Here is a 57671-nt window from a genome sequence, read left to right on the forward strand (position 1 = left end):
GAATTTGTCCACTCCGGTAAAGCACAGCAGGTAATACAATTAATGCTACCTCGTCTGTCATGGCATCAATAATATCCTGAGTTTCCAGTGTATTTCCATTTTTGCTTTTCACCTGTATAAGATGATCTTCAGGGTCTAATCCCTTTAGTTGCAGCTGACTTTTTAGTGCGTAAATATCGGAAGGGAAATTTAATTCATCTGCAAGTATTTTCGTCTTTTTGCCCTTTGGTTTGAAAAAACTTGATACGAGCTGATGCAGATTTGTTGTTGTGGATCCTGTAACGATTACCTCCTCAGGCCTTGCTCCAATTAAATCTGCTGACATTTTCCCTAAGTTTTCGGATAAATAAAACCATGGATGTGCCCCTTCTGACCATCCATCAATTGCATGCTTTTTCCAGGATTCCATCAAGGTATTAACTGCTTTTTCTGCCCGCTTTGAAAGAAGTCCCAATGAATTTCCGTCAAAATAAATCAAGTCATTTGAAATATAAAATTCCTCACGAAAGCTTTTAAGTTCATCCTGCTCATCTAAAGACTGTGCATAGGTTATTTCAGTATTCATAGAAGTGCTCCTTATCTACATAGTTTATAAGTGGATGTTCAAAAAAGTCCGGTAAAAATGACACATCGAATTTCTTCGTTGGCTTGTTTCTCCGCTCCTTGGAAAAGAAAAACACTTTTCCTGCGTGCTAGAACGTATGCTTATGTATCTAATTGCATACATTCCGCTCCTTGGAAAGAAAAACCACCTTTCCTGCGTGCGATGTATGTTCAGAGATGCATGGCTTATGCTCGAAACTACACCGCCTCGAACTTCTCGGTCCTTTTTATCCTCCTTTTTGAACGCACTCAATTAGTATCATTCTAACAAAAAAATCCGTCTTTCTATAGGCAGTTAAGAAAGTATAAAATACTTTCTTACTGCATAAGTGCAGGCTAGGCTGTCACGGAAGGCTTGGTGACAACCAAGTTTTCTAATTTTCTATTACAAATTATAATCAGTATTTTAAAAACAATTGAAAATTTAGGAATAATGATTTATACTTAAAATATATATGAAATATCGTTTCATTTAATGAAATGGGAGGGACCCTAATGACCTTTGTTTCCGATAAAGTAAAAAATCTGCCACCATACTTATTTTCGGAATTTCAAAGAAAGAAAAAAGAACTTGAAAGCAAGGGGGTAGATGTGATTGATTTAGGAATTGGTGCACCGGATTTGCCGACACCCGATTTTATTTACGAAAAATTAGTGGAGGAAGCTAAGAATCCTGATAACCATCGGTATTCATCCTATAGTGGATGTGTTGAATTTAAAGAAGCGGTAGCAGCATTTTACAAGAAAAACTATGGGGTTGATTTGGACCCTGAGCAGGAAGTTTTAACACTGATTGGATCGAAAGAGGGGATAGCCAATTTAATTCAGGCAGTGATTAACCCGGGAGATGCAGTAATTGTTCCGGATCCAGGTTATCCTGTTTATCGAAATAGTGTTCATTTAGCTGGCGGGGAAAGTGTTCCACTGCCATTGGATACAGAAAATGGCTATGTACCACTTTATGATAATCTATCCAAAGAAGACATCAAACGGTCCAAGCTGATGTTTTTAAATTATCCAAGCAATCCAACAGCGGCTACTGTCGAATTAAGCACTTTTTTGGAAACGGTTGCATTTGCCGAGGAGAATAATCTGGTTCTTGCAAATGATGCCGCATATGATCTTGTCACATTTGATGATTATAAATCTCCGAGTGTGCTGCAGGCTCCGGGTGCCAAAGACTACGCAGTGGAATTTGGCTCACTGTCAAAAACCTTTAATATGACGGGATGGAGAATTGGCTATGTCGTCGGAAACAAAGAAATCATTCAAGCACTGGCAACATTAAAAAGCAATATTGATACAAGTCAGTTTCTTCCGATTCAAAAAGCTGCTGCAGCTGCATTGAATAGTGATTTATCATCTGTTACAGCAAATAATAAAGTTTATCAGGAGCGGATGGAAAAACTGTACAACAAATTAAATGAAATAGGGATTGTTGCTGAAAAACCAAAAGGTACGATATTTCTTTGGGCAAAGGTTCCGGAAGGCTTCAGCTCGGTTTCATTTGCGAATAAACTGCTTGAAGAAGCAGGTATTATTGTGTCACCAGGGACAGCTTTTGGCCCAGGAGGAGAGGGTTTTTTTAGAATAGCATTATCTGTAACCACGGGCATATTGGATGAAGTGATCAACCGCTTGAAGCAGCTTAATTTATCGGTAGTATGAAGTAGCTTTTAGCAGGTGAAATATATAAAATCTCAGGAGGTAATTTTTATGACAGCAGTAACATTACAAACACAAAAACTTTCGAACTATATTAACGGCGAGTGGGTGGAAGTAAATGAATCCACTGCAGTAATTAACCCCGCTACGGGAGAAGAGGTTGTTCAAGTACCATTATCAGGTGATGAGAGTGTAGAAGCGGCTGTTACAGCAGCTAAAAAGGCACAGAAGGAATGGGCACTAGTTCCGGCACCACAGCGTGCAGAAGTTCTTTATCAAGTTGGATACATTATGAAGGAACGTAAAGAAAGACTGTCCCAACTGTTAACGATGGAAAATGGCAAGGTGATTGAAGAGGCACGTGGGGAGGTACAGGAAGGAATTGATATGGCGTTTTATATGGCAGGTGAAGGCAGGCGTTTATTCGGTCAAACCACACCAGCAGAATTAAAAGATAAATTTGCCATGAGTCAGCGTACACCAGTTGGGGTTGTTGGCATTATAACACCATGGAACTTTCCAATTGCGATTGCTACATGGAAATCATTCCCTGCTATCGTTGCTGGTAATGCTGTGATATGGAAGCCAGCAACAGAAACACCGATTATGGCCTATGAGCTTGCAAAAATATTTGAAGAAGCAGGGCTGCCAAAAGGGGTTATAAATGTTGTCTTTGGTGCAGGGTCTGCAGTAGGTGATGCGATGGTTCATCATGATGATATTCGTGTTATTTCATTTACAGGATCGAATGATACAGGACGAAATATTGCCAGCGAATGTGGAAAGCAATTGAAAAAGGTATCACTGGAAATGGGTGGTAAAAACGCTGTTATCGTGATGGATGATGCCGATATAGATCTGGCTGTTGAAGGAATTCTTTGGAGTGCTTTTGGAACGAGTGGGCAGCGTTGTACGGCATGCAGCCGGGTAATTGTTCATGAATCTGTAAAAGAGACGTTGGAAGAACGCTTGCTTGCATCCATGGAAAATCTGAGTATCGGTAACGGCCTGGATGAGTCCATTAAGGTTGGTCCGATTATTAATCATGCGGGAATGGAAAAAATAAAAAGTTATATTGATATTGGGAAAAATGAAGGGGCTAAACTACTTGCTGGTGGTTATGAGTTAACAGATGATGACCATGGCAAGGGAAATTATTTCGCTCCGACATTATTTACGGATGCAACAGCTGACATGCGGATTGCACAGGAGGAAATTTTTGGCCCGGTTGTATCGTTAATTCCGGTGAAAAGCTTTGAGGAGGCTATTGAAGTTAATAATGGTGTGACATATGGTCTTTCGAGCTCGATCTTTACAAATGATGTAAACCGCATGTTTAAAGCACAGCGTGATTTGGATACCGGAATTGTTTATGTAAATGCAGGAACGACAGGTGCTGAAATTCACCTACCATTTGGTGGTACAAAAGGTACAGGTAACGGCCATCGTGATTCAGGCGTGCAGGCCTTGGATGTGTTTACCGAATGGAAAGCAATTTACGTAGACTATAGTGGAAAACTGCAACGGGCACAAATTGATGTGGAATAAATCGCAGGTAAACTTAAACCTGTCTACATGGTGATAGGTTGCCGGAGCTGATAAAACACTAAAAAAGCCCAGCGTAATAGACTAATAGAAAGTGCCGGGCTGATGATTAATCGAAATATAACATATACAGGGAGTGAAGTGTATGAAAATAGGAGTATTAGGTTCAGGTTTAATGGGAAAAGAAGCGGCTCGGGATTTAGCTGCAAGCGCGGGTGTGGCTGCAGTAGGTTTGGCAGATATTGATCTGGGCAGAGCGCAATTAGTATGTGATCAGCTGAAATCTCCTAAGCTTAAAGCATATCAGGTAAATGCAGGGGATTCTCAGGACTTAGCAAATTATATGCGTCAATTTGACGTAATTATCAATGCGTTATTTTATTCATTTAATGAAATCGTTGCTAAAACAGCAATTGAGGTTGGCGTGAATTCAGTCGATCTTGGTGGACATATCGGCCACATGACGGATAAAGTTTTAGCAATGCATGATGATGCGGATGCAGCAGGTGTAACACTCATACCTGATCTTGGTGTTGCACCAGGAATGATTAATATTCTATCAGGCCATGGCGCGGGCAAATTGGATGAATTGGAGTCTATCAAGCTATATGTAGGTGGAATTCCGGTCAAACCTGAGCCTCCGTTTGAATACAATCACGTATTTTCGATGGAAGGTGTGTTTGACCATTATACCGACCCGTCACTAATTGTTCGAGGTGGAATTAAACAAGAGATCCCATCATTGTCAGAGGTGGAACGTGTTTATTTTGAAAGGTTTGGTCCATTGGAAGCCTTCCATACTTCGGGAGGAACTTCGACCTTATCACTTTCGTATCCGGATATAGATACACTTGAATATAAAACGATTCGCTATCCCGGTCATGCTGAAAAGTTCAAGTTGCTGGTGGATTTGAATCTTACTAAAATGGATTATGAGGTAGAAGTAAATGGCCAAATGATCAACCCACGTGAAGTATTGCTGAAGGTGCTCGATCCCGTTGTTGATCTGGGAGAAAAAGATGATGCTGTCCTGCTGAGAGTAATTGTTTCTGGTAAAAAAGATGGAGTGCCTGCAACATATGAATATGAAATGACCACATATAAGGATAGAAAAACAAACGTAACGGCAATGGCCCGAGCTACTGCTAACACGATTTCTGTCGTTGCACAAATGATAGGGAATGGTACAATCACTAAAAAAGGTGTCTATCCACCGGAGAAAATTGTTTATGGGGAAACCTATATAAAGGAAATGGCAAAACGTGGAGTAAATATTTTAGAGACAGTGAATGTAGAAAAATCTCGTGTAAATATTTAATCCTGCTACATCCCTCTGCGGATAGTGGGGGGAACTTCTTTTGTAAAATTATCATCAAGGAGCTTGACTATGAATCAAAGTGTGATCAAAGCATTAAAATTACTGGATTTATTTACGGAAGACTCTCCTGAGCTTTCTCTAAAGGAAATTTCTGAGCAGTCAAGTATTCCAAAACCAACAGCCTATCGATTATTGTCGTCATTGGAAACAAGTGGATTTTTATACAAAATAAAGGAAAATGAGCATGATAGCCGCTATCGCTTAGGGATAAAATTGCTCGAACTGGGACAGCGTGTATCAGAAAATCTGGAAATAAGAGGGGTAGCATTACCTTTTATGCAGCAACTGGCACAGGATATAAATGAGGTCATTCACCTGGTAATCGTCAATCATAATGAGGCTACATATATTGAAAAAGTGGAAAGTACCCGTGCGCTCCGATTATATACAAGAATCGGCAAAAGCTCTCCGTTGTATATCGGATCAGGGCCAAAAATGTTGCTTGCTTATTTGCCGAAAACAAGACAGGCCGAAGTCTTGAATGAATCTGATTTAATTTCACTTAATAAAAAAATTAATGGAAAGGAATTGAGGCAGGAGCTGGATAGAATAAAGAGGGAGGGATATGCCTATAGTTTAGGGGAACAGGACGCAGATACGACAGGCATCTCCTATCCAATCTATGATTTTCAGGGGCAGGTAGTTGCTGCATTAACAGTAAGCGGACTCTCCAGTCATTTTGAAGGAGAAAGTCTGCAGCGGATCAAGGAACAGACAAAGCAAACAGCAGGACTAATTTCCGGGAAGCTGGGATATCGTGGGGGGAGTTAATGGTGTTGGGCGGAGCGAGAATATATCGTCCGGAGAATGATTTTATCGTCTGGAGAGCAAATATATCGCCCGGAGAGCGAAAATATCGCCAGCTATACACCCATTAAAAATGCTCACACATCTTGGATGTATGAGCATAATCACTTTATTTCGCTGCTTTTTGCAGTTTTGAAATCATTTTTATTGCCCGGCCGGTTCCAATTGCAACGGATTCCAATGGGCTTGGAGCTAGATGTACTGGTACAATTATTTCATCGGCAAGCCATTCCTGCATGCCACTTAAAAGGGAGCCGCCACCAGTAAGTACAATACCATGATCAACAATATCGCCGCTCAATTCAGGTGGACAGTTTTCCAAAGTAGATCGGATTGCTTCCAATATTTGTTCCAATGATTCTTTTAGAGCTGTATAAATTTCTGTAGATGTAATCGTAACTGTTTTTGGTAAACCTGTTACCATATCACGTCCACGTATTTCCATTGTTTCTTCTTTATGATCTGCCTGCGCATAACCGATTTCCATTTTAATATTCTCAGCTGTGCGCTCACCAATTAAAATATTATAGTTTTTGCGGATATGATGAATGATTTCATCGTCCATTTTGTCTCCACCAATACGCACGGAGTTACAGGAAACAACACCGCCAAATGAAATGATCCCAACTTCTGAAGTACCTCCACCAATATCAACAATCACATTAGCTACAGGCTCATCAACCGGCAGGTCGGATCCAATCGCCGCTGCAACCGGTTCTTCAATAAGGTGAACATGTTTTGCCCCATAGCTTGTTACAGCATTATGGATCGCACGTCGTTCCACACTGGTACTTCCAGAAGGTGTGCAAACAACAACTGTTGGCTTTCTCATGGACAAGCCTAATTTCTTACTTACTTTTTTCAGTAATTCTTTTAGCATTTGTGTGGTAACATCATAATCAGCAATAACGCCATCTCTTAATGGACGAATAGGGACAATGTTCTGAGGCGTTTTCCCAACCATTTCCTTTGCTTCAGCACCAACCGCTACTACTTGCTTCGTATTCACGTCAATAGCCACAACAGATGGCTCATTTAAAACAATTCCTTTAGTTTTTGAATATATAAGAATGTTTGCAGTTCCTAAATCTATACCGATTTCTGCAGTAGATAACATAATATGATCCTCCAATGATGACAATTTACTAGTCTATATAATACGTATATCCTTCTATAGCATTTCTTTCATTTATTATAGTTTACGGGGGTAGACTTACAAGATACACATTTTGGTAAACTACCAATAAATAAAGTACGCTACTATTAAAAATAAGGCATCCAGCGTTAGAAAATCAAGTAACAATATCATTACAAATTCCAGGGTGCTGTAATAAAACAACCCCATTTTAAGAGGTGTCAATGGCGATTTTATAGTACTTATTTCCATTTAATTTAAAATTTGCCTATTTCTCTGATTTCCACTTTTCGGTCATGTCTATTAAATAAAAGGGTTACTCTATCATTCTATGAACATGGGGAGTCTATTTTTTTAGGATTGGCAAAGCCTGCCAAAAATATTACAAGAAACCCATGCTATGATGATTTTGCAAGACAAACAAAACAAAAGGAGATGTTCATCAAGATGTTTAAGAAAATTGGTATCGTAACAGCTTTATCAACAGCATTGTTATTCGGAGGAGCTTTTCAATCAACAGCAGATGCATCAGCAAACGCTGATCAATCAAATGTTAATTCATATAAAGTCTTTTATTCTGTAAGTGGAAATTGGGGTAATCTTTCAGAGAATAATATAAATGAAGCAGTAAATAAATATATGAACAAATTCCAAATAGATTGGAATGACTTTGGTTGGAACAAAGCTGAAGCTGAACAAAAAGAACAACCTAAAAAAGAAGAAGTAAAACAACCAGTTCAAAAAGAGGAAACTCCAGCTAAAGAAGAACAACCAGAACAAAAAGAGGAAACACCTGCTAAAAAAGAACAACCGGTACAAAAAGAAGAAACTCCGGTTAAAGAAGAACAACCAGTACAAAAAGAAGAGCAACCAGCTAAGCAGCCTGAAGCTCCAGTACAACAACCAACTAAAGAACAAGAGCAACAAAATCAAAATCAAGCTCAAAACCAACAACTAAGTCAGTATGAGCAAGAAGTAGTAGAATTAACAAATCAGGAAAGAGCAAAACATGGCCTATCAGCACTCGAAATTGATACAAACCTAAGTAAAGTAGCTCGTGAAAAATCAAATGATATGGCAGCAAATAACTACTTTGCACACAATAGCCCAACATATGGTTCACCATTTGATATGATGAAACAATTTGGTATCTCTTACAGCACAGCTGGTGAGAACATTGCAAAAGGGCAACGTACTCCAGAAGAAGTTGTAAATGCTTGGATGAACAGTGAAGGACACCGTGCGAACATTTTAAACGGTAACTTTACACACATCGGTGTAGGTTTTGTAGAGCAAGGAAACCATTGGACACAACAATTTATTGGAAAATAAATTGCAAATAATTTTAGGACTAGCCATCTTGGCTAGTCCTTTCTTTTGTTCTATAGGAGAAGTTTTTTGGCAAGTAGGAAAGTATAAAACTTACCTACTTGCATAAGTGCAACTAAGGTATCGCCGAAAAGGCTTGGCGATAGCCATTTTTCTAAGAAAAAGGTATAGGAGATCAGATGTTCAAAGTCCTGTATAATTTTTCTTAGAATGATTTAAGCAGATATACGACCAACGTTGAAGAATAATACGGTAAAGCGTCCAATAGAACCTCTCTCTACGCCCGAACGGAACAAAAAAGAAGCAAACGGTCGCATAGAGCGCCACTCTACGCCCGAACGGACCAAAGCAAGAAGCAAACGGTCGCATAGAGCGCCACTCTACGCCCGAACGGACCAAAGCAAGAAGTGAACGGTCACATTGAACGCCTCTCTACGCCCAAATGGACCAAAGCAAGAAGCGAACGGTCGCATAGAACGTCTCTCTACGCCCAAACTGATCGAATTTCCTTTCATATTGTTTGCGACTTTTCATCATATCACTTATATTTCATGAAGAGACGTAAAGATAAGCAAAAGTAGGGTATTGGTTAATATACTGCTGAAAATATCCAATTTTTTTAGAGCAGCATACACATACTAGAGGTGAGGTGATAGCTATGGTACAAGGGACAGTGAATTGGAATACAGAAACGAACCAGGAATGGTTGCAAAATTATGTTGATGACTGGGTTTCATTTTATAGAAAACATACAGCTGATGGAGAGGTGGCATCCTATATACCTATCCTTCAGGAAGCTAATCGGGACCATTTGGGAATAACGATTATTGGAAATGACGGCATGAGGGTTAGCTCAGGGGATGTCGAGGTGCCATTTACCATCCAAAGTATATCGAAGGTTTTTAGTTTTATCATTGCATGTATGGAGCGCGGTGTATCTTATATTCTCGATCGTGTTGACGTGGAACCAACGGGAGAAGCATTCAATTCTATTATGCATTTGGAAATGCAACAGCTTAAAAAGCCTTTTAATCCATTAATTAACGCAGGGGCAATTACGGTTACTTCCATGCTTCCAGGAAAAACTTCAGATGAAAAATTGAAACCACTCTTTGACTTGATGGAAAAAATAATTGGTTATCGGCCGGCATTGAATGTTGATATATATGAATCAGAAAGAGATTCCTCCATGAGAAACAGGGCGATTGGCTATTATTTATTGGAAACAGGTTTCTTGGAATCAGATATGAATATCACATTGGAAACTTATTTTAAACAATGTTCCATCGAAGTAACCCTTGATGATCTGGCTAAAATGGGTATGATCCTTGCAAATGATGGGGAGGATCCGAATACGTTGGAAGAAATTATTCCAAGGCAGGTCGCCCGTCTTGCCAAAGCATTAATGCTGACATGTGGCATGTATGATGCTTCAGGAAAGTTTGCCGCATATGTTGGGATACCTGCCAAGAGTGGTGTTTCCGGTGGTATTATCGCATTATCCCCACCAAGAGTTCGTGATGAGGAATTGCCTTTTATCAATGGTTGCGGGATTGGGGTATATGGACCTGCTCTGGATGATAAAGGGAATAGCATCGCAGGAATTCGTTTATTAAGACACATTGCCAGTCAGTGGGACCTTAGTATATTTTAATGGTGGGGTGAAGTTAAAATGTGTGGACGCTATACATTACTTGCAGATGAATTAGAGATATTAAATGAATTTAACCTGGAAAAGCCAATTGATTCCTATCAGCCAAGCTATAACATTGCACCAGGACAAAATGTGTTAGCGATTATTCACGATGGAAAAGAGAAGCGAGCGGGGTATTTGCGCTGGGGTCTTGTACCGTCATGGGCAAAGGATGAAAAAATCGGCTATAAAATGATCAATGCCAGAAGTGAAACAGCACATGAAAAACCAAGCTTCAAGCATTTAATGTCACGAAAAAGATGTTTGATTGTAGCAGACAGTTTTTATGAATGGAAAAAGACAGATCAGGAGAAACAGCCAAAGCGAATAGAGCTTACTGATCGGAAATTATTTGCTTTTGCCGGTCTTTGGGATAAATGGGTGGATGAAGATAAAGAGCTTTTTACATGTACGATATTAACAAAGGATGCTAATGAGTTTATGCAGGATATTCATCACAGAATGCCAATTATTTTACCGGAAAATAAAGAAGATGAATGGATCACACCACATAAACAGCATCCAAAAGAAGCACATGAATTTTTACAAACCTTAAGGGCTGATGAATTTAAAGCGTATGATGTGCAAAGCTATGTCAATAAGGCAAAAAATAATGATGAGAATTGTATTGCCCCACTTGCATAGTGTGAATCAATCAAATAAAAGTGAGGAAACCCTGAATTTTCTTTTCAAGGTTTCCTCTTTCTTTGTTTAAGCAGAGCCAGCTTTTTCTTTCGCTTTCTCCTCTTTAGCAACTTTCATAAATTTCTTCGTTTCATAAACGACTACACCTGATAGCCCTAATAAGCCGATCAAGTTTGGAATAGCCATTAATGCGTTCATAATATCAGCCATCAACCAAACGACATCAATGACTTCGACAGCACCATAAAATACTACAAGTACAAAGACGAGACGATAATATGGAATTGCCTTATCTTTGAATAGATAACTAAAACATTTCTCTCCATAATACGACCAGCCAACAAGCGTAGAAAAGGCAAAGAATACAACTGCGATTGTCACAAGATAACCACCAGTATCACCTAGGAATGCCGAGAAAGATGCGCTTGTTAAAGGAGCACCGTCTAATCCACTGGAATACATATTTGCCATTACAATGGTAATTCCAGTAATCGAACAAACGATTATAGTATCAAAAAGCACCTGTGTCATGGAAACAAGTCCTTGACGTCCAGGGTAATCCGTTTTTGCTGCAGCAGCTGCAATCGGTGCAGATCCCAGACCAGCTTCATTGGAGAATACACCACGTGCCACACCATATCTGATAACGGTTCCTAATATACCGCCTCCAAGTGCGGAACCTGTAAATGCATCTGTGAAAATTAGGCTAACAGCAGACGGAATCATATCAAAATTAATTACCATAATGATTAAACCGCCAATGATATAAAATAATGCCATGATTGGAACAAAAAATGCGGTTACTCTACCAATACTTTTGATTCCGCCAAGAATAACTAAACCAGTTAAAATTGTAAGGACAATACCTGTTATCCATGTAGGGACACTAAATGAAGATTCTAATGCATCAGACACAGAGTTGGATTGAACCATATTACCAATTCCAAATGCTGCAATCGCACCGAAAATGGCGAATAAAACACCTAGCCATTTTTGTTTTAGTCCTTTTTCAAGATAATACATCGGTCCCCCTGACATTTCTCCTTTGCTGTTCTCAACCCGATATTTTACGGCAAGAACTGCTTCGGCATATTTAGTTGCCATCCCAAATATTGCGGTAATCCACATCCAGAAAACTGCCCCTGGACCACCCAATACGACAGCAGTTGCTACCCCAACTATATTACCTGTACCAATAGTGGCAGCCATCGCGGTTGTTAGTGCCTGGTAGTGACTAATGTCACCTTTTGACTTTTTATCTTGCTTTTTTGGACTGAATGCATACTTTAAAGCATAAGGCAGTGCAGTAATCTGCAAAAATCCAAGTCTAAACGTTAAGTACAAGCCCGTACCAACTATTAAGATGAGTGTTGGTGGACCCCAAACAAAGGCACTAATCTCACTAAGTATATCTAGCATTTTCTCTTCCTCCTTTATTTAGTATCTATTCTACCTATAACTAATATTCCGAAAATTACGTACAAAAGTCAAGCTATTTTTTAAAATTCATTTAATTTTATTTGGAAAATCGTCAATCTTCGTTTATTTTTGTGCCGTCAGGGAAGTAAAAGAGTATATTATGGGAAATCCTTTGCTTATCCCTCGAATAGTTGCTTATAATATAAGTGAAACTACGAAAAGTGTTAAAATATGATTCGCGTATAATGATAAGAACTTCTGGAAATCGACAGGACATCCGCAGTTGCCAAACTAATGGATTTTGCAGATTAACTAACAGATATTAATATCCCAGGGTCCATATTTCACAGGTGAATTTGACTACACGTATAAACTTGTTTCGGAAGAATGTATTAATTTACTTCAATATATAACAATAAAGCATACAATAAGGAGAGAATGTAGATGGGTAAACGCAGATTATTTTTAGGGGTAGCAATAGGTGCAGCAGCTGGAGGTTTAGTTACATTGTTTGATAAGGATACAAGGGATTATACGAAGGAAAAACTGAACGCTGCAAAATCAGGTTCCACTTATTTTATACAAAATCCGTCGGAGGCAATTCACAATATGCGAAATGCTTTTGATAAATTTAATCAGAACTTTTCAAGTGGGGCAGAAAGTGCCATAAACGCACTGGAGCAGGTTGAGGACACATTGGAAAAGGTTACTAATAAAAGTGAGCCGGAAAGAATAGAATAAGACAGGATACTTAAACTTTCAAATGGGAGAGTGCTGATGTGAAAATAGCAATAATGTTTGGGAAGAAGCTCTTTCAAAGAATTATGGAAACAGATGTCTTTGGACTGGCTGCCCAGTTAGCATATTTTTTCTTATTATCACTATTCCCATTTTTACTTTTTTTGCTTACATTAATAGGATATCTGCCTATCGATGATCAATCCGTTATCGATGTACTGGCTAACATTGCACCTGCACAAATAATGGATTTGATAAATACCAACATCAGTGGGCTTGTTAATAATCAAAATGGAGGCCTCTTGTCCATTAGTATCATTGGTACGCTATGGGCAGCATCAAACGGTGTCAATGCACTTACACGTGCTTTTAATAAGGCTTATGAGGTGGATGAGGACAGGTCATTTATTGTTGCCAGATTAATTGCGATTATTGTTACAATTGGTATGGTGACGATCATTTGTATTGCATTTTTACTACCAATTTTCGGCAGGATGATTGGGGTTTATTTGTTTTCCTTTTTTGGCTTATCGGAAGGATTTATTGCCATTTGGGAAACGTTGCGCTGGCTGATTTCCTCGGTTATATTTTTCATTGTGCTACTTGCCCTGTATAAGCTGGCACCGAATTTCAAAATATATTTTAAAAATGCGGTTTGGGGTGCATTGTTTGCCACTGTTTTTTGGCAAATTGCATCCATGGGTTTTTCGTATTATGTAAGTACAATCGGCAATTACTCTGCAACCTATGGGAGTTTAGGTACAGTCATTGTGCTGATGATATGGTTTTACCTTTCCGGCATAATAATTATGATCGGTGGCGTTATAAACGCAACGATTAGAGAGTATAAAACAGCTGAAAATAAACGATGAAATAAGGTGCTCCACTTATGGAACACCTTATTTTAATAGCCGTAATCCGTTTAAAATAACTAGAATGGTACTTCCTTCATGTCCGATCACACCAAGCGGCAGATCCAAAACCTGAATAAAGTTTGAAAAGATTAGAATTAAAATGACGCTTAAAGAGAAAATGATATTCTGTTTGACAATTTTATTCATCCTGCCAGATAAACGGATCGCATTTGTAATTTTGGACAAGTCATTTTTCATTAATACAACATCTGCTGTTTCCAAAGCAACGTCAGTTCCCTCTCCCATTGCGATCCCAATGTTCGCGGTCGCTAACGCTGGTGCATCATTAATTCCGTCACCAACCATAGCAACGTTCCCATACTTATTTTTTAGGTCCTTCACATGCTGAACTTTTTCTTCTGGTAAGCAGTTCGCAATATAATGGTCGATTCCAGCTTCATCCGCCAGAGCTCTAGCAGTAATTTCATTATCACCGGTAAGCATAAATGTAGGGACACCATGTTTTTTAAGTAATTTAATAGCTTTTTTTGTATCTTTTCTGACGGTATCTTTTAAGGCGAAAACTGCTACAATTTGATCATTTCTTTTTGCAAATACAACTGTTTTCCCCTGAACCGCTAATTTTTCGGAAATGCCATCATAAAATACCGCTGCATTTTCCTTCCCGACAAAATCTGGCTTGCCGATATCCCACTGGTTATTGTCTATGAATGCTGTTACACCATTTCCGCTAACATTTTTCATGTCGATTACTTCTATTTTACGCATGTCATTGAACTGTTCCTCGCTATATGCGGTAATTGCTTGTGCCAATGGATGGGTTGATTCATGTTCAATAGCTCCAACGATCGCCCGTGTTTCATTTTTATCAAAATCAGGATGAAAATAAGCGTCTGTTACGATTGGCTTTCCATTCGTTAAAGTTCCTGTCTTATCAAAGGCGATTGCTTTAATATTGCTTAAGCTTTCAATATGCACCCCGCCCTTGAAGAGCACCCCACTTTTAGCGCTGTTTGATATGGCTGATAAAGTAGCTGGCATAATCGAAGCAACCAGCGCACATGGAGATGCAACTACAAGTAATATCATTGCACGGTAAATGCTTTCAGACAATGTCCAGCCAAATAAAAAATAAGGCAAAAACATCATGATTGCAACAACTGCTAAAACTACTTTTACATAGGTCCCCTCGAATTTTTCAATGAATAATTGGGAGGGGGATTTTTCATCCTGCGCAGATTGCACCAATTGGATTATTTTTTGAAATAAAGTCTCATTCGGCCGTGTTGTTATTTTTACAGTAATTGTACCATCAAGTGCAACTGTACCTGCATAAACATCATGACTGCCGGATTTGCTGACAGGAATGGATTCGCCGGTTATTGCGCTTTCGTCAATAGAAGTTGCACCTTTTATAATTTGACCATCTGCAGGAATTCTCTCCCCTGCAAGCACAAGAATTGTATCATTAATGCTAAGCTGCGTGACTGGTACAACTTTTTCTAGAGTCCCCTTTACTAATAATGCTTCCTCTGGTTGAAGATCCATCAGTGAGGATATTTCTTTATTACTTCTATTCATTGTGTATGTTTCCAGTGCTCCGGATAGAGCAAAGATAAAGATAAGTATAGCTCCCTCTGTCCAGTAACCGATTGCTGCAGAGCCAATGGCTGCGAAGATCATCAGCATTTCGACATTCAACTCTTTGTTTGTAATGGTTTCTGTAATTCCTTCTTTGGCCTTGGCATAACCTCCAATCACAAAGGCAATTAGGTGGAGAGTAACCCAAAGTGTCTCAGATATATAATCACCCATGGCCCATGTTAAAAGAATTAAAAAACCACTGAATAGTGCTGCAATCAATTCTTTATGCTCCTTTAACTTGGGGATAAATTTATTGCTTATTGAAACATTTGATTGATTTGGCTGCTTTAAGGTTTCTGTATCTACTGCCATTTCAGGCACCTCCATTTTTATTATTGCTATGTTAATTACAGTAATTATGTTGCTTATTTATAATAATTATAATGTAGTATTTGTTATTATAATATCATGATAATAAATAAAGTCAATATATAAATTGCACTTCTAAAAAGAAGGTTTATACTTCTGTTTGTACTGTTTCCTTTAATTTATAAATACAGATTATTTTATGTTGATTTTAAAGAGTTATACTGTTACAATTTTGATGGATAAAATAATATAACAACATATAATGGGGAAGGGGTTTTGTAATTGAAAAGGTTTAAATTATTGTTTGCATTGCTTGTAATATTTGCCGTTTTGAGTGCCTGTGGGGAATCGAATGAGGATAATACTAGTGGAGAAGTGGATGATAGTGCAGAGAAAGAAAGCGATGCAGAAGAAAATACTACTGATGAAAGATGGGCTGACATTCAAGATGCAGGTGAGCTGGTTGTTGGAACTTCCGGAACATTAATTGCAGCTTCTTATTATGATGGGGAAGAAGAAAGTGAAGACCAATTAACAGGTTATGATGTGGAGGTAATGCGTGAGGTTGCAAAACGTCTTGATCTGGATGTTTCATTTGAGATTATGGGTATTGATTCGATGCTTCCCGCAATTCAAAGTGGAAGAATAGATGTGGCTGCAAATGATATTGAACCAACAGATAAGCGAAAGGAAGCATTTAATTTTAGCGATCCGTATAAATATTCCTATTCAACAATGGCGGTTCGAGAATCGGATAATTCAGGAATTGAAACATTGGAAGATCTGGAAGGGAAAAAGGCCGGCGGTGGAGCAACGACAATCTACAGTCAAATTGCGGAACATTTTGGTGCAGAGGTAGTTACATATGGAAACGCACCAAATGAAGCTTATTTGAGTGATGTCAGTAATTCAAGAACAGATGTCGTTATAAATGATTATTATTTAACAAAATTTGGTGTTGGGGCATTTCCTGATTTTGACCTGCATCTTCACCCAACATTAAAATTCCATCCAACAGAGCAAGCTGTCGTAATACCAAAAGATGCAGACCAGGTTACAGAAGAAATTAATGCTGTATTAAATGAAATGCGTGAAGATGGAACACTTACTGAACTTGCAATAAAATTCTATGAGGAAGATGCTTCACAAAAACCAGAAGGTGAAATTGAGGAGATTGAAGGCTTGGATCTTTAAGGGATATTTTTGGGGAAAATCCAGCGAAAATGACATTTTAAATGTCCTGGTTCTTTTTAAACCCGAATATAAGGAGTTTTAAATGATGAACTTTAATGGTTTCGACTTTGGTGGGTTATTTGATATAGGACTGGCTATAGAAAGCCTGCCATTTGTCCTTGGCGGGCTGCCAATGACACTTCTTGTTTCAATAGCCGGTATGGCAATGGGGCTGGTGCTAGGTTTATTTTTAGCTTTGGCAAGAGGTTCTAAAAAACTTGTTTTAAGATGGCCAGCACGTATCTATATATCATTCATGCGTGGAACACCGATGCTTGTATTTTTGTTCATATTATATTTTGGACTTCCTTATGTTGGAATTGAGTTCTCGGCATTGGTTGCAGCAATTCTTGGCTTTGGCCTGAACAGTGCAGCATACATTGCCGAAATAGATCGATCCTCATTGAATAGTATTGATCGCGGCCAATGGGAATCAGCCAGAGCATTAAATATAAACTATTGGCCGACATTGAGAAAAATTATTCTGCCACAAGCGACTAGAATAGCAATACCACCATTAACCAATGTATTTATGGACATTGTGAAGGCAACATCATTGGCAGCAGTTATCACCGTTCCAGAGCTTTTCCAGAAAACACAAATTGTAGCTGGAAGAGAGTTCGATGCCATGACAATGTATGTACTTGTTGCATTTATTTATTGGCCGATCTGTATCCTGATTGGATTTATGCAGGATAGGCTGGAAAATCGCTATAGCAGATTTTTATAATGAAAAGACACTCCTTGGATTTGGAGTGTCTTTTGTTCATTAGGTGATGATATCGGGAGGAGTGCGGAATATATCTGCCGGAGCACAGAAATATCATCCGGAGACCAGAAATATCTGTTAGAGCACAGAAATATCTGCCGGAGCAAAAATATATCACCCGAAACACAAATATATCTTCCGCAGAATACCTATATCACAAAAGTGCCATTTCACCCTCCAACCACAGCTCTTTTACCTCTTTGAAAATAGATAGCACCAACGATAACTATCAGTACTGCAACAATTAAATAGAAAAATGATACGCCAGGAAAAGCTTCTACATAGATTCCACCTAAAAATGGCCCGCTAATACTGCCAAGGCTGAAGGTGATTCCGACCATCAAATTGCCTGCAGGGAGTAAATTTCTAGGTAATAGATCTGTCATGTAGGAGATTCCCAGTGAAAACAGTGACCCTACAAACATCCCGGCTAATGTAAATAATATAAATAAAGCGAGTACAGATGTCTCCATTAATGCTGCTAAAAGAAAACAGCCTATTCCGGCAGTTAATACAAATAGTAGAACGGGTTTCCTGCCAACTCTGTCACTCAATATTCCCAGTGGCAGTTGTGTAATCAGGCTGCCTGCTGCAAAACATGGAATAATTAACGATAAAATACCAACATCATGACCAATTCTTAATCCATAAATAGGAAATATACTATGTAAGGATGCTTCTAAAAATCCATAACCAAAGCCTGGCAGGAGGGCGACCCAGGCGATTTTTCCTGTTTGAACAAATCTGCCTATTGAGCTTGATGCATGAACTGTATCCACTTCCTGCTCCGGCCATTTATTACGAACAAACAGCATGGTGGACCATACGAGCATACTGAGAACGGCAGACATAAAGAAGGGAAGTGCTTCGTTTACAGATAAAAGTCTGGTCATTAAAGGTCCGAGTGCAAATCCCAAACCGAAAAACAATCCATAATAAGCGATGCTTCTACCCCTGTTTTCTTTTGTTGCAGTTGTTGTAATCCAGGTTTGTGTACCGAAATGCAGCATTTGATCCCCAATCCCGATTACCATTCTCAGGATAAACCAAAACCATAATGCTTCCCAAAATGGAAATAGAGCCAGCGAGATAAATACAAGCAATCCACCTACGATGATGATTGGCTTAAATCCAAATTTCCGCATTGGTTTTTCCATAAAGGGTGAAGCGATAAGCACACCAATATATAAACCTGTTGCATGAAGTCCATTGATGGATGAGGAAACTCCATTTTGCTCCAGAATAATCGCCAGTAATGGCAAAAGCATTCCTTGAGAGAATCCGGATATTGTGACAAGTGCTATTAAAATCCAAAATCTTGTTTTAACTGAAACCATTTTATTACCTCATTCATGTTATTCTAAGTCTAAATCTAAGCCATTTTTTGCCATAGGTCAATTGGTTTGAAATGCAGGTTAGGATTGAATTAATTAAGGTAATAGTAAAAGAAGTCTATAAAATGGAGGGGTTAGTAATGGAATTTTATTTGAAGGAAAATGGGATGCGTATTGATTTGGACTATGGGGAATTATCCATTTCCGGAAATGAAGATCATGGATACCGTCCTTTTCAGCTAATGGTGGCATCAATAGCGGGATGTAGTGGGTCTGTTTTTCGAAAAATATTGGAAAAACAACGCACAGAAGTAGAGGATATTATCATTAATGCAGATGTGGAAAGAAATCCTGAAGAAGCAAATCGGATTGAACGTATTTCTTTAAAATATACAATTAAAGGCTATCATCTGGATCCGGAGAAATTATATAAAAATTTGGAGATTTCCCGTCGAAACTGCTCGATGATTCGCTCTGTTGAGGGTAGTATCAAAATTGAGGAAAGTATGGAAACAATTGAATTAAGCATATAAATGACTATACCTAAAAAATAAAGGTATAAAATTCATGTGTCAGAAAAAACTATGGGAAAAGGAAAGGAATGGGACACATGAATAAAGGGAAAATTTATGGCATCGCATTAATTGTGTTAATATTTATTTTCTTATTTCCGATAAATGGATTTAGTGAAGAAAAGAAAAAATCAAAGGACGATTATGAAATCCCCAGCCATGTGCTGACAATATCCAAAGAAAATACGTATCCAAACTCAACAGAGGATCAGGAGGTAATTGAACCAAGTGAAACGACAAAGGAACTGATGGAATCAATTGATACACCGATAGATAATCCCGATTTAATCAAACTCCTGAATGAAACATCCATCAAGCCCTCACCAATCGCATTTGGTTACAGAGGGATGGTGTACATTGGGCGCTGGCCACTAAATTATAAATCACTGGAAACAACGATAAACTGGGAGTATCAGCAAATAAATATGAATGAACTGAATAATCTCGGGGGAGATACTAATCAGGAAATGAATTATAATCAACAGGAAGAAAAGCAAATTACAGGAGCACTCACGAATAAAATAAATAACCCGGATGATATTAAAAAAATGATGCTGTTAAAATCAAAAAGTAAAACCGATTTGCCTCTCTCGTATCAAACAGTAATCGGTAAAAATACAAAAAAAGATAATTCCTATAATGTGCCAGCGAAAAAACAAGCTACTTTACAAGCCTTTGCCCCGGCAGTGAATGAAAAAGGGCAGGTTACGTTTGGTGAGGTATATATTCAATTAAAAGGATCGAAAAAATCAATTGTAGTCAAGAATGTAACGAAACAAGGAATCGGAGCCTGGATCCCCATTCAGGATCATCTATCCTTTTCGTTTAATTTAAAATAAAAATGAAAACCCTGTTTCAATTCCGGCAGGGTTTTCATTTTTTGGGTGTTTTCTCATACTGCGCACTGCATTTCCCACCGAAGTTTCTGCACCATAGTTGATGTAAAAGACGCCGCAGTGAAAATTCATTTGCGAACGCTGGTTGAGAGCTCGAATTCGCTGCGGAAACACATTTCGCTTTCCGCGGGCGGCTGGTGAGCCTCCTCGTGCTACGCACTCCGGGGTCTCACCTATGCCTTTCCTCCCGCAGGAGTCTTCATGTGTTTCCTCCGCTAGAATTGTGCTTGTCAATCAAAAAGTGATTTATTATTTAATTGAATAAAACAATTGCTATCTCTTTTTATGATGGTTGTTTGGAGCGGAGGACCGTTGACTCCTGCGGGAATAGCACGTGTCTGAAGACCCCGCAGAGTGGTTTTCTCGAGGAGGCTGAAGCCGTGCCCGCGGAAAGCAACGGTCCGCAGCGGAAAATAACCAAGCGCATACGTCGTATTTTATAGAAACAACGAAGGTTAAAAAAGCAACAGTATTTTGACGGGCGAACGTTGTGAAGTCCCAAAATTTACAAAAAAGAGCCTAATTTTTTATATAAAAAAGGGTTGATTTCTACACTTTAATGCTTTATCATAGTAAAGTATTAAAGTTAATAATAATAATTAATAGATATAGAGAGGGGAAACGGGAATGGAATGGGTCGTTGTTGTATCAGTTTTAGTTATGACAATTCTTAGTTTATTACGTGTGAATGTAATCATCGCAATTATTGCTGCAGCACTTACTGCGGGTTTAATGGCAGGACTTTCACTTGTGGATTCCATTGATTTGTTAGTTGCAGGAATGGGAGGACAGGCTAATACAGCATTAAGCTATATTTTACTCGGTGCTTTTGCCGTATCGATCAGCTATACAGGAATTACTACGATTCTAGTAAACTATTTAATTCGTGTTCTGACAGGAAAGAAAACAATGATGCTCTTGGCGATTGCGGGTGTGGCGTGTTTATCACAAAACCTGGTACCTGTGCATATTGCATTTATTCCAATTTTAATTCCACCATTATTAAAGCTTTTTGATAACATGCGTATGGATCGCCGTGCTGTTGCAACAGCATTAACATTTGGTTTAAAAGCACCATATGTTATGATCCCAGCAGGATTTGGACTTATTTTTCATGAAACAATCGTGTCAGGTATGGAGGAAAATGGAGTAGCAATAACAACTGGAGAAACAGCTTTGTCTATGTTAATTCCAGGTTCAGGCATGATTGTAGGATTATTTATTGCTATATTTATCACATATCGAAAGGATCGAGATGCTATACTAGGTGCAGGTGGTACAGAAGCAACAATAATTCCATCTGAATCTACAAAAGTTACATTTAATAAAAAGCATATGCTGACAATTGTTGCCATTGTAGCGGCATTGGTTGTCCAAATAATAACTGGAAATCTAATCGCAGGTGCTTTGACAGGACTTGTATTTATGTTTTTATTCCTTGTCGTTCCCTTTAAGAAAGGTGACAGTATCGTTTCTGAAGGTGTTGGTATGATGGGTACAATTGCCTTTGTTATGCTTGTTGCATCAGGATTCGGAAATATTTTAAAGGAAACGGGAGCAGTTAATGCATTAGTGGAGGTTTCTTCAGGAATATTGGGGGATAATAAAGCGGTTATTGCATTTATCTTATTATTAGTTGGGTTAATCGTTACATTAGGAATTGGATCCTCGTTTGGGACGATTCCAATAATTGCGGCGCTTTTTGTACCTATTTGTATAGCTGCAGGGTTCTCGCCATTAGCAACTGCAGCATTAATTGGTACTTCAGGGGCATTGGGAGACGCGGGATCTCCAGCATCTGACAGTACACTCGGACCAACATCCGGCTTGAATGCTGACGGAAAGCACAATCACATTTGGGATACATGTGTTCCAACTTTTATTCACTATAACATTCCATTATTTATTTTTGGCTGGGTTGCAGCGATTATTTTATAATCCGAATAAAATTATAAACGAAAGGAAAAGGTAAGAAGAAAATAGGTGGGTTGTTATGCTGAAAAGAATTGTAGCTGCATCAATCATTGTTTTTCTTACCTTTTTCATTGGTATTACGAATTTTGAAGCTTCCGGTGGTTATGGCTGGGGATATAAGAAGAATGCGGATCATCAAATCCCGGATGTAGGTAAGTACCGGGAAATACTGGATACGTATGGTGCTTATTATGCTGATTTCTCAGGTGAAAAAAATATTTATTTAACCTTTGATAATGGCTATGAACAAGGATATACTGCTGATATTCTGGATGTGTTAAAAAAAGAAGGGGTGCCAGCAACCTTTTTCGTAACAGGTCATTATGTCGATAGTGAGCCTGACCTTGTACGAAGAATGGCAGATGAAGGGCATATTATTGGAAACCATTCCTATCACCATCCTGATTTTTCGATACTTTCAAAGGATGCGATGCAAAAAGAGTTAGAAACATTGGAAGAAGCAGTGGCAGAGGTATCAAGCCAAAAGGAAATGAAATACTTAAGACCACCGAGAGGGATTTTTAATGAGCAGACATTAAAGTGGGCGAATGACCTGGGACTTATTCACATATTTTGGTCATTGGCTTTTATTGACTGGGAGACAAGTAAACAAAAAGGCTGGGAGTACGCATTTGATCAAATTATGGCACAGGTTCATCCAGGAGCAATTGTATTGCTTCACACGGTATCAGAAGACAATGCAAAAGCACTGCAGAACCTAATTACCGAATTGAAAAAACAAGGATATAGCTTTAAGAGTTTAGATGACCTTGTCTTAAAAGACACGTTACCTGAAGGGATATATGGATAAGGAGAGGTTTATCCAGCGTGTAATGTAGCTGGTTAGCCTCTCTTTTTTCAATTATCATCAGATATCTTCCTGGCGTAAATTTTTAACTGTTCAATTAAATTCCTTTGAGCAAAGTCATCACCCACAAATTGTATACCATAGTCAAAGGAAGACCCTGTCATTTTCTTCCACATAATATCCCCATTGCACGTAAATTCTACTTCATTAAGTTTAAAGGTTAACGCCAATTGTATTGCTTTATTGTCTGTTTCAGGAATATTCAGCTCAGAATTCAGACGAAGTCCTTTTATACTTATATCAACGATTTTTGCCTCGCCCCTGGAAGACTGAACCGATTTATTATCAATCCTTACAATTTGAAAAGTAGCAGGTTCCGACTCATTAAATTGAAAACGAAATGGTGCTTCTCTTTGATATCTCACTCAACTTTCACCAACTTATTTCAAATAAATTTATATATTATAATTGTACCACTTTTTTGAATCTGACTGGAATGGCAATATCTTTCTTTTCTATTTTTTATTTAAAACTTTTAAAATTTTTGCTATACTTAATAAATATACTGGCAATAGGAGATGATAGGATGAATAGAGAAGACTTAATTGCTCCGAAAGATTATAATATTGCAATGGAAATGGAACGCTACGCATCAGATCCTTCGAGAAAAGCATTGATTTGGCAAAATGAAGCTGGTAATACGAAGGAAATTACATATGCACAATTATTTAAAAATGTTAATAAAATTGGAAACGCCTTTTTGGACAATGGTTTAAAAAGAGGCGATAAAATACTCGTAATGATACCAAGATTGATCGATGTGTATGAGGTGTATCTGGCAGCATTAAAAACAGGAATCATTATCATACCAAGCTCGGAAATGCTGAAATCAAAAGATTTACAGTACCGGGTAACACATGGTGAAGTAAGTGGTATCGTCAGTTATTTCCCTTTTGTGGATCAATATAAGGAAATTAAAGAATATGATCAACTAAAGAAATTTTCCGTTGGCGAGCCTGCTGATGGTTGGCTATATCTTGATCGTTTGCAAGAGGATGCATCAGAAGAGCTGCAGGTGGCTGCAACAACACGGGACGACATTGCATTTTTACCTTATACATCCGGTACTACCGGCAATCCAAAGGGTGTTGTACATACACATGGCTGGGGCTTTGCTCATTTACAGACAGCACCTGAAAATTGGTTATGCATAAATGAAGGGGATAAGGTCTGGGCGACAGCTGGACCTGGCTGGCAAAAATGGATTTGGAGTCCATTCTTGTCTGTTCTCGGTACAGGGGCAACTGGATTTATTTATGACGGTAAGTTTGATCCAAAAACCTATTTAAGTCTCCTACAAAATTATGATATAAATGTATTATGCTGTACACCAACAGAATATCGGATTATGGCAAAAGTGGATAATTTGGATGATTATCAGCTGCCGGCCCTTCATAGTGCGGTTTCTGCCGGAGAACCATTGAATGTGGAAGTTATCGATACATTCCGTAAACATTATGACATTACTGTACGTGATGGCTATGGTCAAACCGAAAATACATTACTGCTTGGGATTATGAAGGATATGGAAGTGAAACCTGGTTCCATGGGAAAACCGACTCCGGGAAATGAAGTAGAGATTATCGATGAATTTGGCGAGCCTGTAGCTGCAAATGAAATTGGTGATATTGCACTGAAACTAGGAAGTCCTGCATTATTTAGAGAGTATTATAAAGACATGGAACGAACCAAAATGTCTCAGCGCGGCGAATATTATGTGACAGGTGACCAGGCATATAAGGATGAAGAAGGTTACTTCTGGTTTGAAGGCCGCAGTGATGACATCATTATCAGTTCAGGATATACGATTGGACCATTTGAAGTAGAAGATGCGTTGGTCAAGCATCCCTATGTTCAGGAATGTGCCGTTGTCGCAAGTCCAGATGAAGTACGTGGTAGTATTGTAAAAGCATTTATTGTCGTCCGCAACGGTGTAGATACGGTGAATCCTGATTTGGTCAAAGAACTGCAGGATCATGTTAAAGAATTAACCGCACCATATAAATATCCGAGGAAAATTGAGTTTTTGGAGGAGCTTCCGAAAACTACGTCTGGAAAGATCAGGCGTGTGGAACTCAGGAATAAGGAGAAGGCAGCAGCTAAATAATTAATAATCAGGTGAGAGTCTATAGTAGTGACTCTCACCTGCCATTAAATTCTAATTACCGCTAATCCGCACTCATCTCAAGTCCTCTTTCACTTTATATCTAACGGCAATGTAGGAAAATATCAGCATAAAAATAATTGCCACACTAGCTACGTGAATGACATCATTCATGTTATTGAAATCTTTTGTACTGACAATCGTGTTCACCAGCAAATAGGAAGAAAGATTTATATTACCAACAAGAGATTCCAATGCACCAACAACCATCCCAGGGACATTTAACGCAAGGACTACCCCTATAACTAAGCTAGTAATCATGCTTCTACTGACAATCGAAATAAACAGAACCAAAATTGAAAATGCCCAATGGAGTAAAAACTGACCGACAAGCAATTTTACAAAATAACCCCAATCGCCAATAGCTGCATTATTGAAGAAAATGGTTCTTCCGATCAGATCAGAAATAACCATTGTTACTAACATGAGCAATGTAAACATGCCTAGAATAAGAATTTTTGAAATGACGGAATACATCCGTGCGTTATTCATGGATATATAATTTTTGTAAAAGCCGGAGTTATATTCACTCATATAGAAATAAACACTGAATACCGTAACATACATCAGCACCCATGATGGTGTTTGAGACAGTACTAATTGGATAAAATCACTGGCATTCATTGAGCTAACTGAAGTGCCGCCTTGTTCCATAGGTTGCTCATATTGTTTCATCATAAATATACCGAATATTTCAAAGGCTGAGAAGATCACCAGCAATAGATACATGATTTTATTATTTTTAAAGCGATGAAGGTCCATCTTGAAGAGATTAATCATGGGAATCACCCTCTGCTCTGGTCCGCTTCAAAAAATATTGTTCCAAACTCTGTTTATGCTTCATGATCGACTGAACAGAAACACCGTTTTCAACTAAAACCTTTGTTATTTGATGGTTTTCAACATGTGTATCATATACATATAATGTTCGATCACTAATCACCTTGTAATTATTGATATTCAGGTGTTCTTCCAGAATGGGAATGGCCAAACTTGCTTTGTCCACTTCTACCTCAATTCGAACCTCGCATTTAAGCAGCAGTTCTTCTTTAGAATTAATCTCGATAATCTCTCCATGATGAAGAATCGCATATTTTGTCGCTACTTTCGACAGCTCCTCCAGGATATGGCTGGAAATAATGATGGTCATTCCCGTTTTATTCAGTTCCAGAATCAACTTTCTGACCTCGGAAATGCCCTGTGGATCCAAACCATTGATCGGTTCATCCAAAATTAAAACATCCGGGCTTCCCATCAACGCAATGGCAATCCCAAGTCGTTGCTTCATCCCCATGGAATAATTTTTGACCTTGGTCTTGTTTGATCCATCCAGCCCGACAAGTTTCAGCAGTTCGTTAATATGCTTGCTTCGGTCCTTCAGTCCATAAGAAATTGCCATCAAATCCAAATTTTCATATGCGGAATAATGGGGAAACAACCCTGGATCCTCAATCAGCAAGCCCATTCTTTCAAAATAAGCATGGTTTTCCCCCACTGCATGATCAAATAAATGAATTTCTCCAGATGACGGATACATTAATCCCCCGATCATCTTCAGCAAGGTGGACTTTCCCGCTCCATTTTGTCCAATCAAACCGAAAATCTCGCCCTTCACTATTTTGAGATCCGCTTTATGGACTACTTCTTTCGATTTGAACTGTTTGGTTAGCTGGCTAATTTCAATAATTGCTCCTGTCATATTCGGCACCTCCTCTTACACATTAGGATAAATAAAAGAAGCTAATACATCGTCAAGAAAAGGTTAAGAAAGTTCAAAGAAATATTAGGTACTCAACCTGAAGCCAATTCCCCAAACCGTGTCGATATAAGTCTCTTCGGTATGAATTCTAATTTTATTTCTGATATTACTAATGTGAACAGTGATTGTCTTGTCTTCTCCTATATATAGATCATCCCATGCAAGCTCGTACAGATCCTGCTTCGTAAACACCCTGGTAGGATTTTTCACCAACAGTTCAATAATTTTGTATTCCTGTCTTGTAAGATTCAACTCAGCATTATTAACTCTAACACTCCTTGTCTCGCTTTCCAGAAGTAAATTTTTATGCCTGTATGGAGTAACGGATTCGGTTTTGGCATTTCTTTTTAATTGCACATTGATCCTGGCAAGCAATTCTTCAACTTCGAACGGCTTCGTGACATAATCGTCGGCTCCCAATTCGAATAAGTTTAATTTATGATCCAGTTTTTCCTTGGCCGACAATACAATAACCGGTGTATCGAACTTTAATTCTTTCCTTAATTCATACATAAAGTCTTCACCTGATAGACCAGGTAGCATTAGATCCAAGATAATGAGTTCATACACATAACGAGTAACATTCATTTTTCCTTCGCTACCAGAATACGCTTGCGTGCACACATAGTTCTCTTTTCGTAACACGTCATAAATAATGTTGTTGATATGCTCATCATCCTCGATAATCAGAATACTAGGCTGATTCATCTCATCGCACATCTTCATTCCCCTTTTCTGTTTTGATCAAAGCCACACTGATGCAAAATTGGTTACCCTTTAAGTCAGCATGAACAGAACCGTTCATTTTATCGATAAGAGACTTTACGATAGAAAGCCCCAATCCTGTAGAATGGTTGGTACGTGATGGGTCTTCCTTGTAAAAACGGGTGAATATTTTATCAAAGTTGATTAATTGGCTCTGCTTGAGCAAATTGGTAAAGTGAAACAAAACCTCATTTTCTTTCTCTTCATAACGAATAGTTAAAACGCCTTTTCCATGCAAAAAGTAATTTCTTATAATGTTTTCGTACACCCTTTCCAATGCACTCTCATTTCCCCTAATATAAATGGAAGATTCCGGGAGATTGAGGTTCGGTTCATCACCATTTCGTGAAAATGCTTCGATAAATGAGAACAGACACCTTTTCAGCACATTCATAATATCAATCGGTTCCAGTTCCAAACTATAATCCGGGTTTTGCAACTTCGTATACAGAAACAACTCATCCACAAGCGTGTTAATCTGTTTTATTCTAGTCTCGGCCATCACGACATACTGCGTTTTTTCTTTAAAGTCTTCGGAGCGTTTTGCCAGTTGAAGATAACCGTCAAGTGATGTAATAGGAGTTCGTATGTCATGGGACAGGCTAACGATTGTTGCATTGATTTCTTCACTTTTTTTAATAAATTCCTGGTTCAGTTCTCTTTGATTACGAAGCAGCGTATTGCACAAATCAATCAATCGAGAAATTTCCTTTGGCTTGATTTGTGTTTGAATAAATTTAAAAGAATTATGCTTTGAAATAAAAGACAATTGATTTCCAATATCCCTTATCTGTTTCCTGTAGTACATTATGTAAACGGTTTGGATTATAAATGCAGCTGCTAACAGTAGTAAGGCGACAAGCATTTGTTCACTTCCTTTCTATCCTAAATAGTAAGGGTTTAGCTTTTTATATAAAAGTTCAATAAATTCAGTTTACACTGAACTACTTCATTAAGTAAGTTCTAACCCACAAAAATATTTAGCTTTTTTTAAACTTTTTTGATCAAAACACTTGAAAGTCAAAATAGGTCAGAGTATAATAAAATTTGTAAGGTCAAAGATAGTCAAAGTCAGACTTTGATTAATTAATATATTTGAAAAATTCAAGGAGGAATGGAAAATGCAATGTCAAAATTGTAAAGTAAATCCAGCAAATATTAATATGGCAATGCAAATGAATAATGAAAAGGTTCAAATGCATCTTTGTAATGATTGCTTTCAGGAAATTCAGGGTAAAATGATGAATTCAAATGACTTTTTCTCAAATTCACCATTCGACAATGGTAATGAGGCATTCTCTAATAACTTTTTCCAAGGGAATGGATCCAATAAAGCAACAACCAAAACAAAACAAAAACAAGGGAACAATGGAAATGGTTTAATCGACCAATTAGCGAAAAATGTTACAGGTGCAGCAAGAGCAGGGTTAATTGATCCTGTAATCGGCCGTGATCATGAAGTAAAACGTGTTATTGAAACATTAAATAGAAGAAACAAAAACAACCCGGTATTAATTGGTGAACCTGGTGTAGGTAAAACGGCAATTGCGGAAGGACTAGCTGTTAAAATAACAGAAGGCGATGTTCCTGCAAAATTGATGAACAAAGAATTATATCTTCTGGATGTCGCATCATTAGTTGCGAACACAGGTATTCGCGGACAATTTGAAGAACGTATGAAACAATTGATTCAGGAATTGCAGGAACGTCAGGATGTCATTCTATTTGTGGACGAGATCCATCTGTTGGTCGGTGCAGGATCTGCAGAAGGCTCGCAAATGGATGCAGGAAACATTTTAAAACCAGCACTTGCACGTGGTGAATTACAATTAATTGGTGCAACAACATTGAAGGAATACCGTCAAATTGAAAAGGATGCGGCACTAGAGCGACGCCTGCAGCCGATTATTGTTAAAGAGCCAACTGCTGAAGAAGCAGTGCAAATATTAAATGGTATTAAAGATCGTTATGAAAAATTCCATGAGGTACGTTACTCTGATGAGGCAATTCATGCTTTTGTAACACTTTCAAGCCGCTATATCCAGGATAGATTCCTGCCGGATAAAGCAATTGACCTGATGGATGAAGTTGGGTCACGCCTGAATTTAGCCAATGCAGTAAAAGATTCCAGCTCCATTAATCAGCGCCTGGAAGAAATTATTAAAGAAAAAGAGGCAGCTGCGGAAAAAGAGGATTATGAAAGAGCAGCGAATCTTCGCTATCAGGAGATCCAGCTGCAAAAACAACTGGAAGCAGCAAAAGGTGAAGAACAGGTGATTGATGTAGATATTACTGACATTCAGTTGCTTGTGGAAGAAAAAACCGGTATACCAGTAACAAAACTTCAAACAGATGAACAGGAAAAAATGAAAAATATTGCTGAAAGCTTAAGTGCAAAAGTAATCGGTCAGGATCAGGCGGTTGATAAAGTTGCAAAAGCAATCCGACGCAGCCGTGCAGGATTAAAATCAAAATACCGTCCAATTGGCTCCTTCCTGTTTGTAGGACCTACTGGTGTTGGTAAAACGGAGTTAACGAAAGCACTTGCGGAAGAATTATTTGGTTCTCGTGAATCAATGATTCGTCTGGATATGAGTGAATATATGGAAAAACACGCGGTGTCTAAAATAATCGGTTCACCTCCTGGATATGTTGGACATGAAGAAGCTGGTCAGTTAACAGAGCGTGTGCGCCATAACCCATATTCAATTATTTTGCTTGATGAAATTGAAAAAGCACACCCAGATGTACAAAATATGTTCCTGCAAATTATGGAGGATGGACATCTGACAGACTCTCATGGCAGAACAGTAAGCTTTAAAGAAACGGTAATCATCATGACAAGTAACGCAGGAACAGGTGTGAAACCGATAAATGTTGGATTCAATAGTGAAGCACATGAATCAGTAGCAACATTGGAAAACCTTGCAGCATATTTCAAACCGGAATTCCTAAACCGTTTTGATGCCATCATTAATTTCAATGAACTGTCTGAAGAAAACTTACTTGAAATCGTAGACCTTATGCTTGAAGAATTACAAAACACCATTGAAGAAAATAATATAAACATTACCATTTCGGATGCAGCAAAAGATGAATTAGTACGACTTGGCTATGACAAGCGTTTTGGTGCAAGACCTTTACGCAGAGTTATTCAGGATAAAATCGAGAATCAGCTAACAGATCTGATTTTAGAGGAAGACGCAGTGGAAAAGGTTCATGTAGATGTTGTAGAAGATGAAATAGTTGTGCAAAAAGCATAAAGTATATGATGAAACCCGCTGGGCAACTGTGCTCAGCGGGTTTTTTATGTACAACAAGCTACTGTGCGTTCACTACAAATTATCGTGAACTCTTCTAAGTCACCGCAAGATTACACATTTTATAACTCCGCAATAAATATTTAACAAAAAAAGTGAAAAACTAAGGGGAACTTCTAAAATACAAAGGATGTTTTCCATGTGTAAGAATAAGCAGCTGATCATTATTATGATAATCTTTTCCATATTTACTACTGCACCAGCATACATTTACAGTGAGGCATTACCAGAAATGCGTGTTCACTTTATCGATGTTGGACAAGGTGACAGCATTCTTATTCAAACACCTTCGAAAAAAACGATCCTTATTGATGGTGGACCTCCTAAGGCAGGGAAAAAGGTAGTTTCTTTTCTTGAAAGTAAGCAAATAAAAACAATTGATCTGCTAATTGCAACACATCCGGATATTGACCATATTGGCGGGCTTCCACAAGTCATGAAGTCAGTAAAAGTAAAGCAAATACTTGATTCCGGAAAGCTGCATTCTACAAAAACCTATGCCAGATACATTAATCAAATATATAAGCAGGATATACCAATAAAAATTGCTAAGAAAAACGAGCATATAACCGTTGATTCGATGCTGAAAATAAAAGTCTTAAATACGTATGAGAAAAATAAAAGCAATAACCAATCATCAATTGTGTTAAAAATAAGCTTTAAAGAAATTGATATGTTATTAATGAGTGATGTGGAAATAGAACAGGAAAAATCGCTTTTAGAAAGCCAGGATTTACAATCTGAAATTATTAAGGTTGCACATCACGGCTCTAATACTAGTACTTCGCTTGGTTTCCTGCAGGAAGTGAATCCACAAATCGCCATTCTTACCTATAGTAAAGAAAATGATTTTGGACATCCAGTTGATCGAGTTGTTGAAAACTTATATAAAGTAAATGCAACAATCTATTCAACAGCCGCCTTTGGTAATGTTGAGATTAGAACAAATGGTATGGATTATTTTGTTATCCCACAAAGAGATCCAATTAATAATTTAGAAGATAATGCTGGATAAGTTATTTTTATTAATTTTCTCATAAATTATTTACAAATATATACAAAAGTGATATCATATTGATATAGAAATAATATGAAAAGGGGGAGGTAGTTATTAAACGAACAGGTGAAGTTATCTTAGGGATTGTTGGAGCTATAGTATTTACTTTTTTAGCATTTATAGGTGTTGCCATGATTTGGCTACACAATAATGAAGGTCTTGTACAAGACATTTTAAATGAAGGAACAACAGAAGAGTTTCCCGAGATTGCCATGATGGATTTAAACGAATTTGTTAATTATATGGGGGAGTTTGGCTGGCAAATTGCGATAGCTTCAGTAATTGCAATAGTATTAGGCATTGTTGCGATGGTATTACTCAGGGGAAATAAAAAACCAAAAGCAGCCGGAATCATTTTTATTGTCGCAATTGTTGTGGTTGCTTTTACAAACATTGGTCTAGCAGTTATGGGTGGTATCTTTTACCTGATTGCAGCGATCCTTTGTTTTGCAAGAAAACAGCCAACTGTTAGTGACGAAGTTTAAAGTTAGTAAAAAGATCCATAATGCGCAGATAACTTTTCAAATAGGAAAGGGGAGTTCAAATGATTCAGGAGAAACAGGCATGGATAATGAATGGTTTTTTAGGAATTCTCATAATTGCACTGTTAGTGGCGGGAACAGTATTTAGTATCTTTCAGCAACAATTTGTATTGGGTGGAATTTGTTTAATTGTGGCAATCACTTTAGGTAGTGGGATAACGCTGATTCAGCCAAATCAATCTGTTGTTGTCATTTTTCTCGGAAAATATATGGGAACGATTCGCCAGGAAGGGATTGTAGTTACTGTCCCGTTTTCAGTCCGACGAACGATTTCACTGCGTGTACGAAATTTTAACAGTAATAGATTAAAAGTAAATGATGTAAATGGGAACCCGATTGAAATTGCCGCAGTAATTGTGTTCAAGGTAATTGATGCGGCGAAGGCTGTATTTGATGTGGATCGCTATGAGCAATTTGTCGAAATTCAAAGTGAAACGGCAATCCGTGCTGTCGCTACAAAGTACCCTTATGATACTTTTGAAAATGTGGAGCTGACACTTCGGGGCAATGCGGAAGAGGTTTCCAATGAGCTGACGACAGAGTTGCAGGAACGCTTGCGAGTAGCTGGCGTAGAGGTAATTGAAGCAAGACTTACACATCTCGCCTATTCAACAGAAATTGCTCAGGCCATGCTGCAGCGTCAACAGGCAAGTGCGATCATTGCTGCCCGTAAAAAGATCGTTGAAGGTGCTGTGGGAATGGTACAGGATGCGATTGAACAACTGGAACATGACGGATTGGTCGAGCTGGATGATGAACGCAAGGCTGCGATGACAAATAATTTACTTGTAGCTATTGTTTCTGATCATGGAGCACAGCCAGTAATCAACACTGGATCATTATATCAATAACAAAGAGGGTTTTTATGGCTAAGAAAAAGAATTTTCCATTACGTATCGACCCAAAATTATATGATATTCTGCAGTCATGGGCAAAAGATGAATTCCGCAGTGTCAATAGTCATGTGGAGTTTTTATTAAGAGAATCAGCTAAAAAGGCTGGTCGGTTACCAAAAAAAGAAGATAAGAATATCGGAGAAGATTAAGGATTAGCATCTAAATTGTGCTAATCCTTATTTTTTTGAAAAGGCTGTTTTTGCAGAGATTGGGACTGCGCACTGCTCATCCCACCGAAGTGATTTGGGACTGCGATTACTCGCCTCATCAAAAAACTTGTTGTAATTTTGCACCATAGTTGATATAAAATGCGACGTAAATAGAGATTGATTCCAATAACTGTGCTATTGCCGCCGTCCGGGATCGCTGCGGGCGGATGCGCATCCTTAGGGCACGGCCTCAGCCTCCTCGAGAAACCCACTCTGCGGGGTCTTCGGACACGTGCTATTCCCGCAGGAGTCACCGCCCTCCGCTCACCCGGACTGGTGGAGAGTTCAATGCTTTGTACCAATTAGTTCATATGGTTCATTGCCAATACTTGCAATTATAGCGTAGTGTATTTCCGGAGCGATGGATTAAACCTATTACCATTGATTTTACTTCGCAGTTTATAGATACTGCGAAGGTTAAAAAGCAACAAATGGTTTCGATGGGGCGAGTAGTGCGCAGTCCTAGTATTTTGGTGGGGCGAACGAAGTGCAGTCCCAAAGTTTACAAAGAGAGCCTTTTTTTAAAAAAAGTATTGACAAAAATGTTAAATAGTTATACGGTTAGTTACATAAGTAATTAACCAATTAACGAAGGAGCCTATGATGAGAAAATCATTAGATGAAAACAAACCAATATTCCTTCAAATAAAAGAACAGTTAGAGGACTCAATCATCGATGGAAATATGAAGGCTGGAGAGAGAGTGCCTTCGACCAATGAATTTGCAGCCTATTACAAAATTAATCCAGCCACTGCTGCAAAAGGGATCAATGAGCTCGTTTCAGAGTCAATTCTTTTTAAACGAAGGGGTGTTGGAATGTTTGTAACAGAAGATGCGAAGGAAATTTTAATCAAAAAGTATAAGAAATCGTTTTACAACAATTATGTGCTTCCATTAAAAAATGAGGCTAGGAAGCTACGAATTAATGAAAATGAATTAATGGAAATGGTGAAAAGGGAGGATAACCAATGAAAATTGAAGTGAGAAACTTATCCAAAAAATACAAGGATAATCATGCACTAAAAAACATTTCATTTAACTTGGAAGAACCGAAAATATACGGTTTACTCGGAAGAAACGGTGCAGGGAAAACTACATTTATGGATATATTATCAGGACAAATATTAGCGAGTGATGGACAGATTTTAATCGATGGGGAGAACCCATTTGATAATCAGCGTTTAACGGAGTCCATTTGTTTAATAAAAGAGGGGCATAATTTCAGGAAAGATTTAAAGGTGAAAAATGTACTCAAAATTTATTCATTCTTTTATCCGAATTGGGATCAGGATCTTGCTGAGGCGTTAATTAAAGAATACAACCTTAATCTTAATTCGAAAGTAAAAACACTATCCAAAGGAATGGAATCAGCACTGGGGATCACTGTTGGGTTAGCGAGCAAAGCACCAATTACTATCTTTGATGAACCATATATTGGACTTGATGCACCTTCAAGAAAAAAATTCTATGAAATAATGCTGGAGGAATACCAAGCAGAGAAGCGCACCATCATTTTCTCGACACACTTAATTGATGAGGTGAGTTTATTATTTGAGGAAGTTTTGATATTACAGGAAGGGTCATTGATCCTGCAAGAAGAGTCGGAAATCCTTAGAGATAATACAGTCGCAGTATCTGGAACCATCGAGGAAGTGGAAGCATTTCTTTCCGACAAAGAAGTGATTGAGAAGAAACAGCTTGCAGGAATGATGACAGCATATGTTTATGGAAATATGGAAGAAGCAAAAATGCAAGGACTCCATGTGGAAGGTATACCAATTCAAGAGCTAATGATTTATTTAACGGAAAGAAAGAAGGGGGCTTAAATTATGGCTAGACAAATAAAAGGATTACTATATTTTTTTATTACAGATATTCGCCATTCATTGATGATTTTTTGGACGATTTTACTAAGTATTTTAGTCGTTTCGCTAGCCTTTTCCTATTTTTTACTAAGTGTTGAAGATGGAAAATACTTTTTTGCATTCACGATTCCAATCTATGTATATTGTGCTATAGTCGGCTTTTTAACTGTTAAGGACAATATTCCTTTTGCATTAAAAATAGGTGCAACCAGAAAAAATATATTTATCAGTATTGGTTTGTTTTTCTTAGGATTGGCATTTGTAAAATCTATTATCGCAAATACATTACATGCCCTTACATTATTATTTACAGAGGCTACTGGTATTCACACGTTTCATTTTATACATGCTGCATCACTGTTACAGGATACTTGGTTAACAAGGGTTTTCGTGGATGCATCCATTGCGTTCTTTTTCTTCGCAGTCATGTTTATTGTTGGTTTGTTATTTTATAAGTATGGATTAGCAGGTGGCGGATCTGTTGCAGGGGTAGTTGTTGTTGTATTACTTCTCGGAATTGCACAGGGTTGGATCTTTGACTTTTTTGTCGAAGTGATTTCAGATTTAAAGTTAACATTCTTCTTTCAAATGCTCGGAGTGGGGATAGGGATATACATTATATCATTCCTGCTAGTAAGAAGGATAACGACTGTCAAAGTAAAATAAGCGAAGGACTGAAGCGGTTATGCGGCTTCAGTCCTTCTTTTTTGCATACTGCTCTTCCCACTGAATTGATTATTACTTATGTATTTTAACGTAGGGTAATTGTTATTTTGTGTTAAAATAAATATAAATGATTACGAATATTCAGTTCCCCAATGAAATGTATTTAGTGCAAAAGTAATTTAACTGATGTTCTACACCTGGGCAATAATCTTGAATAAAAAAAATTTTTTGAAAGTAGGTTAAAAATATTGATTATGAAAGCTCTTTTAAGAGGTGGAATACCATTCATCATTATGAGCGGTATTGCTTTATTACTTTATTTTCAGGGGAAGTATTCGGATGCTAAAGGTACATTTGTTGTAAGCCTAATTGCCTTTTTTGTCGGCGCTGCATCCATAATTTATAATATAGAACATTGGAGTCTTACTAAACAAAGCGCTGTCCATTTTGTTATAATGCTGATCACAATTTATCCTATTCTTTTATTAAGTGGTTGGTTTACGATTACATCTGTATTCGACGCTTTTAAAATTTTTATACTTTTTGTTTTTGTTGGCATCATTTTATGGTCTGTATTATTTACGTTAGCCATAATTTTTTCTTGGTAAAAAATAAACGAGTATTCCATAATAGTGTGCGACAATTTAAAATGGCATTATATAGAAATGCTAAAGACCAACTTGGATAAAGTCGGTCTTTGTTCTTGCTGATTACATCAAAAAGAGCTTCCATTTCACTCAGCTAGCTCCTTATTCTTAAATGTAAGAATTGAAGCTGCTACAAGGATAATTGAAATGGCTATGGTAACAATTGCTGAACCTATCAGGTCTGAAGGAATTGAATCTGTCATAAGCATTTCAAATATATGACTGGATAGGTTATTTGGGCTCCACTCGAGTACATGGGCGAAAACTTGTGTTATAACACTCATGAGCATGATCGTTATGATAGTTAGGAAAGCGACCAGGCCTGGTGTTTTGAATAATGTATTATAAAAAATGGACAATGATATAACGAGCATAAACCACAGCCCATAGAAAAAAACAATTTGTAAGAGAGCTGTCAATGATAGTTCGCCATAAAGAAGATTCGTATAGTACCAGCTTGCAAGCATACCAATAAACAATGATCCCCATACGATTACAAGCAGTGCTGCCCATTTAGCAGTTATATAATTTTTAAAAGAAACAGGCTTTACTAAAATAAGCTCTGAAACACCACTTTTTCGCTCGCCTGCTATTGTGCCCATAGACATCAGGACAATAATTAAAACACCAAGACTGCTGAATTGCCCAAGGCTCATCATCACAACTTCTGCTGGAGTGAATTCTGGTAGTTCTATTACTGTTCCATCTGGTACGCCTCCGACAGATTCAATGATTTGTGGTAAATAATAATTGGAAATCGGATCTAAAATCGCAATTAAAATAATTACTAAAGGTACCCAGATCCATTTTTTATTATGCCAATTCTCCAGCATTTCCTTTTTGAATAATGTAGACCATTGCATTAGTTATTCACCACTTTCATAAACATGTCTTCCAGAGAGGCACGATTGAGCGTAAAGTTTGTTAACGGCCAGTTTTCATTTGCAGCGGCTGTTAGTATTTCCTGTCTTGCCTGGATAATATCTGTTGCTGTTACATGCAGTACATTTCTATCAATATAACTATCCATAACATTAGTAAGTTTATTCACTTTTAATTGATAGTTCTCCAGATCATCCTGAAATTCAAGTTCAATTTTAGAAGTTTGATATTTTTGACGTAATTCAGACATGGAACCAGCTTCTACAATCTCACCTTTTCTAAGTAGCAGCAGCTCATCACTAATCTCGTCAGCATCACTTAAAATATGGGTGGAAAAGAGGATCGTCATTTCCTTCTTCAGTTCTTCCATTAATGTTAAAACCTCACGACGGCCAATTGGATCCAGTGATGAAACAGGTTCATCAAGCATTAATAGCTTTGGCTTATGAATGATTGCCTGTGCAATACCAAGCCGTTGCTTCATCCCACCCGAGTATTTTCCGATACGTTGATGTTTTGCTTCAGAAATTCCCACTTTTACAAGGAGATCCTCTGCACGTTTACCAGCTTCAGTTTTTGAAAGAAAGGCAAGCTGGCCACTGTAAACTAGAAATTCCATACCTGTCATCCATGAATAAAATACAGGATATTGCGGCAGATAGCCGATATGTTTTCTGAGATCATCATTTTCTTTCATATCCGTAAATTTTACAGTTCCTGAAGAAGGTTTCAGAAGGCCAGCTAATGTTCGTAAAATAGTTGTCTTTCCAGCACCATTTGGCCCGATTAGTGCAATACATTTACCAGACTGAAATTCAAAGCTGATATTTTTAACTGCTGCTTTACTGTCATATGTTTTAGAAAGATTTTTTACTGTTAATAAAGTCGTCATTAGCGCTGGCTCCTTCCGAAAATGAAATATAATATTGGCCCGAAAATATTTACGAAGATAATGATGAAAAACCACATCCATTTGGGACCATTTGTATTGTCAGCTTTCGCCCAATCAATCATTGCAATAATTATTAAAATACCTTGAATCACAAGAACAGGTGCAATAACTGCCCAATTAATCGCATCGAAAAATTCCTGCATATTTAATCCCCCCATCTCAATTTAAGCCCCTAATAAAATAGGGATTCCTACAGCTAATAAAATAATAGCTACAAAAATAATCCATGCCAGTGGTCTTGCAAAATTAATGGTCCAGCCAACTCCAAATCTTTTTTCTAAAAAGAGGGCGGGGTCATTTTTATTAAAATAAAACTGGCCAAGTTTCCAATATTTATCATCATCACGATCGATAATATCTCCATTTTCCCCTGTGCTTGTTTTAACACGACTGCCGCCCTGACCTGTTGTAATAGAAAGGATAATAGCGCCCAGCGTGACGGCAAGACTGAATACAAGTGGTACGATCGTCAACAGCTGCTGATTTATTGGATAGATGAATGATAGCTGAATGAAGGAAAACATTAATGTTAAAGCAGTACCTGTAATAATGATATAAAGAGACCATCTTCGTCTAAAAATGATGTTTCTCCGCACTGATTCCTCCGGCTTCTCTGCATTGATTTGCTGTTTTGCCTTGGCAATTATTGTGTTTATAAATATAAAGAGCAATGTTAAATACAATTGCATGATCGGCATGATAAGCACAGATCGATAGGACTTATCTGCCCAATTTGTGACCTCGCCTTGAAAGTTATACTGCATAGGGATTCTGTCCGGAATCTGATGATAGGACTGAAATGTTAAAGCAATAGTTGCGAATGCGATGATAAATGAAAATATAAACCATAGATTCGAATAGGTTATCTTCTGCTCACGAAAGTGCATATCAATAAATACTTGCTGTGATTTCTCCTTCGCCCAGTTTTCCTTTACCTTCAATGCTTTCATATTGCCATGGAACTTCAAATAAATGAGAAAACTACTGATAATATATACAGCGATTATGATGCCAAACAGAATACTGATTGTATTTTCATCATTTTCAATGAAAAAGCCAAACAGTAAAAAGATACCCATCACCAGAATACTTAGATTCCCAGTCATTAAAGCGTATTGTTTTCGCATCGCTTTTAGTACTGGGCTATGGTAGACTTCCCCCGGTATCGAAACCCCAAAGCTTTCTGTTTTTCTGGTCCAATAGGGAATAAACATCAATGAAACAAATACCGGGATTAATATCACTACTAATAAAACAATCGTTATGTTCATTTACTTCCCACCTTTTCCCTCGTTAAATTCGGTAAATAATTGACTGCAAAGCTCTGAAAACTCTTGCTCCGAAACCTTACGACAAATGGATTCGGCAATTAGTGGATGCAGCTTACTTTTAAGCTGATCCCTGTACGCATCATCGGCCTCTGGCACGCCTTCAGGGTTAACCACCACACCCTTTTGCCGATGGATTAAAATAAATCCTTCCTGCTTCAGATGCTGATAGGCTTTGTTAACGGTATGAAGATTAATTCCGATATCAGCAGCTAAAGATCTGACAGATGGTAATGCTTCACCTGGCTGAATTTTCCCTTTTGCAATACCTTCAATGATCTGATGGATTAGTTGAACATAAATAGGTTCCTTCGATTCAAAATCCAAGTTTATAAACACATTCAATTGCACATCCTTTTTCATGTGTCATCTGTTATAGTTATAGTATAACAGATGACACATGATGTCAATACAATATAATATTAAATTTATCAACAAAGTTATAAACAGGAGAAAATGTATACCCACTACACTTTTGTTATATGTCCACAGTATCCACAGGTTTAGTAACAAATCCCTGTGCATAAGTGGGCCTTATTGTAAAAGCCTTTACGGCACTTACGCACAGATTGTGGATTCATGTGGATAATTTGCTCAAATAAAAAGACTCTTTTCCTAAACTTTGGGACTGCGGTTACTCGTCCCATCAAAATACTGGGGCTGCGCACTACTCGCCCCATCGAAACCATTTGTTGATTTTAACCTTCAGAGTTTATATAGACTGCGACGTAAATTAAGATTAAATTCCCATGATATGTGCTATTGCTGCCGTCCGGGATCGCTGCGGGCGGATGCTTTCCGCGGGCACGGCTTCAGCCTCCTCGAGAAAACCACTCTGCGGGGTCTCCAGACACGTGCTATTCCCGCAGGAGTCACCGCCCTACGCTCACCCGAACTGGTGGGGTGGTTTGATGTTTTGTTTATTGTTTACTAATTCGGTTCATCGATAGTAACCGGAATGCCAGCGGAGGAAACACATTGAAGACTCCTGCGGGAGGAAAGGCATAGGTGAGACCCCGGAGTGCGCAGCACGAGGAGGCTCACCAGCCGCCCGCGGAAAGCGAAATGTGTTTCTGGAGCGCTGAATTATCACTCATCGAAATCACACTAAAGTTACGTCGCATCTTATATCGACTACTGGGCATATACCAATAATCTATGCAAAAAACAGTCAATAAAAAAGGAAACCAAAGCACTTCAGCTTCGGTTTCCTTTTTTCGTTAATTCGTTATAAATACTATCAGCCTGTTTAAATTCCTTTTGATAACGAACTTCCTGTGTTTTTGATAGGAACTTTTCTCTTTGGTTCAGTTTTGACTTTCCTTTCATTTTTCCATCCCTCACTTTTCGTTTAGGATGCCCTCACCAGTAGTGGAATATACATATGTTCTAGGAAACTTCTTCTCCTGTAGCAGCAGGTTCGATCGTTGCAAATTGCTGATAGGACATATAATGTTCCTTCGTAATGACAAATAGATCATAGACTTCTCCTATTTCATTAATTTTTTGATAAACTTCCGTGTAGATTGTATTTCCAAATGCGGTGTATGGTAATTTCAATACTGCCTTCATGGACCTTGTGTTTGTTTTTCGTACCTTCATAAAAATACCATCAATACCATGGGTGAAAAATAATTCATCAAAAAACAGTTCTTTTGCACGCTTATTATATCCTTTTCCAAAATAAGGCTGGCCGATCCAGGTAGCTAGAAAACCGTGATTTTTATCGATATCAAATAGATTGATCGTGCCAATTGGATGATAATATTCATCAACTATCGTTCGGGAGATTAACTCCCCACTTTCTTCAGCTTCCATTGTTTGTTTTGTAATAAAATAAAACTCATCACTTGTTGCAGCCTTCTGCCTGACATAGGGAAATACTTCTGGGTGTGATAACAATTCAAATAAAACCGGCACTTCATGTAAATCACGTGTTTTCAGCATAAAAATACCCTCCTTATTGACACAGGAGGGTACCTAAATATCCATAAGGAAATCTAGTTAGTATGCACCCACCCGCGAATTTTCAGTTAACGTTCAACAAAAAAATTCGGGGTGGGAATCGAACCCACTAGAACCAGTCAAAACTGGTGGCGCACCATTTGCCTTCCCTATTTAACTCGTTCTGCTCAGTTTACTTACGTAAGTCATCTCTTTCGTATTTTGATATTTATATTTTACAATTTTTTTTATAAAAAGGGAATCATTTTTTTAATTTTTTTCAATAAAAGTTTCGACAAAGCTTCATGTCTTTTTCGACACAATTTCTCTCAATGCTTCTTCTAAATTGGGATAGGCAAATTGGAAGTTATTATCCTCAGCTTTTTTTGGTAAAACATATTGTCCCTTTCTTATGAGCTGGCTCATTTCTCCGATAGCCAGACGTATTAATGGGGAGGGTGCAGTGATCCAGTATGGTCTTTTTAATACCTTTGCTAAAGTTTTAGTGAAATCTTTATTCCGTTTTGGATTGGGTGAAGTAACATTAACCGGACCTTCCATCTGCTTATTAAACAAGCAAAACTGAATAAGATTAACGACATCTTCTATATGAATCCATGAAATCCATTGCTCACCATTCCCAATTTTTCCACCAGCAAACATTTTAACAGGGAGGCTCATGAGAGGCAGGGATCCTTCTTTTCCTAAAATAACACCAAATCTCGTTAATATTGTACGAATACCCATAGTTTCAGCCTGTTTCGCAGTTTTTTCCCATTCGAGGGTGACCCTGGCCAGAAAATCTCCACCAGGGTTTGCAGTTGCTTCTGTGAAAATCAGGTCCTCTGAAATGCCGTAAAGCCCAACAGCTGAACAACTAATAAATACGTCCGGCTTTTTATCTAGTTTTTTCATGATATCAAGGATCTTTTCTGTTGTTTCAATTCTGCTGTCTAATATTGCTTTCTTTTTCGACTTGGACCAGTAGCCAAAGAGTGATTCACCGGCAAGATTGATGACAGCATGTATTACAGGTAATTCTTCAACTGGATAATGATAGCTTATGAATGTGGTTTTCTCGTTGTTTGTGTATTTGTCCGGAGTTCTTGTGAGTATGTAGATATGATGATCCTTCGCAATAAGTGACTTTATGAGGTTTCTTCCAACAAATCCGGTTCCACCGGTCATTAATATGTTCAATGAACACCCCTCCAAATTTAAAAGTATATATCAATAGTATATGCCAATCGTAACGATTCTTACAGTAGTGTCCGGAGAATTTTCTCGGGTCGTAGCTCCAGCGCCTGATTATTGGACTTCCCTAAGCAGGAACTTTCGCTACCGATTTGTTATTATAAGGGAAAGGGGTGAGAAACTTTGAGAAAAATTACCCGGATCACTACACAAAAGAAACATAAGAATCGGTATAATATCTTTTTGAACGAAGGTCAGGACGAAAAATACGGATTTAGTGTAGATGAAACTATATTAATTGAATATAAGCTTCGAAAAGGTCTTGAATTGGACGATTCCATGATTACTACACTTGTCCAAAAAGATAATGTACATAAATCATATACCCAAGCTATCAATTTTCTAAGCTACCGAATGCGAACAAAAAAGGAAATTTATGATTATTTAGTGAAAAAAGAAGTAGAACCGGAGCATATCACACAAATTATGGAAAAATTGGAAAGTCAAAACCTGCTGGATGACAAGCTATTTGCTGAAATGTTTGTTCGGACAAGGATGAACACCTCGTCAAAGGGGCCATTGCTAATCAAGAAAGAACTGTTGGAAAAAGGGGTTTCAGCCTCAATTGCTGCCAGTGCTGTTGAAAACTATCCATACGAGATTCAATATGAAAAAATATTAAAATGGGTTGATAAAAAATTGAATAGAGGTAAAAAGGAATCTTTTCGCAAACAAAAGCAAAAGCTTCAAGGAACTTTGATGCAAAAAGGCTTCACACAAGATGTAATTAAAGATGCTTTAGCAAATATAAATGAAGAAAAAGATGAGGATGCCGAATGGGATGCACTCATTTATCAGGGAGAGAAGCTGCTAAGAAAACATCAGGTGAAATTGGATGGCTATGAACTGCGTAATAAGCTAAAGGAAGGATTGTTCCGTAAAGGTTTTTCAATAGAATTGATTAATCGATTTTTGGATGAGAGTTTGGATAAAACCCACGATCATTACGAATAATAGATATGTATTATTAATAATGAATTAGTGGAGGTTACTTATATGGCACAACAGAATCTACATCAGCAATTGCAGCAAGCAAGCCAGCAAATACATGATGCCGAAGAAAATGTCCGACTTGCTCAAGGCTCAGATCCCAACTTGCTTGAGCAAGCAGAACAAGAGCTTAAGAAAGCTGAACAGGTACTGGAAAATGCTCAGAACCAGGCAGGAACGGAAGCAACGGAAAACGCCCAATTTCAGCAAGCTTTCCAGCAACTGCATGATACACGGCAACAGGTACAGGAAGCACAGCAGAATAATAGCGATGTTTTATAGTCTAGGGAACAGTGGGGTTTCGAGTCTTATTCGGCTTTAGGTAAAGGTTGTTTTCTCAAGATTGGGATTGCAGTTACATGTCCCACCGAAAGATTTGTTGTTTTTGCTATAAAAGATATAAAACAAGACGTCCAGGCGTAGAGAAGCGTTTTATGTGACCGTTCGCACATGTTTTAGCATCGTTCGGGCACATAGAAGCTTTTTATATGACCGTTTACACTTGTTTCGTTATCGCTTGGGCACATAGCAGTGTTTTATGTGACTGTTTACTCCTATTTTGGCATCGTTCGAGCACATAGAAGCGTTTTAATGGACAGTTTGCATCAGCTTTTTTCAAGTCCTAAGGTCCACACACTGCATTTCTGGATTTGTATCTTGCGGCGTCTTTTTTATAGTTTGAAGAGTTAATAAATGAAAAAGGAGGTAGTACACCAAAATATCTTTGGCGCGCTACCCCCACATTTTAACGATCTACATAAATTTCATTTCTTCCATCATCTTCATTGAAAATTTGTTCTGCTACAATTTCTGGCCCTTTTAATTTTGTTGGATCATCAACATGTGTGGAACTTTCCCAGAATGGTGTGTTCATTCCTCCCATATACACTGCGGTAATCGCGATCGGTTCATCCTCCCACTCTTTTTGCAGACTTTCTGTAAAGCCTCTTACAGCAAATTTGCTCGCACAATAGATGGATTCATTCACTTTTCCCCTCAGGCCTGCAGTGGATATAATTGTCAAAATTCTACCATTGCTTTTTCTGATTAGTGGAAGTGCAGACTGTACTGTATAAATAGTACCCTTAACATTTGTGGCAAGCGTTGTTTCTATTTCATCATTTTTATAATGATCCAATGGTCCAAAAATACCGATACCTGCATTATTTATAAATACATCCAGTTCACCAATCTGTTGAAAGGCGATACTAACAGATGCTTCTTCACTTACATCACATAAAATGATTTCAGCTTGTCCGTTAGATTTGAGAATTTCGCTTTTCACCATTTGTAATTTAGTATCTGTTCGTCCAAGTAAAAAAACCTGATAATTGTTTTTAGCATATTGAAGTGCTAAAGCACGGCCAAGACCGCTTCCAGCTCCAGTAATAGCAACATTTGGCATGGTTATTCCCCCTATTCATAAAAAAATTCCAGTAAATTTGTGAGTAACATCATTTCCATTGTCTTAAACAATTGGTAAAATGTAAAATGATAAGGGGAAGGGGAAGGGGAAGGGAGAGCATAAAATGAATTATCGATATAGTGATTACTCCATTGAGCAATTACATGCAGAAATTGGGAAGCTCAAAGAAAAAGCACAGAAAGCAGAAATGCTAGGGAATATTAGCGAAGTTGCAATAAATGAACGGAAAATGCAAGTTGCTATATCATATACAATGAATCCAGGAGATTTCTCAGCAAATGAAGTATATCAATTAAAAATGGAGCCTGGCTTTACATTTAAAATTAACTATGTAAATGGTGTGTTCGCATGGGGACAACGAATAAATCTATTAGATGAAGTATATAAAAAAGAAGAAGCAATTCCAATTTCCTTATTAGGGGATAAAGAGAAAAAATAAAAAAACAGCAGGTGATGATGCCTGCTGTTTTAAATAGTATTTCTCTAGTCAAAACTGGATTAAAGCCGTTGCAAATAGAGCATCACCAAGCCTAAATTGAGCAAAACCGACTTAATATTTCGCGAGCCAGGGAGAGCTTTAAATTGGACTTTCCTCAACATGTAATTTGCTTTGTAATTTATTTTCGGAAAAAATCCAACCGGTATAGGAACTCATTATTCGCATATTGTCATCAATTTGCACGACCGCAACAAAGGGGTAGTATCCTTTGGAACGATAACGTAAATCAATGAAACGGACTTCTGTAAAATCATCATAGTCGTTTACTTCCCAGCGATAAACCGGTGAGAATGATAAAAATGCTGAAATATTTTTATCTTTTTGTGCTAGCTCCATGATGGCCGATTCAGGCAATGGGACCTTGTTAAACTCATCAATAATTTCAATATGGCCATTTTCCGCAGCACCAACGTAAAATTTTGTGTCAGTTGTAATTGCTACACGCCAATAATTTTGTTTAATCGTTGGTGATGTTGCAATTTGTTCCGTATTTGGAAAATGATCTTTTATCTTTCTTACAATTTCCCGTTTATCAATAAAACGTTTGATATAATACAATAGGATTACCGCATAAATAACGAGCCATGTAATCCCTGGATTAGCTCCAAGTGCCCATACACCAATACCTGCGATATGCAGCATGAAAATATAAGGGTCAAATGTATTGATAAACCCATGGGCAATCCACTTACTGGTAAACGGTCGATAGGCCTGTGTTCCATAGGCATTAAATATATCAACAAACACGTGAATGATCACAGCTAAAAACGTCCATATCCATAAATGCAGAAAATTAACCTGTGGAACAAACATATAAATAATGGATGCAATTAATATTCCCCATAGGATTACTGCTGGTACGGAATGGGTTGCCCCACGGTGATGCCTTATATAGGTTGCATTATTTTTAAGTTTCAGTACAGTATCAAAGTCCGGTGCATGAGAACCGACAATTGTTCCGACAAGTACTGCATTAAATAGTGCAGGGTCATTATGCACAACAGGATCTAATGTAGCCAGTCCTGCAAGTGCAACTCCCATAACTATATGCGTTCCAGTATCCATTAAGATAGGTCCTCCTTAGATATTACGGTTCTCTATTTAAATTTCGATAAAAATTTTACTTATTTCGCTTATTGTAACATAAAGGGTGTGCTATTATGACTGATAAAACTTTACAAAATTTTAACACTTTAGGTTTTCAACAGGATTTACTTCATTGGTATCATTTAAATAAACGGGATTTACCTTGGCGTCAAGACCAGGATCCGTATAAAATATGGGTTTCGGAGATCATGCTTCAGCAAACAAAGGTTGACACGGTCATTCCATATTTTCTTCGTTTTATTGACAAATTTCCAACAGTATACGAATTAGCTGCTGCTGACCCTCAGGATGTTTTAAAAGCATGGGAGGGTCTAGGTTACTATTCCCGTGCAAGGAACTTACAAAACGCTGTTCGTGAGGTTGTTGCTGACTATGGGGGAGAGGTTCCTGATAATACAAGAGAATTAGCATCATTAAAAGGTGTCGGCCCATACACAAAAGGAGCAATTCTTTCCATTGCCTATAATAAACCGGAACCAGCAGTAGATGGTAATGTAATGCGCGTTTTTTCTCGTATTTTAAAAATTGAAGAAGATATTGCACAACAACGCACGAAAAAAATATTTGATGTCTATGTTCGGGAATTGATTAGTGAAGAAGACCCTGCATCATTTAACCAGGCAGTCATGGAATTGGGTGCTCTGGTTTGTACACCTAAATCCCCTGGCTGTCTGCTTTGTCCGGTCCAAGAATATTGCCAGGCCTTTGCTGAAGGAATAGAAGAAACGCTGCCGATTAAAACCAAAGCAAAAAAGCAAAAGACACATGCTTATGCTGTCTTACTTATAAAAAATGACCTGGGTGAATACGTTATTGAAAAGCGTTCAGACAAAGGGTTATTAGCAAATCTATGGCAGTTTCCCATGGTTCCAATTGATGAAGTAGGCTGGGATCATGTCGGGAATTGGATTTATAATGAATATGGATTGGATATAAAAATAAAAGAAAAAAAAGGAAAACTAAAACATGTTTTTACACATCTTATCTGGCAGCTGGATATTTTTGAAGCTAAAACACCCCAGCAGGAATTAGGAGATGGACGGTTATTATTTGTGGGAAAAGATAACTTGAAGAAATACCCTTTCCCCGTTTCCCACCAGAAAATGATGCAATATATTGAAGAAGAATAGCTTTTATCCCGTTTCATTTAAGCGTGTACTCTCCTCCAATGCATAGGAATGCTCGTCAATAATTTATGTTAGTTCAGTGTTTTTTATTCATTAAAGGTATATTTTTCCAATTTAAAATAAAGTGGATAACAAAAACTATAATGGACAAATTAATTATTGCGGAGGTGATACTGATGGCTAAAAAACCAAACAAGACAGCTGCAGGTACAAACGTTCAAAAAGTAAAACAACAAAATCAACAAGCAGCTCAAGGACAAGGTCAGTACGGTACTGAATTTGCTTCTGAGACAAATGCTCAAGAAGTAAAAAAGCAAAATCAAAAATCTCAGCAAAATAAGAAGTAATTACCTACCCCGTAACTAAAAAGAAAAAGAGTTTCCTTTCTTCAAGGAAGCTCTTTTTCTTTTTTTAGTAAGCTGTATTGCTTTAAAACCCCACAACGGATACGAACTGGTACTTTCTTAGTTCTGCTGTCTCTTCTATTGGATAGTTAGCATCAGGTTTTAGTTCAATTGGTCGTATAGAGCCGTTCTATTGGACAGTTAGCGTCAGTTTCCAGTCCGTTTGGGCGTAGAGAGGAATTCTATCTTTAAGCACAAAAATAGGATAAGCAATCAAGACTATCGCTGAAAAGTTTGGTTAATCTCAGTCTTCTTTGAATGTTGTTTTTTTGTTCTGCTTCCATACTTGTGGTCATAATACTTTATATTTAATTTTGTAGGCAGTATAATATATGCAGGATTAAAATGGATTAATGAAAATGTATAGGAAGGAAGATAGGATGGTTGCTCCGAGACCGGGTTCTAAAATGCAAATACAAAGCTATAAACATGATGGAAGCTTACATCGTGTTTGGGACAATAGTTTAGTTCTAAAAGGAACGGAAACAGTAGTTATCGGGGCGAATGACAAAACAAAAGTGACGGAAAGCGATGGGAGGACATGGATAACAAGGGAACCGGCCATTTGTTATTTCCATGCGAAACATTGGTTTAATATTATCGGAATGCTTAGAAATGATGGGATCTATTATTATTGCAATATAAGCTCTCCATTTGTTTATGATGAAGAAGCATTGAAATATATTGATTATGACTTGGATGTGAAGGTTTATCCTGATATGACCTATGATCTACTGGATGAAGATGAATACGTGGAACATAGTGAACAAATGAATTATCCCAGAGTTTTGGATCGCATTTTGCATAATAATATCGATTATCTGTTACGATGGGTTCGTCAGAAGAAGGGGCCATTCGCACCGGATTTTGTAGACGAATGGTATGAACGGTACTTAACATACCGATAACTTTAAGTTAGAAATCCTTGGGACTGCACTTCGTTCGTCCCATCAAGACCCTTGTTACTTTCTGTAGCAAGGCTTTTCTATTGAATTGACTATGAGAATAAGGAAGATTAACTTATGAGCAGTGTAAAGCAATACCTAAAGTTCGTAAAACCATATAAATGGAAAATTTTATGGACGATACTAGTAGGTATTCTGAAATTTGGAATACCACTACTTATGCCATTAATTTTAAAATATGTCATAGATAATATTATTGATGCAGGAAATATGAGCAATTCCGAGAAAATAACAGATCTATTTTGGTTAATGGGAATTGCATTTGTGATTTTCTTTGTATTGCGTCCCCCGATAGAATACATTCGACAATATTTAGCGCAATGGGTAGGCAACAGAATCCTATATGATATAAGGGACAGGCTGTTTGATCACATACAAAAGCTGAGCCTGAAGTTCTATTCTAAGACAAAAACCGGCGAAATTATTTCCCGGGTAATACATGATGTCGAACAAACGAAAACTTTCGTGATAACTGGCTTAATGAACGTATGGCTGGATTTAATTACAATTGTAATTGCTATAGCTATTATGCTTACAATGGATGTTTGGTTAACGATTGTTGCAATTATTTTATTCCCGTTATACGGTTTTTCGGTAAAATATTTTTATGCGAAATTACGCTGGTTGACTCGTGACCGGTCACAATCATTAGCTGAAGTGCAAGGGCATTTACATGAGCGTGTTCAGGGGATGCCTGTAACACGAAGCTTTGCATTGGAAGATTATGAACAGGGCCAGTTTGCTAAACGAAATGATGATTTCTGGGAAAAGTCAATTGATCATACCATTTGGAACGCAAAAACATTTGCAGTAACCAATACAATTACCGATTTAGCTCCGTTACTCGTCATTGGTTTTGCAGGCTATCAAGTAATAATTGGTGACATTTCAATGGGGACAATGATGGCTTTTGTCGGATATATGGAGAGAGTGTACAGTCCATTGAGGCGATTGGTGAATTCATCAACAGTTTTAGTGCAATCTATTGCATCGATTGATCGTGTGTTTGAATTTTTAAATGAAAAATACGATATTACTGATAAAAAGAATGCGAAAGAGCTTGGACGAATCGATGGATCTGTTGAAATCTCAGATGTATCTTTTCAATATGAGGAAGAAGAAAATGAAGTTTTAAAAAATGTCAGCTTGCATGTAAAACGTGGGGAAACCATTGCTTTTGTTGGCATGAGTGGTGGAGGAAAATCTACATTAATTAGTTTGATTCCACGATTTTACGATGTTACCAGTGGTTCCATCAAGGTTGATGGCATCGATATTCGTGATGTAAAGGCACGTTCACTCAGAAATAACATTGGGATGGTCTTACAGGATAATACATTATTCAGTGAATCCATTGCTATGAACATACGAATGGGTAAACCTGATGCTTCGGATGAAGAAGTTATAGCTGCAGCCAAAGCAGCAAATGCTCATGATTTTGTTGAAAATCTGCCATATGGCTATGACACGCAAGTAGGGGAACGTGGAGTTAAATTGTCAGGTGGACAAAAACAGCGGATCGCCATTGCAAGGGTATTTTTGAAAAATCCTCCAATATTGATTTTTGATGAAGCAACATCCGCATTGGATTTAGAAAGTGAGCATACCATTCAGGAAGCAATGGAAAAATTAGCTTCTGATCGTACAACATTTATCGTGGCACACCGCTTGGCAACAATTACACATGCAGATAGAATTGTAGTTATCGAAAATGGTGAAATTGTTGAGGTAGGTTCACATGATGAGTTGATGCGGGTGCAAGGGAGCTACTATGATTTGTATCAGGTACAGGATTTGGATGATGGAAGTGAAAAGGTTGTTGTGAAATAGATGTTATTGAGAAGCGTTCCATCGTGGAGTTATCCTAAATTTTAGGGTTCGCTTGTAAGGCGTTAAATGACTAAATTAAAAAGGAATAAATCGCTATTAACAAGGCTTAGAGAAAATTTCTCTAAGCCTTGTTATTTATATGTTTGCAAATTCATATTTAGGCTGTCTGTACAAAATTTAGACTCTTAACGAACCGCGGAACCCTCTGGCGCCATAGTAGGATTCCGCACCGTTATGATACACAAATACGTGCCCGAAGCGATAATCACAAAAAAGAGCGCCACCGAGTTCTCTGATATCAGCAGGTGTTTGCACCCAAGTTGACGTTTTCTTATCAAAATTTTCAAGTTCCTGCAACGCTCGATATTCTTCTTCCATTAAAATTTCAATGCCCATGGCAGTTGCCATATCAATCGCATTATTTTCTGGTTTATGTTTTTTCCTTGACTCCAGCGCAGCAAGATCGTAGCAAACACTTCTGCGACCTTTAGGACTTTCTGCTGAACAATCATAAAAAATGTATTCGTCATTGTCATGACCTACAACGTCCGGTTCACCGCCAGTTTCCTCCATTTCATTGAGTGACCACAGTTTTTCAGTATTAGCATCCAGCTTTGCTTGGACTTCAGCCCATTCAAGACCTTCATGCCGGTGCATGTTTTTCTCAAAACGATCTTTCAATACTTGGAGTAATTCTTCACGTTTTTCCATTGTCAATTCCTTTTTAGTCATGTTAGTTTCCCCCTTATTATTTTATAATAAATCATCTAAATAGCTGTGTGAATTCAGTTTACAATAGAATGTATGATTAAGTAAATTCATTTCTCCACAATCACGCATAAGTAATAATTGCGAAGGGCGGCTATTAGAAGTAAGAATGATCCAACTATATGACCCAGAGTATACCAAAAATACTAATTAACCAGCGCCTTACAGCTTATTGGTGAAATAAATTCAAATTTTTGTTACCATTTAAATATTCCAATAAGACAAGGAGCAAATCAAATGAGAGACACATTACATCTTCGACCACTTGAGAAAGAAGACTTGGAATTCATTTATAAAATGCGAACGAACCCTAATGTGATGGATTATTGGTGTGACGAGCCCTATACAACGATGGATAAATTGAGGAAGTCCTATGAGGCTGGACATGACAGTGACTCACACAGACAATTCATTCTTTATCATTCAAAAGAAAAAGTCGGTTATCTCGGTCTGTTTGATATTGATGCCCGTCATCGGAACGCAGAATTTGCAATCATGATCGATCCCGCACAACAAGGTAAAGGTTATGCAACCGATGCGACAAGACTGATTGTCGAGTACGGCTTCAATCAATTGAACTTACGCAAATTATTCTTGTTTGTGGTCAATATCAATGAAAAAGCTGTTCATATTTATCAAAAAGTCGGATTCCAAATGGAAGGGGAGCTGAAAAAGCATTTCTTTGTGGATGGCAGTTATCATGATGCGTCCATTATGAGTCTATTCCGGGAAGATTATGTGAATTAGCAATAATAGGAAGGGCTGAGCCAAAATAATATTGGGTCAGCTCTGTTTTAAATTACGTTTTTACGGTAATTCTTTTATATACCAAGCGTCCATAGCATTATGCTCTGAACCATCCAGTGGTTTATCAAGTTGTTGGAAACCTAATTTGGTGTAAAGCAGATTAGCTGTCTGGAGTTTATTCAACGTTTCTAAGTAACAGTATGTATAGTGTTCCTTGGCGAAGTCTAGTGCTACTTTCATCAGTATCCTCGACAGACCCATACCCTGAGTTTCGGGTGTAATGTATAGCTTCTGCAGTTCGCAAATCTCCGTTTTTAGTCCAAATGGTGCAATACCCACGCCACCAAACACTTCATCTTGTTCATTCACTACAACCCAATACTTTGCATTTGTTTGTTGCTTGTAAAATTGGGCTAGACTTCCGAGTTGGGGGTCAAAATAGGCTGTTCCTGGAATGTTTAAGCCAAATGATTCCAATGACCGTTTAATAATTTGCTCCATCGTTTTATTATCTTTATCTGTAATTTCGCGAATCTGCATGATTTAATCCCCCAGTAATTTAATATTAACGTAATATTCCAAACGGTTCTCAAAAAAGAAAAGACAATCAAATGAATGATCGCCTTATTCAACTCCTGCTTAAAGTTACCGAACTTCTCAGAAATCCTAATTGAATGCTCCAGCCAATAATTTAATAGCTTTTTTGCGGGCTTCTAACCCTGGCATAAGCGGTATTAACAGGACTTCATCTGCCTTAAATTGAGTAATCAACGCCTTTAATTGTTCTGTGACACTTTCAATATCGCCCACAACCATCCGGGTTCGATTCGCTTGAATAATTGCCTTTTCCTTTTCTGTATATGGATAGTTTCGAGCTGTTTCAACTGATGGGAATTCTTTTAAATAGCCAAAATTATCTGTGCCGAGTAACCAGAAATCTAAGGCTTCTGCGTATCTTTTAGCTTCCTCATTCGTTTCGGCAACGACAACAAATGGGGCAATGGACACTTTGGGTTCCGGCATGAAAGACGAAGGTTTAAAATTCTCACGATATGCCTTCGCTGCTTGGATACCAATTTTTATTTTATCAATACCTGCAATTGGAAATAATCCAAACGTATAGCCAATTCCTAAATTAGCAGCCATCTTAGCATTTCTGACACTAGTTGATAGCACCCACATTTGAGGAACTGTTGAAATAACCGGGTTAGCAGTAATCCCGGAGAAACGATGGTTTTCATCCACTTGGTCGCTCAAATACTTGGTTAAATCAACAATACTCTGTTCGTAATTGAGCTTACCCTTTTTATTCTCATTCAATGTCCGATTCACAATGGCCGTTCCTAGCGTGTTGCCTATTCCTAAATCAATTCGACCAGGATGAAACGCTTCGAGAATCCGAAAATTTTCAGCTACTTTATAAGGACTATAATGCGGAATCATCACACCGCCAGAACCGATACGAATCCGCTCGGTCGCATCTGCTAAACGCATCATGATCAGTTCCGGTGAACTACTGGCAAAAGCAGGAACGTTATGATGTTCTGCCATCCAAAACCGTTCGTAACCTAAATCTTCCGCTAATTGAGCTAGCGTAATCGTATGCTGCAAAGCTTCCCCGGCACTCGAGCCTTCGTCAATTTGAGCGTAATCTAAAATCCCTAATTTAACCAATTTGACCCTTCTTTCTAAATCTCATGGTGTTTATACTTTTTCGCTTAAGATAAAACTAACTAATTCTTCTTTCGTTAGTTTTACGAAATAATTAGCCAAATCGAACGGCTCTAACGCATTTAATAAGTCCTTTTTTCTTAACCGTACCCCGACTAAAGCTGCTTCTATTTCTTTTATATCTTTTGTACCAAAGAAGTCACCCGTAATCTGGATGGCAGCAATTTTAGCATGCTCAACGCCTAAGCCGACACTAATCGTTCCAATTGGAAAACGTTCTGTTAAACGATATTCGAACTGATTAAAGCGGCCATAATTCCAGTCCCAATTGTTGTATTTCTCAGCAGCAATTTTATCGACACCCACCCAATCTTCTGGCGTTAGTTCATAGCGCTTCGCTTCACTGACGTCATCAACTTCAAGTAATTGGCAAATCATATAATCCGTAAAGTCCCAGACCGTCATTTCCTGGTATTCCGGTGCTATATGGGGACGAATTGATCCTACTCGACTACGGACGGACCTGATACCATGTGAATCAATTTTCTTTTGGTTTGGGTTCAAGACGGATACCATTGCTTCATAATTAGGATCCATAAGTAACGAATACCCAGCGTAAACGCGACCTTTCTGTAAGGTCATCGCTGCACCAGAAATTTTCTTACCATCTAAAACTAAATCATTACGGCCTTTTTGTTCTAAATGATCTACACCTAAATTCTCAAGTGCTTTGACGACCGGTTCATACAAACTCACGTAGTTCCCATAAATGTCATTACTGCCATCAAATAAGAAACAAAAACTCATATTTCGATCATCGAGGTAAATTGCACCGCCACCTGTTTCACGGCGAATGATTTTAATATCATTTGCATCCATATAAGGCTGATTGACTTCCTCGTATGCATTCTGAAATTTTCCAATTTGAACAGCTGGGTGCATCATGTATGGGAACAAAACATCATCATCTAAGAAAATATGGTCTTTCACATATTCTTGCAGGGCCATTGCCATTCCTGGGTCATAAATCCATTCTCCATTACGCTTTGATTCAATTAAATACATTTGCTAGCCCCCATTATTCACTTGCTACTCGCATGTAACACTTCAGCAATATTTTCATCAATTCGCACTGTTTGCGGACGAATCCCGTGTGGAATGAAGTAATCTTTTTGATTCATTGTCACAAATAACGCTTTCGCATTTTTTTCCGTCATTTGTTGGAACGGGTGTTTAATAAATTGTGGGGTTGTATGTCCCACACCAATTTCCAAAAAAAGTACTTTCTTGTCTTGATTTTCTTTTAAGAATTGATCATAACGCTCTTTCTGTTCATGGAAATGACCATCTTCGACCATTCCTTTTTCTTCATTACGTTTATTAACTTCCAAACCGGCTCCACATTTCGGGCAATGAGGAACTAAATTTGCAGGTATCTTCATATCTGATTGTTCCCGGGCCATTTGGCGAATTAAGGCTTCATCGTGATATGTCTGTTGGTGACAATGTTCGGAGCATTGCCACAGCCCGTATTCTCCTTGAATGCGAAACACTTTTTCCATATCAAACGCCGCTGCATAAAATGCATTATCGGCATTCGTCGTAATAACATGATAATTTTTACCAGTCATCATGTGTCGCAAATCGACATATGCTTGTCCTACTGGTTGATCAAAGAAATTCAACAAACTGAAGCGGCTTTGAAATGCCCAATATTCTTGTTCATCTTCAAAATCAAATAGACTTGCTTGTAACATATCAAAGAAGCGATACTTCTGGGTAAAATCAGGAAAAGCATCCGTAAATCTTTTCCCTACATATGTAAACCCGGTCGCTGCAGACATTCCTGCACCAATTCCAATGACAATTGCTTCAGCTTCTTCTGTTAGTTGGTTTAATAAATCGGCTTGTGATAATGATGATTCTGATTCCATCGTTAATGTCTGCCAATGTCCTTTAAGTTCCTGCATAACAATCCCCTATTCTCTCTGCGTTAATATAGACTGATAAATTTTTAAATCCTCATCCTTAAATACATTAAAAATAATATGAAGCTTTGATCCGGTATTTCTTATATATTTTTTCACCGTTTGAATCGCAATTTCAGCTGCACGTTGATTCGGGAAATTAAATTCACCTGTCGAAATACAGCAAAAAGCAAGGCTGCCTAATTGATTCTCATCCGCTAATGCTAAACAGGAATAATAAGACGAAGCGAGTAATTGCTCTTTTAACGGTGAGACACCACGTTGGTTGATAAATGGCCCAACGGTATGAATGACATAGTTTGCTGGTAAATTATAGGCTTTCGTAATTTTCGCTTTCCCAATCGGCTCTTTACGACCTTGTTCTTTTATTAGCACATCACAATCTAAGCGCAATTGCACGCCCGAACGGGTATGAATAATATTGTCGATACAATGATGATTTGCTTGTGTGCAACCTAGCATTTCACT

At 37.9% G+C, this 57671-nt stretch carries 59 protein-coding genes (2 of these 59 cut by a window edge); 33 read left to right on the plus strand and 26 right to left on the minus strand.

Going from position 1 to position 57671, the window contains the following annotated elements:
- On the minus strand, positions 1-565 hold the 5' end (the start) of the coding sequence (gene kynU / locus CIL05_RS18500; RefSeq protein ID WP_095657020.1) for a kynureninase. Its footprint begins 707 nt before the window's first position; 565 of the gene's 1272 nt are visible here — the first part of the coding sequence; the start codon lies at positions 563-565; its stop codon lies off the left edge, out of view.
- A gap of 533 nt (positions 566-1098) precedes the next feature.
- Between kynU and CIL05_RS18505 the strand changes: the two genes are divergently transcribed.
- The 4 genes from CIL05_RS18505 (at position 1099) to CIL05_RS18520 (ending at position 5962) form a co-directional block, all read left to right on the plus strand.
- A complete protein-coding gene (locus CIL05_RS18505) occupies positions 1099-2271 on the plus strand; it encodes an LL-diaminopimelate aminotransferase (protein WP_095657021.1) in 1173 nt (390 codons plus the stop codon).
- 48 nt (positions 2272-2319) lie between these two features.
- Positions 2320-3816 (plus strand): aldehyde dehydrogenase family protein, encoded by a 1497-nt coding sequence (locus CIL05_RS18510; protein WP_095657022.1) that lies wholly within the window; start codon positions 2320-2322, stop codon positions 3814-3816.
- 142 nt (positions 3817-3958) lie between these two features.
- On the plus strand, positions 3959-5131 hold the full coding sequence (locus tag CIL05_RS18515; protein WP_095657023.1) for a saccharopine dehydrogenase family protein: 1173 nt from the start codon (positions 3959-3961) through the stop codon (positions 5129-5131).
- A gap of 69 nt (positions 5132-5200) precedes the next feature.
- Entirely contained in the window at positions 5201-5962 is a 762-nt protein-coding gene (locus CIL05_RS18520) for an IclR family transcriptional regulator (RefSeq protein ID WP_095657024.1), read from the plus strand.
- Between the two features lie 145 nt (positions 5963-6107).
- On the opposite strand, the gene mreBH is transcribed toward CIL05_RS18520, so the two are convergent.
- Positions 6108-7115 carry a rod-share determining protein MreBH gene (gene mreBH / locus CIL05_RS18525; RefSeq protein ID WP_095657025.1) on the minus strand — a complete coding sequence of 336 codons (1008 nt, stop codon included), beginning with the start codon at positions 7113-7115 and terminating at the stop codon, positions 6108-6110.
- 465 nt (positions 7116-7580) lie between these two features.
- Here mreBH and CIL05_RS18530 point away from each other — a divergent pair, with 465 nt between their 5' ends.
- The 3 genes from CIL05_RS18530 to CIL05_RS18540 all read left to right on the plus strand — a co-directional run bounded on the left by CIL05_RS18530 (position 7581) and on the right by CIL05_RS18540 (position 10800).
- Positions 7581-8465, plus strand: a complete 885-nt coding sequence (locus CIL05_RS18530) for a CAP domain-containing protein (protein WP_095657092.1) — start codon at positions 7581-7583, stop codon at positions 8463-8465.
- Between the two features lie 655 nt (positions 8466-9120).
- A complete protein-coding gene (locus CIL05_RS18535; RefSeq protein WP_095657026.1) occupies positions 9121-10116 on the plus strand; it encodes a glutaminase in 996 nt (331 codons plus the stop codon).
- Positions 10117-10134: 18 nt separating this feature from the next.
- Positions 10135-10800, plus strand: coding sequence for an SOS response-associated peptidase (locus CIL05_RS18540; protein WP_095657027.1), 666 nt, complete (start codon positions 10135-10137; stop codon positions 10798-10800).
- 66 nt (positions 10801-10866) lie between these two features.
- Here CIL05_RS18540 and CIL05_RS18545 read toward each other — a convergent pair whose 3' ends face one another.
- Positions 10867-12219 carry an alanine/glycine:cation symporter family protein gene (locus CIL05_RS18545; protein WP_095657028.1) on the minus strand — a complete coding sequence of 451 codons (1353 nt, stop codon included), beginning with the start codon at positions 12217-12219 and terminating at the stop codon, positions 10867-10869.
- 444 nt (positions 12220-12663) lie between these two features.
- On the opposite strand from CIL05_RS18545, the gene CIL05_RS18550 reads away from it, so the two are divergent.
- Positions 12664-12960: a hypothetical protein gene (locus CIL05_RS18550; RefSeq protein ID WP_095657029.1), complete on the plus strand. Its 297-nt coding sequence runs from the start codon at positions 12664-12666 to the stop codon at positions 12958-12960.
- A gap of 38 nt (positions 12961-12998) precedes the next feature.
- On the plus strand, positions 12999-13829 hold the full coding sequence (locus CIL05_RS18555; protein ID WP_439144849.1) for a YihY/virulence factor BrkB family protein: 831 nt from the start codon (positions 12999-13001) through the stop codon (positions 13827-13829).
- A 27-nt stretch (positions 13830-13856) separates the two neighbouring features.
- Here CIL05_RS18555 and CIL05_RS18560 read toward each other — a convergent pair whose 3' ends face one another.
- Positions 13857-15788, minus strand: coding sequence for a heavy metal translocating P-type ATPase (locus CIL05_RS18560; protein WP_095657030.1), 1932 nt, complete (start codon positions 15786-15788; stop codon positions 13857-13859).
- Between the two features lie 279 nt (positions 15789-16067).
- Between CIL05_RS18560 and CIL05_RS18565 the strand changes: the two genes are divergently transcribed.
- Together CIL05_RS18565 and CIL05_RS18570 are read left to right on the plus strand one after the other, a co-directional pair.
- Positions 16068-16979 carry a transporter substrate-binding domain-containing protein gene (locus tag CIL05_RS18565; protein WP_095657031.1) on the plus strand — a complete coding sequence of 304 codons (912 nt, stop codon included), beginning with the start codon at positions 16068-16070 and terminating at the stop codon, positions 16977-16979.
- A gap of 85 nt (positions 16980-17064) precedes the next feature.
- Positions 17065-17748: an amino acid ABC transporter permease gene (locus CIL05_RS18570; protein ID WP_095657032.1), complete on the plus strand. Its 684-nt coding sequence runs from the start codon at positions 17065-17067 to the stop codon at positions 17746-17748.
- 209 nt (positions 17749-17957) lie between these two features.
- On the opposite strand, the gene CIL05_RS18575 is transcribed toward CIL05_RS18570, so the two are convergent.
- Positions 17958-19124, minus strand: coding sequence for an MFS transporter (locus tag CIL05_RS18575; RefSeq protein ID WP_095657033.1), 1167 nt, complete (start codon positions 19122-19124; stop codon positions 17958-17960).
- Positions 19125-19261: 137 nt separating this feature from the next.
- Here CIL05_RS18575 and CIL05_RS18580 point away from each other — a divergent pair, with 137 nt between their 5' ends.
- From CIL05_RS18580 to pdaA, 4 genes are all read left to right on the plus strand, one after another.
- The gene (locus CIL05_RS18580; protein ID WP_095657034.1) at positions 19262-19654 is read left to right on the plus strand and encodes an OsmC family protein; all 393 of its coding nucleotides are present in this window, start codon (positions 19262-19264) and stop codon (positions 19652-19654) included.
- A 77-nt stretch (positions 19655-19731) separates the two neighbouring features.
- Positions 19732-20532 (plus strand): YfkD famly protein, encoded by an 801-nt coding sequence (locus CIL05_RS18585; protein WP_095657035.1) that lies wholly within the window; start codon positions 19732-19734, stop codon positions 20530-20532.
- Positions 20533-21216: 684 nt separating this feature from the next.
- Positions 21217-22527 (plus strand): Na+/H+ antiporter family protein, encoded by a 1311-nt coding sequence (locus tag CIL05_RS18595; RefSeq protein WP_095657037.1) that lies wholly within the window; start codon positions 21217-21219, stop codon positions 22525-22527.
- Between the two features lie 55 nt (positions 22528-22582).
- Positions 22583-23374, plus strand: a complete 792-nt coding sequence (gene pdaA / locus CIL05_RS18600) for a delta-lactam-biosynthetic de-N-acetylase (protein WP_095657038.1) — start codon at positions 22583-22585, stop codon at positions 23372-23374.
- 47 nt (positions 23375-23421) lie between these two features.
- Here pdaA and CIL05_RS18605 read toward each other — a convergent pair whose 3' ends face one another.
- On the minus strand, positions 23422-23796 hold the full coding sequence (locus tag CIL05_RS18605) for a PilZ domain-containing protein (protein ID WP_095657039.1): 375 nt from the start codon (positions 23794-23796) through the stop codon (positions 23422-23424).
- 161 nt (positions 23797-23957) lie between these two features.
- On the opposite strand from CIL05_RS18605, the gene mbcS reads away from it, so the two are divergent.
- Positions 23958-25538, plus strand: a complete 1581-nt coding sequence (mbcS, locus tag CIL05_RS18610; protein ID WP_095657040.1) for an acyl-CoA synthetase MbcS — start codon at positions 23958-23960, stop codon at positions 25536-25538.
- Positions 25539-25610: 72 nt separating this feature from the next.
- Here the strand turns inward: mbcS and CIL05_RS18615 are convergent, their stop codons facing one another.
- The 4 genes from CIL05_RS18615 to CIL05_RS18630 all read right to left on the minus strand — a co-directional run bounded on the left by CIL05_RS18615 (position 25611) and on the right by CIL05_RS18630 (position 28984).
- The gene (locus tag CIL05_RS18615; protein ID WP_095657041.1) at positions 25611-26375 is read right to left on the minus strand and encodes an ABC transporter permease; all 765 of its coding nucleotides are present in this window, start codon (positions 26373-26375) and stop codon (positions 25611-25613) included.
- Complete coding sequence (locus tag CIL05_RS18620) at positions 26368-27294, minus strand: ABC transporter ATP-binding protein (protein ID WP_095657042.1); 927 nt, start codon at positions 27292-27294, stop codon at positions 26368-26370. Before CIL05_RS18620 ends, CIL05_RS18615 begins: the two co-directional genes overlap by 8 nt.
- Before the next feature lie 84 nt (positions 27295-27378).
- A complete protein-coding gene (locus CIL05_RS18625) occupies positions 27379-28074 on the minus strand; it encodes a response regulator transcription factor (protein WP_240510232.1) in 696 nt (231 codons plus the stop codon).
- Entirely contained in the window at positions 28064-28984 is a 921-nt protein-coding gene (locus CIL05_RS18630; protein ID WP_095657043.1) for a sensor histidine kinase, read from the minus strand. Before CIL05_RS18630 ends, CIL05_RS18625 begins: the two co-directional genes overlap by 11 nt.
- Before the next feature lie 256 nt (positions 28985-29240).
- Between CIL05_RS18630 and CIL05_RS18635 the strand changes: the two genes are divergently transcribed.
- The 9 genes from CIL05_RS18635 (at position 29241) to CIL05_RS18675 (ending at position 37282) form a co-directional block, all read left to right on the plus strand.
- Positions 29241-31382 (plus strand): ATP-dependent Clp protease ATP-binding subunit, encoded by a 2142-nt coding sequence (locus tag CIL05_RS18635; protein ID WP_095657044.1) that lies wholly within the window; start codon positions 29241-29243, stop codon positions 31380-31382.
- A 196-nt stretch (positions 31383-31578) separates the two neighbouring features.
- A complete protein-coding gene (locus CIL05_RS18640; protein WP_095657045.1) occupies positions 31579-32454 on the plus strand; it encodes a ComEC/Rec2 family competence protein in 876 nt (291 codons plus the stop codon).
- A 95-nt stretch (positions 32455-32549) separates the two neighbouring features.
- A complete protein-coding gene (locus CIL05_RS18645) occupies positions 32550-32981 on the plus strand; it encodes a DUF4064 domain-containing protein (RefSeq protein ID WP_095657046.1) in 432 nt (143 codons plus the stop codon).
- A 62-nt stretch (positions 32982-33043) separates the two neighbouring features.
- Complete coding sequence (locus CIL05_RS18650; protein WP_206207806.1) at positions 33044-33889, plus strand: SPFH domain-containing protein; 846 nt, start codon at positions 33044-33046, stop codon at positions 33887-33889.
- A gap of 14 nt (positions 33890-33903) precedes the next feature.
- Positions 33904-34083, plus strand: a complete 180-nt coding sequence (locus CIL05_RS18655; protein ID WP_095657048.1) for a type II toxin-antitoxin system antitoxin — start codon at positions 33904-33906, stop codon at positions 34081-34083.
- A gap of 663 nt (positions 34084-34746) precedes the next feature.
- Entirely contained in the window at positions 34747-35115 is a 369-nt protein-coding gene (locus tag CIL05_RS18660; protein ID WP_095657049.1) for a GntR family transcriptional regulator, read from the plus strand.
- Positions 35112-35969, plus strand: coding sequence for an ABC transporter ATP-binding protein (locus CIL05_RS18665; RefSeq protein ID WP_095657050.1), 858 nt, complete (start codon positions 35112-35114; stop codon positions 35967-35969). Before CIL05_RS18660 ends, CIL05_RS18665 begins: the two co-directional genes overlap by 4 nt.
- Before the next feature lie 3 nt (positions 35970-35972).
- Positions 35973-36674 (plus strand): hypothetical protein, encoded by a 702-nt coding sequence (locus CIL05_RS18670; protein WP_095657051.1) that lies wholly within the window; start codon positions 35973-35975, stop codon positions 36672-36674.
- Between the two features lie 254 nt (positions 36675-36928).
- Positions 36929-37282, plus strand: coding sequence for a DUF3021 family protein (locus CIL05_RS18675; protein ID WP_240510234.1), 354 nt, complete (start codon positions 36929-36931; stop codon positions 37280-37282).
- Positions 37283-37407: 125 nt separating this feature from the next.
- Here CIL05_RS18675 and CIL05_RS18680 read toward each other — a convergent pair whose 3' ends face one another.
- From CIL05_RS18680 to CIL05_RS18715, 8 genes are all read right to left on the minus strand, one after another.
- Positions 37408-38184: an ABC transporter permease gene (locus CIL05_RS18680; protein ID WP_095657053.1), complete on the minus strand. Its 777-nt coding sequence runs from the start codon at positions 38182-38184 to the stop codon at positions 37408-37410.
- On the minus strand, positions 38184-39095 hold the full coding sequence (locus tag CIL05_RS18685; protein WP_095657054.1) for an ABC transporter ATP-binding protein: 912 nt from the start codon (positions 39093-39095) through the stop codon (positions 38184-38186). The genes CIL05_RS18680 and CIL05_RS18685 overlap by 1 nt, the downstream gene beginning before the upstream one ends.
- The gene (locus tag CIL05_RS18690; protein WP_095657055.1) at positions 39095-39298 is read right to left on the minus strand and encodes a PLDc N-terminal domain-containing protein; all 204 of its coding nucleotides are present in this window, start codon (positions 39296-39298) and stop codon (positions 39095-39097) included. The genes CIL05_RS18685 and CIL05_RS18690 overlap by 1 nt, the downstream gene beginning before the upstream one ends.
- Positions 39299-39319: 21 nt before the next feature.
- On the minus strand, positions 39320-40426 hold the full coding sequence (locus CIL05_RS18695; RefSeq protein WP_095657056.1) for a DUF1648 domain-containing protein: 1107 nt from the start codon (positions 40424-40426) through the stop codon (positions 39320-39322).
- Positions 40427-40822 (minus strand): GntR family transcriptional regulator, encoded by a 396-nt coding sequence (locus CIL05_RS18700; protein ID WP_095657095.1) that lies wholly within the window; start codon positions 40820-40822, stop codon positions 40427-40429.
- An 858-nt stretch (positions 40823-41680) separates the two neighbouring features.
- Positions 41681-41812, minus strand: a complete 132-nt coding sequence (locus CIL05_RS18705) for a YfhE family protein (protein WP_095657057.1) — start codon at positions 41810-41812, stop codon at positions 41681-41683.
- A 60-nt stretch (positions 41813-41872) separates the two neighbouring features.
- Positions 41873-42430, minus strand: a complete 558-nt coding sequence (locus CIL05_RS18710; protein ID WP_095657058.1) for a GNAT family N-acetyltransferase — start codon at positions 42428-42430, stop codon at positions 41873-41875.
- 300 nt (positions 42431-42730) lie between these two features.
- Positions 42731-43627 carry a TIGR01777 family oxidoreductase gene (locus CIL05_RS18715; protein ID WP_095657059.1) on the minus strand — a complete coding sequence of 299 codons (897 nt, stop codon included), beginning with the start codon at positions 43625-43627 and terminating at the stop codon, positions 42731-42733.
- Between the two features lie 177 nt (positions 43628-43804).
- Here CIL05_RS18715 and recX point away from each other — a divergent pair, with 177 nt between their 5' ends.
- On the plus strand, positions 43805-44635 hold the full coding sequence (recX, locus tag CIL05_RS18720; protein ID WP_095657060.1) for a recombination regulator RecX: 831 nt from the start codon (positions 43805-43807) through the stop codon (positions 44633-44635).
- A gap of 42 nt (positions 44636-44677) precedes the next feature.
- Entirely contained in the window at positions 44678-44953 is a 276-nt protein-coding gene (locus CIL05_RS18725) for a hypothetical protein (protein ID WP_095657061.1), read from the plus strand.
- A gap of 463 nt (positions 44954-45416) precedes the next feature.
- Here the strand turns inward: CIL05_RS18725 and CIL05_RS18730 are convergent, their stop codons facing one another.
- Positions 45417-46076 (minus strand): SDR family NAD(P)-dependent oxidoreductase, encoded by a 660-nt coding sequence (locus CIL05_RS18730; protein WP_095657062.1) that lies wholly within the window; start codon positions 46074-46076, stop codon positions 45417-45419.
- Positions 46077-46200: 124 nt separating this feature from the next.
- Between CIL05_RS18730 and CIL05_RS18735 the strand changes: the two genes are divergently transcribed.
- Positions 46201-46536 (plus strand): YfhH family protein, encoded by a 336-nt coding sequence (locus CIL05_RS18735; protein WP_095657063.1) that lies wholly within the window; start codon positions 46201-46203, stop codon positions 46534-46536.
- A gap of 138 nt (positions 46537-46674) precedes the next feature.
- On the opposite strand, the gene CIL05_RS18740 is transcribed toward CIL05_RS18735, so the two are convergent.
- A complete protein-coding gene (locus CIL05_RS18740; protein ID WP_095657064.1) occupies positions 46675-47661 on the minus strand; it encodes a metal-dependent hydrolase in 987 nt (328 codons plus the stop codon).
- 95 nt (positions 47662-47756) lie between these two features.
- Here CIL05_RS18740 and mutY point away from each other — a divergent pair, with 95 nt between their 5' ends.
- The 4 genes from mutY to CIL05_RS18760 all read left to right on the plus strand — a co-directional run bounded on the left by mutY (position 47757) and on the right by CIL05_RS18760 (position 52029).
- Positions 47757-48833 (plus strand): A/G-specific adenine glycosylase, encoded by a 1077-nt coding sequence (mutY, locus tag CIL05_RS18745; protein ID WP_095657065.1) that lies wholly within the window; start codon positions 47757-47759, stop codon positions 48831-48833.
- Between the two features lie 173 nt (positions 48834-49006).
- A complete protein-coding gene (locus tag CIL05_RS18750; protein WP_095657096.1) occupies positions 49007-49177 on the plus strand; it encodes a gamma-type small acid-soluble spore protein in 171 nt (56 codons plus the stop codon).
- 437 nt (positions 49178-49614) lie between these two features.
- The gene (gene ntdP / locus CIL05_RS18755) at positions 49615-50142 is read left to right on the plus strand and encodes a nucleoside tri-diphosphate phosphatase (RefSeq protein WP_095657066.1); all 528 of its coding nucleotides are present in this window, start codon (positions 49615-49617) and stop codon (positions 50140-50142) included.
- A 114-nt stretch (positions 50143-50256) separates the two neighbouring features.
- Positions 50257-52029, plus strand: a complete 1773-nt coding sequence (locus tag CIL05_RS18760; protein ID WP_095657067.1) for an ABC transporter ATP-binding protein — start codon at positions 50257-50259, stop codon at positions 52027-52029.
- A 177-nt stretch (positions 52030-52206) separates the two neighbouring features.
- Here CIL05_RS18760 and CIL05_RS18765 read toward each other — a convergent pair whose 3' ends face one another.
- On the minus strand, positions 52207-52761 hold the full coding sequence (locus CIL05_RS18765; protein WP_095657068.1) for a DUF4256 domain-containing protein: 555 nt from the start codon (positions 52759-52761) through the stop codon (positions 52207-52209).
- A 273-nt stretch (positions 52762-53034) separates the two neighbouring features.
- On the opposite strand from CIL05_RS18765, the gene CIL05_RS18770 reads away from it, so the two are divergent.
- Complete coding sequence (locus CIL05_RS18770) at positions 53035-53544, plus strand: GNAT family N-acetyltransferase (RefSeq protein WP_095657069.1); 510 nt, start codon at positions 53035-53037, stop codon at positions 53542-53544.
- Positions 53545-53604: 60 nt separating this feature from the next.
- Here CIL05_RS18770 and CIL05_RS18775 read toward each other — a convergent pair whose 3' ends face one another.
- The 5 genes from CIL05_RS18775 to CIL05_RS18795 all read right to left on the minus strand — a co-directional run.
- Entirely contained in the window at positions 53605-54084 is a 480-nt protein-coding gene (locus CIL05_RS18775; RefSeq protein ID WP_095657070.1) for a GNAT family N-acetyltransferase, read from the minus strand.
- A gap of 126 nt (positions 54085-54210) precedes the next feature.
- Positions 54211-55218, minus strand: coding sequence for an LLM class flavin-dependent oxidoreductase (locus tag CIL05_RS18780; RefSeq protein WP_095657071.1), 1008 nt, complete (start codon positions 55216-55218; stop codon positions 54211-54213).
- A 30-nt stretch (positions 55219-55248) separates the two neighbouring features.
- Entirely contained in the window at positions 55249-56280 is a 1032-nt protein-coding gene (lplA, locus tag CIL05_RS18785; RefSeq protein WP_095657072.1) for a lipoate--protein ligase, read from the minus strand.
- A gap of 17 nt (positions 56281-56297) precedes the next feature.
- A complete protein-coding gene (locus tag CIL05_RS18790; RefSeq protein WP_095657073.1) occupies positions 56298-57185 on the minus strand; it encodes an SIR2 family NAD-dependent protein deacylase in 888 nt (295 codons plus the stop codon).
- Positions 57186-57194: 9 nt separating this feature from the next.
- Positions 57195-57671, minus strand: the 3' portion of a protein-coding gene (locus CIL05_RS18795) for a protein-ADP-ribose hydrolase (protein ID WP_095657074.1). 318 nt of this gene lie beyond the right edge of the window; 477 of the gene's 795 nt are visible here — the last part of the coding sequence; the start codon falls outside the window, past its right edge; it ends in the stop codon at positions 57195-57197.

Origin of the sequence: Virgibacillus profundi (genome assembly GCF_002287375.1) — a bacterium.
Taxonomy (GTDB): Bacteria; Bacillota; Bacilli; order Bacillales; family Amphibacillaceae; genus Virgibacillus_K; species Virgibacillus_K profundi.

Bases quoted from the DNA above. Each gene is read 5' to 3' on its own strand.
- CIL05_RS18505 (WP_095657021.1), top strand. From the start codon at position 1,099: ATGACCTTTGTTTCCGATAAAGTAAAAAATCTGCCACCATACTTATTT.
- CIL05_RS18510 (WP_095657022.1), top strand. From the start codon at position 2,320: ATGACAGCAGTAACATTACAAACACAAAAACTTTCGAACTATATTAAC.
- CIL05_RS18515 (WP_095657023.1), top strand. From the start codon at position 3,959: ATGAAAATAGGAGTATTAGGTTCAGGTTTAATGGGAAAAGAAGCGGCT.
- CIL05_RS18520 (WP_095657024.1), top strand. From the start codon at position 5,201: ATGAATCAAAGTGTGATCAAAGCATTAAAATTACTGGATTTATTTACG.
- mreBH (WP_095657025.1), bottom strand. From the start codon at position 7,115: ATGTTATCTACTGCAGAAATCGGTATAGATTTAGGAACTGCAAACATT.
- CIL05_RS18530 (WP_095657092.1), top strand. From the start codon at position 7,581: ATGTTTAAGAAAATTGGTATCGTAACAGCTTTATCAACAGCATTGTTA.
- CIL05_RS18535 (WP_095657026.1), top strand. From the start codon at position 9,121: ATGGTACAAGGGACAGTGAATTGGAATACAGAAACGAACCAGGAATGG.
- CIL05_RS18540 (WP_095657027.1), top strand. From the start codon at position 10,135: ATGTGTGGACGCTATACATTACTTGCAGATGAATTAGAGATATTAAAT.
- CIL05_RS18545 (WP_095657028.1), bottom strand. From the start codon at position 12,219: ATGCTAGATATACTTAGTGAGATTAGTGCCTTTGTTTGGGGTCCACCA.
- CIL05_RS18550 (WP_095657029.1), top strand. From the start codon at position 12,664: ATGGGTAAACGCAGATTATTTTTAGGGGTAGCAATAGGTGCAGCAGCT.
- CIL05_RS18560 (WP_095657030.1), bottom strand. From the start codon at position 15,788: ATGGCAGTAGATACAGAAACCTTAAAGCAGCCAAATCAATCAAATGTT.
- CIL05_RS18570 (WP_095657032.1), top strand. From the start codon at position 17,065: ATGAACTTTAATGGTTTCGACTTTGGTGGGTTATTTGATATAGGACTG.
- CIL05_RS18575 (WP_095657033.1), bottom strand. From the start codon at position 19,124: ATGGTTTCAGTTAAAACAAGATTTTGGATTTTAATAGCACTTGTCACA.
- CIL05_RS18580 (WP_095657034.1), top strand. From the start codon at position 19,262: ATGGAATTTTATTTGAAGGAAAATGGGATGCGTATTGATTTGGACTAT.
- CIL05_RS18585 (WP_095657035.1), top strand. From the start codon at position 19,732: ATGAATAAAGGGAAAATTTATGGCATCGCATTAATTGTGTTAATATTT.
- CIL05_RS18595 (WP_095657037.1), top strand. From the start codon at position 21,217: ATGGAATGGGTCGTTGTTGTATCAGTTTTAGTTATGACAATTCTTAGT.
- pdaA (WP_095657038.1), top strand. From the start codon at position 22,583: ATGCTGAAAAGAATTGTAGCTGCATCAATCATTGTTTTTCTTACCTTT.
- mbcS (WP_095657040.1), top strand. From the start codon at position 23,958: ATGAATAGAGAAGACTTAATTGCTCCGAAAGATTATAATATTGCAATG.
- CIL05_RS18615 (WP_095657041.1), bottom strand. From the start codon at position 26,375: ATGATTAATCTCTTCAAGATGGACCTTCATCGCTTTAAAAATAATAAA.
- CIL05_RS18620 (WP_095657042.1), bottom strand. From the start codon at position 27,294: ATGACAGGAGCAATTATTGAAATTAGCCAGCTAACCAAACAGTTCAAA.
- CIL05_RS18625 (WP_240510232.1), bottom strand. From the start codon at position 28,074: ATGTGCGATGAGATGAATCAGCCTAGTATTCTGATTATCGAGGATGAT.
- CIL05_RS18630 (WP_095657043.1), bottom strand. From the start codon at position 28,984: ATGCTTGTCGCCTTACTACTGTTAGCAGCTGCATTTATAATCCAAACC.
- CIL05_RS18635 (WP_095657044.1), top strand. From the start codon at position 29,241: ATGCAATGTCAAAATTGTAAAGTAAATCCAGCAAATATTAATATGGCA.
- CIL05_RS18640 (WP_095657045.1), top strand. From the start codon at position 31,579: ATGTGTAAGAATAAGCAGCTGATCATTATTATGATAATCTTTTCCATA.
- CIL05_RS18655 (WP_095657048.1), top strand. From the start codon at position 33,904: ATGGCTAAGAAAAAGAATTTTCCATTACGTATCGACCCAAAATTATAT.
- CIL05_RS18660 (WP_095657049.1), top strand. From the start codon at position 34,747: ATGAGAAAATCATTAGATGAAAACAAACCAATATTCCTTCAAATAAAA.
- CIL05_RS18665 (WP_095657050.1), top strand. From the start codon at position 35,112: ATGAAAATTGAAGTGAGAAACTTATCCAAAAAATACAAGGATAATCAT.
- CIL05_RS18670 (WP_095657051.1), top strand. From the start codon at position 35,973: ATGGCTAGACAAATAAAAGGATTACTATATTTTTTTATTACAGATATT.
- CIL05_RS18675 (WP_240510234.1), top strand. From the start codon at position 36,929: ATGAAAGCTCTTTTAAGAGGTGGAATACCATTCATCATTATGAGCGGT.
- CIL05_RS18680 (WP_095657053.1), bottom strand. From the start codon at position 38,184: ATGCAATGGTCTACATTATTCAAAAAGGAAATGCTGGAGAATTGGCAT.
- CIL05_RS18685 (WP_095657054.1), bottom strand. From the start codon at position 39,095: ATGACGACTTTATTAACAGTAAAAAATCTTTCTAAAACATATGACAGT.
- CIL05_RS18690 (WP_095657055.1), bottom strand. From the start codon at position 39,298: ATGCAGGAATTTTTCGATGCGATTAATTGGGCAGTTATTGCACCTGTT.
- CIL05_RS18695 (WP_095657056.1), bottom strand. From the start codon at position 40,426: ATGAACATAACGATTGTTTTATTAGTAGTGATATTAATCCCGGTATTT.
- CIL05_RS18705 (WP_095657057.1), bottom strand. From the start codon at position 41,812: ATGAAAGGAAAGTCAAAACTGAACCAAAGAGAAAAGTTCCTATCAAAA.
- CIL05_RS18710 (WP_095657058.1), bottom strand. From the start codon at position 42,430: ATGCTGAAAACACGTGATTTACATGAAGTGCCGGTTTTATTTGAATTG.
- CIL05_RS18725 (WP_095657061.1), top strand. From the start codon at position 44,678: ATGGCACAACAGAATCTACATCAGCAATTGCAGCAAGCAAGCCAGCAA.
- CIL05_RS18730 (WP_095657062.1), bottom strand. From the start codon at position 46,076: ATGCCAAATGTTGCTATTACTGGAGCTGGAAGCGGTCTTGGCCGTGCT.
- CIL05_RS18735 (WP_095657063.1), top strand. From the start codon at position 46,201: ATGAATTATCGATATAGTGATTACTCCATTGAGCAATTACATGCAGAA.
- CIL05_RS18740 (WP_095657064.1), bottom strand. From the start codon at position 47,661: ATGGATACTGGAACGCATATAGTTATGGGAGTTGCACTTGCAGGACTG.
- mutY (WP_095657065.1), top strand. From the start codon at position 47,757: ATGACTGATAAAACTTTACAAAATTTTAACACTTTAGGTTTTCAACAG.
- CIL05_RS18750 (WP_095657096.1), top strand. From the start codon at position 49,007: ATGGCTAAAAAACCAAACAAGACAGCTGCAGGTACAAACGTTCAAAAA.
- ntdP (WP_095657066.1), top strand. From the start codon at position 49,615: ATGGTTGCTCCGAGACCGGGTTCTAAAATGCAAATACAAAGCTATAAA.
- CIL05_RS18760 (WP_095657067.1), top strand. From the start codon at position 50,257: ATGAGCAGTGTAAAGCAATACCTAAAGTTCGTAAAACCATATAAATGG.
- CIL05_RS18765 (WP_095657068.1), bottom strand. From the start codon at position 52,761: ATGACTAAAAAGGAATTGACAATGGAAAAACGTGAAGAATTACTCCAA.
- CIL05_RS18770 (WP_095657069.1), top strand. From the start codon at position 53,035: ATGAGAGACACATTACATCTTCGACCACTTGAGAAAGAAGACTTGGAA.
- CIL05_RS18775 (WP_095657070.1), bottom strand. From the start codon at position 54,084: ATGCAGATTCGCGAAATTACAGATAAAGATAATAAAACGATGGAGCAA.
- lplA (WP_095657072.1), bottom strand. From the start codon at position 56,280: ATGTATTTAATTGAATCAAAGCGTAATGGAGAATGGATTTATGACCCA.
- CIL05_RS18790 (WP_095657073.1), bottom strand. From the start codon at position 57,185: ATGCAGGAACTTAAAGGACATTGGCAGACATTAACGATGGAATCAGAA.